At 68.6% G+C, this 57,088-nt stretch carries 52 protein-coding genes (2 of these 52 running past the window's edge); 28 read left to right on the top strand and 24 right to left on the bottom strand.

The window, feature by feature from the left end; translation table 11 throughout:
* From KUV67_10930 to KUV67_10905, 6 genes are all read left to right on the top strand, one after another.
* Positions 1-2,467 carry the 3' portion of a 2-oxoglutarate dehydrogenase E1 component gene (locus KUV67_10930; GenBank protein ID MBY6205397.1) on the top strand. The gene continues 344 nt to the left of window position 1, outside the view, so the window shows 2,467 of its 2,811 coding nt (coding positions 345-2,811); its start codon lies beyond the left edge, outside the window; it ends in the stop codon at positions 2,465-2,467.
* 35 nt (positions 2,468-2,502) lie between these two features.
* Complete coding sequence (gene sucB / locus KUV67_10925; protein MBY6205396.1) at positions 2,503-3,747, top strand: dihydrolipoyllysine-residue succinyltransferase; 1,245 nt, start codon at positions 2,503-2,505, stop codon at positions 3,745-3,747.
* Between the two features lie 176 nt (positions 3,748-3,923).
* The gene (gene lpdA, locus KUV67_10920) at positions 3,924-5,351 is read left to right on the top strand and encodes a dihydrolipoyl dehydrogenase (GenBank protein MBY6205395.1); all 1,428 of its coding nucleotides are present in this window, start codon (positions 3,924-3,926) and stop codon (positions 5,349-5,351) included.
* A gap of 377 nt (positions 5,352-5,728) precedes the next feature.
* Positions 5,729-6,742, top strand: a complete 1,014-nt coding sequence (locus tag KUV67_10915; protein ID MBY6205394.1) for a YhdH/YhfP family quinone oxidoreductase — start codon at positions 5,729-5,731, stop codon at positions 6,740-6,742.
* A 78-nt stretch (positions 6,743-6,820) separates the two neighbouring features.
* Positions 6,821-7,186, top strand: a complete 366-nt coding sequence (locus tag KUV67_10910) for a response regulator (protein ID MBY6205393.1) — start codon at positions 6,821-6,823, stop codon at positions 7,184-7,186.
* Between the two features lie 5 nt (positions 7,187-7,191).
* Positions 7,192-7,689 (top strand): peroxiredoxin, encoded by a 498-nt coding sequence (locus tag KUV67_10905; protein MBY6205392.1) that lies wholly within the window; start codon positions 7,192-7,194, stop codon positions 7,687-7,689.
* A 50-nt stretch (positions 7,690-7,739) separates the two neighbouring features.
* On the opposite strand, the gene KUV67_10900 is transcribed toward KUV67_10905, so the two are convergent.
* Entirely contained in the window at positions 7,740-7,976 is a 237-nt protein-coding gene (locus KUV67_10900; GenBank protein MBY6205391.1) for a twin transmembrane helix small protein, read from the bottom strand.
* A gap of 54 nt (positions 7,977-8,030) precedes the next feature.
* On the opposite strand from KUV67_10900, the gene KUV67_10895 reads away from it, so the two are divergent.
* Genes KUV67_10895 through gcvP form a run of 5 tightly spaced genes read left to right on the top strand, consistent with a single transcriptional unit; the run spans position 8,031 to position 14,195 of the window.
* On the top strand, positions 8,031-8,807 hold the full coding sequence (locus tag KUV67_10895) for an SURF1 family protein (GenBank protein ID MBY6205390.1): 777 nt from the start codon (positions 8,031-8,033) through the stop codon (positions 8,805-8,807).
* Entirely contained in the window at positions 8,804-9,376 is a 573-nt protein-coding gene (locus KUV67_10890; GenBank protein ID MBY6205389.1) for a hypothetical protein, read from the top strand. Before KUV67_10895 ends, KUV67_10890 begins: the two co-directional genes overlap by 4 nt.
* A gap of 1 nt (position 9,377) precedes the next feature.
* Positions 9,378-10,379: a COX15/CtaA family protein gene (locus KUV67_10885; GenBank protein ID MBY6205388.1), complete on the top strand. Its 1,002-nt coding sequence runs from the start codon at positions 9,378-9,380 to the stop codon at positions 10,377-10,379.
* A 3-nt stretch (positions 10,380-10,382) separates the two neighbouring features.
* Positions 10,383-11,273 carry a heme o synthase gene (gene cyoE / locus KUV67_10880; protein MBY6205387.1) on the top strand — a complete coding sequence of 297 codons (891 nt, stop codon included), beginning with the start codon at positions 10,383-10,385 and terminating at the stop codon, positions 11,271-11,273.
* Positions 11,274-11,282: 9 nt separating this feature from the next.
* Positions 11,283-14,195: an aminomethyl-transferring glycine dehydrogenase gene (gene gcvP, locus KUV67_10875; GenBank protein ID MBY6205386.1), complete on the top strand. Its 2,913-nt coding sequence runs from the start codon at positions 11,283-11,285 to the stop codon at positions 14,193-14,195.
* Between the two features lie 108 nt (positions 14,196-14,303).
* Here gcvP and KUV67_10870 read toward each other — a convergent pair whose 3' ends face one another.
* From KUV67_10870 to miaB, 5 genes are all read right to left on the bottom strand, one after another.
* Entirely contained in the window at positions 14,304-15,080 is a 777-nt protein-coding gene (locus tag KUV67_10870) for a hypothetical protein (GenBank protein ID MBY6205385.1), read from the bottom strand.
* Positions 15,081-15,211: 131 nt separating this feature from the next.
* Positions 15,212-16,096 carry a CBS domain-containing protein gene (locus tag KUV67_10865; protein MBY6205384.1) on the bottom strand — a complete coding sequence of 295 codons (885 nt, stop codon included), beginning with the start codon at positions 16,094-16,096 and terminating at the stop codon, positions 15,212-15,214.
* A 52-nt stretch (positions 16,097-16,148) separates the two neighbouring features.
* A complete protein-coding gene (ybeY, locus tag KUV67_10860) occupies positions 16,149-16,628 on the bottom strand; it encodes an rRNA maturation RNase YbeY (GenBank protein MBY6205383.1) in 480 nt (159 codons plus the stop codon).
* Positions 16,618-17,592, bottom strand: coding sequence for a PhoH family protein (locus tag KUV67_10855; GenBank protein MBY6205382.1), 975 nt, complete (start codon positions 17,590-17,592; stop codon positions 16,618-16,620). The genes ybeY and KUV67_10855 overlap by 11 nt, the downstream gene beginning before the upstream one ends.
* Positions 17,593-18,930 (bottom strand): tRNA (N6-isopentenyl adenosine(37)-C2)-methylthiotransferase MiaB, encoded by a 1,338-nt coding sequence (gene miaB, locus KUV67_10850; GenBank protein MBY6205381.1) that lies wholly within the window; start codon positions 18,928-18,930, stop codon positions 17,593-17,595.
* A gap of 216 nt (positions 18,931-19,146) precedes the next feature.
* Between miaB and gdhA the strand changes: the two genes are divergently transcribed.
* Entirely contained in the window at positions 19,147-20,517 is a 1,371-nt protein-coding gene (gene gdhA / locus KUV67_10845) for an NADP-specific glutamate dehydrogenase (GenBank protein ID MBY6205380.1), read from the top strand.
* 476 nt (positions 20,518-20,993) lie between these two features.
* On the opposite strand, the gene KUV67_10840 is transcribed toward gdhA, so the two are convergent.
* A complete protein-coding gene (locus KUV67_10840) occupies positions 20,994-21,338 on the bottom strand; it encodes a histidine triad nucleotide-binding protein (protein MBY6205379.1) in 345 nt (114 codons plus the stop codon).
* Between the two features lie 25 nt (positions 21,339-21,363).
* A complete protein-coding gene (locus tag KUV67_10835; protein ID MBY6205378.1) occupies positions 21,364-22,059 on the bottom strand; it encodes an SDR family NAD(P)-dependent oxidoreductase in 696 nt (231 codons plus the stop codon).
* A gap of 105 nt (positions 22,060-22,164) precedes the next feature.
* Between KUV67_10835 and KUV67_10830 the strand changes: the two genes are divergently transcribed.
* The gene (locus KUV67_10830; GenBank protein MBY6205377.1) at positions 22,165-22,464 is read left to right on the top strand and encodes a zinc ribbon domain-containing protein; all 300 of its coding nucleotides are present in this window, start codon (positions 22,165-22,167) and stop codon (positions 22,462-22,464) included.
* A 33-nt stretch (positions 22,465-22,497) separates the two neighbouring features.
* Here the strand turns inward: KUV67_10830 and KUV67_10825 are convergent, their stop codons facing one another.
* Positions 22,498-23,727: an MFS transporter gene (locus tag KUV67_10825; GenBank protein ID MBY6205376.1), complete on the bottom strand. Its 1,230-nt coding sequence runs from the start codon at positions 23,725-23,727 to the stop codon at positions 22,498-22,500.
* 115 nt (positions 23,728-23,842) lie between these two features.
* On the opposite strand from KUV67_10825, the gene KUV67_10820 reads away from it, so the two are divergent.
* A complete protein-coding gene (locus tag KUV67_10820; protein MBY6205375.1) occupies positions 23,843-25,027 on the top strand; it encodes a PQQ-dependent sugar dehydrogenase in 1,185 nt (394 codons plus the stop codon).
* Positions 25,028-25,091: 64 nt separating this feature from the next.
* Here KUV67_10820 and KUV67_10815 read toward each other — a convergent pair whose 3' ends face one another.
* Together KUV67_10815 and KUV67_10810 are read right to left on the bottom strand one after the other, a co-directional pair.
* Entirely contained in the window at positions 25,092-25,832 is a 741-nt protein-coding gene (locus tag KUV67_10815; GenBank protein ID MBY6205374.1) for a hypothetical protein, read from the bottom strand.
* Entirely contained in the window at positions 25,829-26,281 is a 453-nt protein-coding gene (locus tag KUV67_10810) for a peroxiredoxin (protein MBY6205373.1), read from the bottom strand. The genes KUV67_10815 and KUV67_10810 overlap by 4 nt, the downstream gene beginning before the upstream one ends.
* Before the next feature lie 110 nt (positions 26,282-26,391).
* On the opposite strand from KUV67_10810, the gene KUV67_10805 reads away from it, so the two are divergent.
* Complete coding sequence (locus tag KUV67_10805) at positions 26,392-27,621, top strand: patatin-like phospholipase family protein (protein ID MBY6205372.1); 1,230 nt, start codon at positions 26,392-26,394, stop codon at positions 27,619-27,621.
* Between the two features lie 94 nt (positions 27,622-27,715).
* Here the strand turns inward: KUV67_10805 and KUV67_10800 are convergent, their stop codons facing one another.
* From KUV67_10800 to efp, 7 genes are all read right to left on the bottom strand, one after another.
* Entirely contained in the window at positions 27,716-31,321 is a 3,606-nt protein-coding gene (locus KUV67_10800) for a S8 family serine peptidase (protein MBY6205371.1), read from the bottom strand.
* Positions 31,322-31,582: 261 nt separating this feature from the next.
* On the bottom strand, positions 31,583-32,479 hold the full coding sequence (locus KUV67_10795) for a squalene/phytoene synthase family protein (protein MBY6205370.1): 897 nt from the start codon (positions 32,477-32,479) through the stop codon (positions 31,583-31,585).
* The gene (locus tag KUV67_10790; protein ID MBY6205369.1) at positions 32,460-33,398 is read right to left on the bottom strand and encodes an Hsp33 family molecular chaperone HslO; all 939 of its coding nucleotides are present in this window, start codon (positions 33,396-33,398) and stop codon (positions 32,460-32,462) included. The genes KUV67_10795 and KUV67_10790 overlap by 20 nt, the downstream gene beginning before the upstream one ends.
* Positions 33,395-34,078, bottom strand: coding sequence for an HAD-IA family hydrolase (locus tag KUV67_10785; GenBank protein ID MBY6205368.1), 684 nt, complete (start codon positions 34,076-34,078; stop codon positions 33,395-33,397). Before KUV67_10785 ends, KUV67_10790 begins: the two co-directional genes overlap by 4 nt.
* Positions 34,079-34,091: 13 nt before the next feature.
* The gene (gene ubiG / locus KUV67_10780) at positions 34,092-34,874 is read right to left on the bottom strand and encodes a bifunctional 2-polyprenyl-6-hydroxyphenol methylase/3-demethylubiquinol 3-O-methyltransferase UbiG (GenBank protein ID MBY6205367.1); all 783 of its coding nucleotides are present in this window, start codon (positions 34,872-34,874) and stop codon (positions 34,092-34,094) included.
* An 82-nt stretch (positions 34,875-34,956) separates the two neighbouring features.
* Positions 34,957-36,282 (bottom strand): TRZ/ATZ family hydrolase, encoded by a 1,326-nt coding sequence (locus tag KUV67_10775; GenBank protein MBY6205366.1) that lies wholly within the window; start codon positions 36,280-36,282, stop codon positions 34,957-34,959.
* Positions 36,282-36,851 carry an elongation factor P gene (gene efp / locus KUV67_10770; GenBank protein MBY6205365.1) on the bottom strand — a complete coding sequence of 190 codons (570 nt, stop codon included), beginning with the start codon at positions 36,849-36,851 and terminating at the stop codon, positions 36,282-36,284. The genes KUV67_10775 and efp overlap by 1 nt, the downstream gene beginning before the upstream one ends.
* A 124-nt stretch (positions 36,852-36,975) precedes the next feature.
* Between efp and epmB the strand changes: the two genes are divergently transcribed.
* Together epmB and KUV67_10760 are read left to right on the top strand one after the other, a co-directional pair.
* Positions 36,976-37,977 (top strand): EF-P beta-lysylation protein EpmB, encoded by a 1,002-nt coding sequence (gene epmB, locus KUV67_10765; GenBank protein ID MBY6205364.1) that lies wholly within the window; start codon positions 36,976-36,978, stop codon positions 37,975-37,977.
* 188 nt (positions 37,978-38,165) lie between these two features.
* Positions 38,166-40,199, top strand: a complete 2,034-nt coding sequence (locus KUV67_10760) for an EAL domain-containing protein (GenBank protein MBY6205363.1) — start codon at positions 38,166-38,168, stop codon at positions 40,197-40,199.
* Between the two features lie 53 nt (positions 40,200-40,252).
* Here the strand turns inward: KUV67_10760 and htpX are convergent, their stop codons facing one another.
* On the bottom strand, positions 40,253-41,134 hold the full coding sequence (gene htpX, locus KUV67_10755) for a protease HtpX (protein MBY6205362.1): 882 nt from the start codon (positions 41,132-41,134) through the stop codon (positions 40,253-40,255).
* Between the two features lie 29 nt (positions 41,135-41,163).
* On the opposite strand from htpX, the gene gluQRS reads away from it, so the two are divergent.
* The 4 genes from gluQRS to xseB all read left to right on the top strand — a co-directional run bounded on the left by gluQRS (position 41,164) and on the right by xseB (position 45,020).
* Positions 41,164-42,090: a tRNA glutamyl-Q(34) synthetase GluQRS gene (gene gluQRS, locus KUV67_10750; GenBank protein MBY6205361.1), complete on the top strand. Its 927-nt coding sequence runs from the start codon at positions 41,164-41,166 to the stop codon at positions 42,088-42,090.
* A gap of 161 nt (positions 42,091-42,251) precedes the next feature.
* The gene (locus KUV67_10745) at positions 42,252-43,211 is read left to right on the top strand and encodes an acetyl-CoA carboxylase carboxyltransferase subunit alpha (protein ID MBY6205360.1); all 960 of its coding nucleotides are present in this window, start codon (positions 42,252-42,254) and stop codon (positions 43,209-43,211) included.
* The gene (tilS, locus tag KUV67_10740) at positions 43,208-44,596 is read left to right on the top strand and encodes a tRNA lysidine(34) synthetase TilS (GenBank protein ID MBY6205359.1); all 1,389 of its coding nucleotides are present in this window, start codon (positions 43,208-43,210) and stop codon (positions 44,594-44,596) included. The genes KUV67_10745 and tilS overlap by 4 nt, the downstream gene beginning before the upstream one ends.
* 118 nt (positions 44,597-44,714) lie before the next feature.
* Positions 44,715-45,020 (top strand): exodeoxyribonuclease VII small subunit, encoded by a 306-nt coding sequence (xseB, locus tag KUV67_10735; GenBank protein MBY6205358.1) that lies wholly within the window; start codon positions 44,715-44,717, stop codon positions 45,018-45,020.
* On the opposite strand, the gene KUV67_10730 is transcribed toward xseB, so the two are convergent.
* The gene (locus tag KUV67_10730) at positions 44,968-45,600 is read right to left on the bottom strand and encodes an alpha-ketoglutarate-dependent dioxygenase AlkB (protein ID MBY6205357.1); all 633 of its coding nucleotides are present in this window, start codon (positions 45,598-45,600) and stop codon (positions 44,968-44,970) included. The genes xseB and KUV67_10730 overlap by 53 nt on opposite strands.
* A gap of 102 nt (positions 45,601-45,702) precedes the next feature.
* Between KUV67_10730 and KUV67_10725 the strand changes: the two genes are divergently transcribed.
* Complete coding sequence (locus KUV67_10725; protein ID MBY6205356.1) at positions 45,703-46,188, top strand: fasciclin domain-containing protein; 486 nt, start codon at positions 45,703-45,705, stop codon at positions 46,186-46,188.
* Positions 46,189-46,509: 321 nt separating this feature from the next.
* The gene (locus KUV67_10720) at positions 46,510-46,836 is read left to right on the top strand and encodes a high-potential iron-sulfur protein (GenBank protein MBY6205355.1); all 327 of its coding nucleotides are present in this window, start codon (positions 46,510-46,512) and stop codon (positions 46,834-46,836) included.
* Between the two features lie 161 nt (positions 46,837-46,997).
* Here KUV67_10720 and KUV67_10715 read toward each other — a convergent pair whose 3' ends face one another.
* The 4 genes from KUV67_10715 to KUV67_10700 are packed head-to-tail and all read right to left on the bottom strand — an operon-like array spanning position 46,998 to position 51,146.
* The gene (locus KUV67_10715; GenBank protein ID MBY6205354.1) at positions 46,998-48,071 is read right to left on the bottom strand and encodes an LptF/LptG family permease; all 1,074 of its coding nucleotides are present in this window, start codon (positions 48,069-48,071) and stop codon (positions 46,998-47,000) included.
* Complete coding sequence (locus KUV67_10710) at positions 48,068-49,135, bottom strand: LptF/LptG family permease (protein ID MBY6205353.1); 1,068 nt, start codon at positions 49,133-49,135, stop codon at positions 48,068-48,070. Before KUV67_10710 ends, KUV67_10715 begins: the two co-directional genes overlap by 4 nt.
* Entirely contained in the window at positions 49,132-49,932 is an 801-nt protein-coding gene (locus KUV67_10705; protein ID MBY6205352.1) for an NTP transferase domain-containing protein, read from the bottom strand. The genes KUV67_10710 and KUV67_10705 overlap by 4 nt, the downstream gene beginning before the upstream one ends.
* Positions 49,929-51,146 (bottom strand): hypothetical protein, encoded by a 1,218-nt coding sequence (locus KUV67_10700; GenBank protein MBY6205351.1) that lies wholly within the window; start codon positions 51,144-51,146, stop codon positions 49,929-49,931. The genes KUV67_10705 and KUV67_10700 overlap by 4 nt, the downstream gene beginning before the upstream one ends.
* 221 nt (positions 51,147-51,367) lie before the next feature.
* On the opposite strand from KUV67_10700, the gene KUV67_10695 reads away from it, so the two are divergent.
* From KUV67_10695 to KUV67_10675, 5 genes are all read left to right on the top strand, one after another.
* Positions 51,368-53,158, top strand: coding sequence for a fatty acyl-AMP ligase (locus KUV67_10695; protein MBY6205350.1), 1,791 nt, complete (start codon positions 51,368-51,370; stop codon positions 53,156-53,158).
* Positions 53,159-53,161: 3 nt separating this feature from the next.
* Positions 53,162-54,178, top strand: coding sequence for an NAD-dependent epimerase/dehydratase family protein (locus KUV67_10690; GenBank protein ID MBY6205349.1), 1,017 nt, complete (start codon positions 53,162-53,164; stop codon positions 54,176-54,178).
* Positions 54,175-54,432 (top strand): acyl carrier protein, encoded by a 258-nt coding sequence (locus tag KUV67_10685; protein MBY6205348.1) that lies wholly within the window; start codon positions 54,175-54,177, stop codon positions 54,430-54,432. The genes KUV67_10690 and KUV67_10685 overlap by 4 nt, the downstream gene beginning before the upstream one ends.
* On the top strand, positions 54,429-55,628 hold the full coding sequence (locus KUV67_10680) for an aminotransferase class I/II-fold pyridoxal phosphate-dependent enzyme (GenBank protein ID MBY6205347.1): 1,200 nt from the start codon (positions 54,429-54,431) through the stop codon (positions 55,626-55,628). The genes KUV67_10685 and KUV67_10680 overlap by 4 nt, the downstream gene beginning before the upstream one ends.
* A gap of 91 nt (positions 55,629-55,719) precedes the next feature.
* Positions 55,720-57,088 carry the 5' portion of a prolyl oligopeptidase family serine peptidase gene (locus KUV67_10675; GenBank protein ID MBY6205346.1) on the top strand. The gene runs 1,034 nt beyond the window's last position, so only the first 1,369 of its 2,403 coding nucleotides appear in the window; its start codon is at positions 55,720-55,722; the stop codon falls past the right edge of the window.

Genomic DNA, 57,088 nt, shown 5'->3' with positions numbered 1-57,088 from the left:
GGTGCCGGACCTCGACCTTGAATTCCACAGCCTGTCGGAAGCCGACAACGGCACCACGTTCCACACCGGCAGCCTGGCCGCCCCCGACCGCCTGCCGCTGTCGGAGATCGTCGCGATCTGCCAGGAGACCTACTGCGGCACGGTCGGCGTCGAGTACATGCACATCACCGACACCAACCAGCGCCGCTGGCTGCAGCAGCGCCTGGAGCGGACCCGCGGCCGCTACGAATTGCCGGCCGAGGACCGCAAGCGCCTGCTCGAGAAGCTGGGCGCGGCGGAAGGGCTGGAGAAGTACCTGCACTCGCGCTACGTGGGCCAGAAGCGCTTTTCCCTGGAAGGCGGCGAAAGCCTCATTCCGCTGCTCGACACCCTGATCCGCCACACGGGCAGCCAGGGGATTCGGGAAATGGTCATCGGCATGGCCCATCGCGGCCGTCTGAACGTGCTGGTCAACATCCTCGGAAAGTCGCCCGGCGACCTGTTCGCGGAATTCGAGGGCAAGATCCAGCACGACGACCCGGCCCGCTCCGGCGACGTCAAGTACCACATGGGGTTCTCTTCCGACGTGCGGACGCCCGGCGGCGTGATGCACCTCGCGCTTGCGTTCAACCCGTCGCACCTCGAGATCGTCAATCCGGTGGTCGCCGGCAGCGCCCGGGCCCGGCAGAACCGTCTCGACGACCAGAACTTCGAACAGGTCCTCCCGGTGCTGATCCACGGCGACGCCGCTCTGGCCGGCCAGGGCGTGAACATGGAGCTGTTCAACATGTCGCAGGCCCGCGGCTTCAAGGTCGGCGGCACGCTGCACGTGGTGGTCAACAACCAGATCGGATTCACCACCAGCAACCCGCTGGACGCGCGCTCGACCTTGTACTGCACCGAAGTCGCCAAGATGGTCCAGGCGCCGATCTTCCACGTCAATGCCGACGACCCGGAAGCGGTGCTGTTCGTCACCCGCGTGGCGGCCGACTTCCGCCGCGAATTCAAGAAGGACGTGATCATCGATCTCGTCTGCTACCGTCGCCTGGGGCACAACGAAGCCGACGAACCGGCCGCGACCCAGCCGCGGATGTACGACGCGATCCGCAGCCTGGATTCGGTGTTCAACCAGTACTCGGCCGCCCTGATCGGCGACGGCCTGGTCGGCCGCAAGGAGCTGGACTCCTGGCAGAAGGACTACCGCGACCGGCTCGATGCCGGGCAGCCGGTGGTCGAACTGGTCGATGACGGCGATGCGCTGACCACGGTCGACTGGTCGCCCTACATCGGCAACGACTGGCGCACCGAGGCCGATACCTCGATGCCGGTCGAACGGATCCGGACCCTGTCGGAACGACTGACCACCCTGCCCGAAGGGTTCACCCTGCACAAGCAGGTCGACCGCATCATCGAGCAGCGCCGCAAGATGGCGGCCGGTGAAGTGCCGCTGGACTGGGGCTTCGCCGAGACCGCGGCCTACGCCGGCCTGATCGACGACGGGACCGGCCTCCGCCTGGTCGGCCAGGACTCGGGCCGCGGCACGTTCTTCCACCGCCACGCGGTGCTGTTCAACCAGGAAGACGGCCGCTCGATCACGCCGCTGGCCGAGCTCACCGACGATCCGGATCGGGTCGCGGTAATCGACTCGCTGCTCAGCGAAGAGGCCGTGCTGGCCTTCGAGTACGGCTTCGCGACCGCCGACCCCGGCACGCTGGTGATCTGGGAAGCGCAGTTCGGCGATTTCGTCAACGGCGCTCAGGTCGTGATCGACCAGTTCATCACCTCCGGCGAGGCCAAGTGGGGCCGGCTCTGCGGCCTGGTCATGTTTCTCCCGCACGGCTACGAGGGACAGGGACCGGAGCACTCCTCCGCTCGCCTCGAGCGATTCATGCAGCTGTGCTCGGACAACAACATCCAGGTCTGTGTGCCGACCCTTCCGGCCCAGTGGTTCCATCTGATCCGTCGCCAGATCGTCCGGCCCTACCGCAAGCCGCTGGTCGTCATGACGCCGAAGAGCCTGCTGCGCCACAAGCAGTCCGTGTCGTCACTCGACGACCTGGCCAGCGGCGGTTTCCAGCTGGTCATCGACGACCCCGCCGGGCCGGACCCGGACAAGGTCGAGCGGGTCGTGTTCTGCGCCGGCAAGGTGTACTTCGACCTGGCCAAGGCCAGGGACGAGGCCGAACGTGACCTGGACAACGTCGCGCTGGTCCGGGTCGAACAGCTCTATCCGTTCCCGCGCGAGGAACTGACGGGGATCATCGAACGCTACAGGAAGGCCGGCCAGGTCATCTGGTGCCAGGAAGAGCCGATGAACCAGGGCGCCTGGTTCCAGATCCGTCACCATCTGCAGGCCTGCGTGCGCGACGACCAGCAGCTCGACTACGCCGGCCGGGCCGCGTCCGCGTCGCCGGCGGTCGGCTACTACCAGGTCCACGTCGAGCAGCAGGAACGCCTGGTCCGGGATGCCCTGGGCCTCGATTCGTAAGCAACGTCCATCCAGACTTTTTCCAAGGATTCACCATGAGCACTGAAGTCAAGGTCCCCACCCTTCCCGAGTCGGTTTCGGACGCCACGGTCGCCAAGTGGCACAAGAAGGCCGGCGACACGGTCCGACGCGACGAAAACCTGGTCGACCTCGAAACCGACAAGGTGGTGCTGGAAGTCCCGGCGCCGGCCGATGGCGTCCTCGAGGCGATCGATGCCGAAGAAGGCGAGACCGTGACCGCCGACCAGGTGCTGGGAAGGATCGAGGAAGGCGAAGTCGCCGACGACGCGCCCGAAGAGACCGAGGACGAGCAGGCCGCGTCCGGCGACGACAAGGACGCCGGTGAGCACGCCGATCGGTCGTCGGCCGACGGCACGAAGGGCGACGGCGGGTCCGGTTCGGAGGCCGGAACGGATTCCCGGTCGGATTCCGGGGGCGGTGCCGACACGAGCAAGCTGGCGCCCTCGGTCCGCAAGCTGGTCGACGAGAACCGGGTCGACCCGTCCGAGATTTCCGGCAGCGGCCGCGGCGGGCGGATCACCAAGGGCGACGTGCTCAGCCACCTGTCCGGCGGCGGACCCCGCCCGGTCGAGCGGGTCAAGATGTCGCGCCTGCGCGCGCGCATCGCCGAGCGCATGAAGGAAGCGCAGAACACCGCGGCCATCCTGACCTCCTTCAACGAGGTGGACCTGCACGAGGTCATGCAGATCCGCTCGAAGTACAAGGACGCGTTCCAGAAGAAGCACGGCGTCAAGCTCGGCTTCATGTCGTTCTTCGTCAAGGCCGCCTGCGAGGCGCTGGACAAGCACCCGGTGGTCAATGCCGCGGTCGAAGGCGACGAGATCGTCTACCACGGCTACCAGGACGTCGGCATCGCGGTCTCGACCGACCGCGGCCTGATGGTGCCGGTGCTGCGCAATGCCGGTCAGCTCAGCCTGGCCGAGATCGAACGCCAGATCGCCCATTACGCCGAAAAGGCGCGGGCCGGCAAGATCGAGCTCGAGGACCTGCAGGGCGGCACCTTCTCGATCACCAACGGCGGCGTGTTCGGCTCCCTGCTGTCCACCCCGCTGCTGAACGCCCCGCAGAGCGCGATTCTCGGCATGCACACGATCAAGGAACGGCCGGTGGCGATCGACGGCGAGATCGTGGTTCGCCCGATGATGTACATCGCGCTTTCCTACGACCACCGGATCATCGACGGCAAGGATGCGGTTCAGTTCCTGGTCGCGATCAAGGAAGCGCTGGAAGACCCGGCCCGCTTGCTGCTCGGACTCTGAACTGCAGGGGCCAGGGACTAAGGACCAGGGGCTAGGGGAAAGGGGCTGGTAGAGACGATGAAAAATCCGCGGGTCCTACTAGCCCCTCGTCCCTGTCCCCTCATCCCTCGAACATGAAGCTCGCTTCGCCTGCGGCGCTCGGCGCCGCCCGACAATAGAACAGAGACGAAATCGCCATGTCCGACAACCAATTCGACGTGATCTTCATCGGTGGCGGCCCCGGCGGCTATGCCGGAGCCATCCGGACCGCACAGCTGGGCCTGAAGACCCTGCTGATCGACGACCGCAAGGGCGACGACGGCAAGCCGGCGCCGGGCGGCACCTGCCTCAACGTGGGCTGCATTCCGTCCAAGGCGCTGCTCGATTCGTCGAAGCACTTCCACCACATCCAGCACGACTACACCGAGCACGGCATCTCCACCGGAGACGTCTCGATCGACGTGGACAAGATGCTCGACCGCAAGCGCAAGGTGGTCAAGCAGCTGAACAGCGGCCTGATCCAGCTGTTCAAGGCCAACAAGATCGACTTCGTCAACGGCCGCGGCAAGCTGTTCGCCGACCGCCAGGTCGAGGTCACGCCGAACGACGGTGACAAGTACACCGCGACGGCCAAGCACATCGTGCTGGCGGCCGGCTCGGTGCCCTTCTCGATCCCCAATGTCGAGGTCGACAACGAATACATCCTCGACAACGTCGGCGCGCTCGAGATTCCCGAGGTGCCCGAGCGTTTTGGCGTGATCGGCGCCGGCGTGATCGGGCTGGAAATGGGCAGCGTCTGGCGCCGCCTGGGCAGCGACGTGGTGCTGCTCGAAGCCGTGGACGACTTCCTGCCGGTGATCGACCGCGACATGGCCAGGATCGCCCAGCGCGAGTTCAAGAAGCAGGGTCTGGACATCCGCATGGGCTGCAAGGTCAGCGGTGCGAAGGTCGAGGACGGGAAGGTGTCGGTCACCTATTCGGACGGCAAGGACGAGCACACGGAAGTGTTCGACAAGCTTCTGGTCGCCGTGGGACGCCGCGCCGCCTCCGATGGCCTGGTGTCCGACGACAGCGGCGTGAAGCTCACGGACCGGGGCCAGGTCGAAGTCGACGGTCACTGCCGCACCTCGGCAGACGGTGTCTGGGCCATCGGCGACCTGGTCCGCGGCCCGATGCTGGCACACAAGGCGTCCGAGGAAGGCATCGCCGTGGCCGAGACGCTGGCCGGTCAGTCCGGTCACATCAACCTCGAAACCATTCCCTGGGTGATCTACACCGATCCGGAAATCGCCTGGGTCGGCAAGACCGAAGCGGAACTGAAGGACGCCGGCATCGAGTATCGCTCCGGCAGCTTCCCCTTCGCCGCGACCGGCCGCGGCCTGGCGATGGGCAATGCCTCGGGCCAGGTCAAGATCCTCGCCGACGCCGAAACCGACGAGTTGCTGGGCTGCCAGATCGTCGGCGCCAACGCGTCGGAGCTGATCGGCGAAGTCGTCGTGACGATGGAGTTCCATGGCGCGGCCGAAGACCTCGCCCGCATCGTCCACGCCCACCCGACCCTGTCGGAGGCGGTCCACGAAGCCGCCCTGGCGGTCGACAAGCGGGCGATCCACAAGGCGAACTGATCACGCCGCAGCGGCGAAATCCAGGGGCCCGGCCACTGTGCCGGGCCTTTTCTTGTCCGCATCATCCGATGAAAAAAGTCATGGCCGCAGATGAACGCGGATCGAATCAGTGAGACCCCGTAGCGGACCCGGCCGATCCTCCAACTCCTGAAGGCGATGCCGAAGGTGTGCCTGCGTTCGTTCACGCAGCTCCAACGCCGAGCGGAAAGCGGGGCCGGGGCACACGCCTCAGGAACTGGATTTCTTCATCCGCGGTTATCTGCGTTCATCTGCGTTCATCTGCGGTCAGTCTTTTTTCAACCTCGTCATGGCACTGCAACCACGGGTCGATACCCGTTACGCTTGCACGACCCCGATCGAATGACCGAGCCCCTGCAATGAGCAACGAGATTCCCGACACCTTCCGCGCCTTCCGCATCTTCGACGACGAGGACGGCTACCGCTCGGAGATCGTCGAGCAGTCGATCGACGACCAGAGCGAAGGCGACGTGGTCATCCGCGTCGCGTATTCGAGCATCAACTACAAGGACGCGCTGGCCGCGACCGGCAAGGGCCGGATCCTGCGCAGGTTCCCGCTCAACGGCGGCATCGACGCCGCTGGCACCGTGGTCCGGAGCGATTCCGATCGCTTCGACCCCGGCGAGGAGGTGCTGATCACCGGCTGCGACCTGTCGGAGACCCGCGACGGCGGCTATTCCGAGTATCTGCGGGTGCCTTCCGAATGGCTGGTCCCGAAGCCCGAGGGCCTGACCCTCCGTGAAGCCATGGTCCTCGGCACCGCCGGGTTCACCGCCGCCCTCTGCCTGTGGCGGATGGAAGCCAGCGGCCAGACGCCGGACATGGGCCCGGTCGTGGTCACCGGCGCCACCGGCGGCGTCGGATCGATCGCGCTGGACCTGCTCACGCGCGCAGGCTACGAAGCCCACGCCATCTCGGGCAAGGTCGAGCAGTTCGACCGCCTGCGCGAGCTCGGCGCGACACAGTGCATCTCCCGCAAGGACCTGCACTGGAGCGAAAAACCGATGGACTCGTCGAGATGGGCCGGCGCGATCGACAACGTCGGCGGCGACATGCTTTCGGGCCTGACCCGGGTGATCCACCCCTGGGGCAACATCGCGTCCTGCGGCATGGCCGGCGGCATCGGCGTGAAGACCACGGTCATGCCCTTCATCATCCGCGGCGTCAGCCTGCTGGGCATCAACTCCTCGGGCTGTGCGTACCGGATCCGCGAGCGGATCTGGGACCGGCTCGCCGGCGACTGGAAACCGGCCCGTCTCGACCTCATCGAGGCGCGCGAAGTCGGCCTCGACGAGATGACGCCGTGGTTCGACAACGCCTTGTCCGGCGGCTCGCTGGGGCGGGTCTTGGTGCGCATCGGGCACGAGGCCTGAGCACCCGGGGCGTGGTGGCCGGCGCGGATTTTGTAGTATAGTTTCGGCTCTCCAGGCACTCATTCAAAGGGAAAAACGATGGCCAAGATTCTGATTGTCGACGACTCCGACACGCACCTGTACACGCTGTCGAAGATCGTCGAGGAACAGGGGCATGAGGTGATCACGGCCAGCAGCGGAGAAGAGGGCGTCGAAGCGGCCACGGCCAACAAGCCGGACCTGATCCTGATGGACGTGGTGATGCCGGGCCTGAACGGCTTCCAGGCCACCCGGAAGATCTCGAAGAACAAGGACACCGCCGACATCCCCATCATCTTCGTGACCACGAAGAACCAGGAAACCGACCGCATCTGGGGCCTCCGCCAGGGCGCCAGCGCCTACCTGACCAAGCCGGTCGACAAGAAGCAGCTGCTGAACGCCGTCAACGAAGCCCTCGGGGGCTGATCCCGATGACGATTGCACAAGGCGAGCGCCTCCCGCAGGCGCAGCTCACGATCATGGGCGAATCCGGCCCCACGCCGATCGACGCGGCCGAACTGATGGGCGAAGGCACCACGGTGCTGTTTTCCGTACCCGGAGCGTTCACGCCGACCTGCTCGGCCAAGCACCTCCCCGGCTTCATCGAGCACGCCGACGCGCTGCGCGCGGCCGGCGCCGACCGCATCGTCTGCATGGCGGTCAACGATATCTTCGTGATGGATGCCTGGGGCAAGGCCGCGGGCGTCGAGGAAGGCGACGAGAACCGGATCGTCATGGCCGCCGACGGCAACGGCGATTTTGCCCAGGCGCTCGGCCTGGAAATGGACGGACGCGCGTTCGGCATGGGCCTGCGGTCCCAGCGCTTCGCGCTGATCGTCCGCGACGGCGTGGTCGATCAGGTGCTGGTCGAGGCTCCGGGCGAATTCCGGGTCTCCAGCGCCGAGCACGTCCTTTCCGTCCTCGGTTGAATCGCCCCGCCGCGGGACCGCCCCGGTCCCGCGGTGATCACGGCCCGCCCTCAGCCGCCAGGCGGCGTCGTGTAGCGCACCGGATCGACCCCGGTCGGTTCGATCCAGCCCAGCTTGAAGCCTACCCAAAGCCCGATCACGAGCAGCAGCGACAGGCCGATTCGCCAGGTGAGCCTGCGCACGGTGCGGTCGCCTTCACCCTTGTCGTTGACGAGGAAGTAGAAGCTCGAGGCCAGGCTGTAGAGTATGGCCCCCATGAAGGCGAGGATGATGATCTTGATCAGCACGACGGAAGGTCCGGATTCGAGACCCCCGTATCGTACCCGCTGGACGTCGGGCGAATGACAACTCCACGGCGCGGACGGGACAATGCCGGGCCATCGAACGGCGCCTTCGTTCGATCGACCGTCCGGGCGCTGGTCCCGCACATCGCCGCCGCGTTCGTGGTCGGCGCCTGCCTGTGGCTGATGACCTGGCAGCTCGATCGAGCCGACGACAAGCGCGCACGGCTGGCGGAGGTCGCCGACGCGCCGACCCGCCCTCTGGCGGAGCTCGACCCTGCGACGGCCACGCCGACCCGGGTCGCGGGGCGCGGACGCTTCGACGGCGACCGCCAGGTGCTGCTGGACAATCGCGTCTTCAACCGCCAACCGGGCGTGCACGTGCTGACGCCGTGGGTCCTGGACGATGGCCGGATCGTGCTGGTCGATCGCGGATGGGCCGCCTGGCCCGACCGCAGCGCGCCGCGCCCCGACCCGGTCGCGCCGCCGACCGAGCGCATCGCGGGCCTGCTGGTCGATCCGCCCGAGGTCGGCCTGCGGCTCGGCGAAACCGCTCCACTGGATCCCGACGACTGGCCGAACCTGCTCACCTACCACGCCGACGGCCCGTTGCGCGCGGTGTTCGGCGACGCGCTGCTGCCGCAGATCGTGCAGCTGGATCCCGCCCACCCGGGGCACCTGACCGGCGCGGACTGGCCGGTGGTCACCTTCGGGCCCGAACGCCACATCGGCTACGCCGTCCAGTGGGGGTTGATGGCCGCCGTGGTTGCCGCCATCTGGATTGTTCTCACCCTGCGCGCCCGCCGACGCGCGACCACGAGGAAACCGACGACATGAAGGCTCGACTCACGCTGATCCTGCTCTTCGCGCTCTTCCTGGCGCCGATCGTGGTCGCAGTGCTGCTGAATTCGCGCTGGATCGACTGGGAGCCGGCGCCCGAACGCTCGCACGGCGAGCTGCTCGATCCAGTGGTTGCCCTGCCCGCCTTCGAACTCCGCACCGAGGGCGGGGACCGGCTGGAGGCAGCCGACCTGCGCGACCGCTGGATCCTGGTCCAGGTCGAGCCTCGCGGTTGCGACGCGGCCTGCGAGGAACGGGCCTACCTGATGCGCCAGATCCGCGCCGGCCAGAACCGGCACGTGCCCGACATCGCGTTGCTGCTGGTCGTCGCCGTTGCACCGGAAGCCGACGTCGTGGAGCGGATCCGTGCGCTGGATCCGACGTTCCGGATTGTCGCGGGACCCGGCGCCGACGAGCTCCGGCAGACCTTTCCGGGCGCCGCGGACGGCGGTTTCTACATCGTTGATCCCGAGGGAAATATAATGGAGCGCTTCGGCCTCGGGGCCGATCCGACCGGAATCCGCAAGGATCTCCGCCGCCTGTTGACCTGGACCGTTCGAGACTGAAATGACGATGTTCCGCCGCCTCGCCTGGTTCGCGACCGGGCTCGCCCTGATCGTGATCGTCGCCGGCGCCTGGGTGCGCCTGACCGACGCCGGACTCGGCTGCCCGGACTGGCCGGGCTGCTACGGCATGGTCACCTGGCCGAAGACGCCGGAACACATCGAGTCGGCGACGAGCGCGTTCGACGAGTTCTCGGCGTCGCGCGCCGTGGACTCGGGCAAGGCCTTCCGCGAGATGGCACATCGCTACATCGCGGCATTGCTCGGTTTCCTGATCCTGGTCATGGCCGTGATGGCCTGGCGGAATCGCCGCGACCCGTCCCAGCCGGTCGCCCTGCCCAGCGCGCTGCTGGCGCTGGTGATCTTCCAGGGCCTGCTCGGCATGTGGACGGTGACCCTGTTGCTCAAGCCGGCCATCGTCACCGCACACCTCGCCGGCGGCATGGCGACCTTCTCGCTGCTGGTCTGGCTGGCCCTGAAGGTGTCGTCGAACGCTTCACCGCCGCCCAGCCTGCCGGCGCGGGCCGAACACCGCTGGATCTGGTTCGGGTTCGCGGTGGTGGTGATCCAGATCCTGCTCGGCGGCTGGGTCAGCACGAACTACGCGGCCCTGGCCTGCCCCGATTTTCCGACCTGCACCGGGTCGTGGTGGCCCCGAACCGACTTCAGCGAAGGGTTCCGCCTGTGGCGCGGCGTCGGCGTGGACTACGAGGGCGGCGTGCTCGACCAGCACGCGCGGGTGGCGATCCATCTCGCCCACCGCCTGTGGGCCCTGGTCGTGATCGGGGTACTGGGCTGGCTGTTCGCCCGTCTGGTGCGGGTCGAGGACCTGCGCCGTCCGGCCGCCGTGATGCTGGCCGTGCTCGCCGTGCAGGTCGCGCTGGGTGTCTACAACGTGATCGGCGCGCTTCCGCTGCCGAACGCGGTCGCCCACAACGGCGTGGCCGCCCTGCTTCTGGCCAGCCTGATCTTCCTGCTTCATCGCAGCCGCCGACCGACCGTCTGATCGATGTCGGCCGCGACCCGCAAGCTGTCCGCGTTTCTCGGGCTCTGCAAGCTCAAGGTCGTCGCCCTGATCGTGTTCACCGCGGTCGTCGGCATGGCGCTGGCCACCCCCGGCATGATCCCCCTGCAACCGCTGGTCCTTGGCAGCCTCGGCATCGGGCTCGCGGCCGCGTCGGCGGCCGCCCTGAACCACCTGCTCGACCGACGGATCGACGCGCGGATGACGCGGACACGGCACCGGCCGCTACCGAATCGCGCGCTGACCGAGGGCGAGGTCGTCGCCTTCGCGCTGGCCCTGGCCGTGATCTCCATGGTCATGCTGGTCGTCGGCGTCAACTGGCTGACCGCGGTGCTGACCTTCTTCAGCCTGATCGGCTACGCCCTGATCTACACCGTCTGGCTCAAGCGCGCCACGTCGCAGAACATCGTCATCGGCGGGGCCGCGGGTGCGGCACCCCCTGTCCTGGGCTGGGTCGCGGTCACCGGCGAGGTGCACGCCTACGCGCTGATCCTGTTCCTGATCATCTTCGTCTGGACACCGCCGCATTTCTGGGCGCTGGCGATCTACCGGCGCGAAGACTACGCCGGCGTCGGCCTGCCGATGCTGCCGGTGACCCACGGGGTTCCGTTCACCCGCTGGCAGATCCTGTTCTACTCGATCTTCCTGGTCCTGGTCACCCTGCTGCCGTTCCTGACCGGGATGAGCGGATGGGTCTACCTGGCCGGCAGCCTGGTGCTCAATGCCGGCTTCCTCGGCTATGCGATCGCGCTGATGATCAGCCGCAGCGAGCAGCTGCCGATGGCGTTCTTCCACTATTCCGTGATCTACCTGATGGCGCTGTTCGCGATCCTTCTGGTCGATCACTATTTCCATTCCTTCTTCGGGGTTGCCTGAATGTCCAGCATGTCCAGCAAGAGTTCCGCACTCGGCGCTTCGCTGAAAGCGCTCGAGGACCGCGCCGAGTTCGTCGGCCGTCACATCGGTCCGCGCGACGACGATGTCCAGGCGATGCTCGGCACGCTGGGCCTGGAATCGCTCGATGCGTTGATCACCGAGGCCACGCCCGGCAGCATCCGCGCCGAGCGTCCGCTGGACCTGGCCGCTGCGCGGAACGAAGCGCAGGTGCTGGCCCGACTCCGCGACATGGCGGACCGCAACACCGTGCTGCACAGCATGATCGGGCTCGGCTACCACCCGACCCACGTGCCGCCGGTGATCCTGCGCAACGTGCTCGAGAACCCCGGCTGGTACACCGCCTATACGCCTTACCAGGCCGAAATCTCGCAAGGCCGGCTCGAGGGACTGCTGAACTTCCAGCAGGCGGTCATGGACCTGACCGGCATGGGTCTGGCCAACGCCTCGTTGCTCGACGAAGCGACGGCGGCGGCCGAGGCGATGACCATGATGCGCCGCATCGCTCGCAAGAACCCGTCCCAGCGCTTCCTGGTCGACGCCGATGCGCTGCCCCAGACCATCGACGTGATGCGCACCCGCGCCGAACCGCTCGGCATCGACGTCATCGTCTCCGACGACCTCGAACGGGACGCGGCGGCGGGCGACTTCTTCGGCCTGCTCGTCCAGTATCCGGGAGCCGGAGGCCGTCTCGGAAACCCGGAGACCGTGATCGGCCTGGCTCACGAGAACGACGCACTGGCCGCCGTGGCCGCCGACCTGCTTTCGCTGGCGTTGCTCAAGCCGCCGGGCGAGATGGGAGCCGACGTGGTCGTCGGTTCGGCCCAGCGCTTCGGCGTACCGATGGGCTACGGCGGGCCCCACGCGGCGTTCCTCGCGACCCACGAAGATCATCGCCGAAACGTGCCGGGACGCATCATCGGCGTGTCGCGCGACCGTCACGGCGCCCCGGCGCTGCGAATGGCGCTGCAGACCCGCGAGCAGCACATCCGGCGCGAGAAGGCGATGAGCAATATCTGCACCGCGCAGGCGCTGCTCGCGGTGATGGCCGGCTTCTTCGCCGTCTGGCACGGCGCGGATGGCCTGCGCACGATCGCCACGCGGGTCCATCGCCTGACCCGGGTCGCGGCCGCCGCGCTGAAGGCGGCGGGCCTGCCGCCGGTCCATGACGAGTTCTTCGACACGCTCACGCTCGAGGTCGACGACCGGACCCGGGCCGAACGGGTCCAGCGCGCGCTGCGCGCCGGATTCAACCTGCGCACCGACGTCGACGGTCGGCTCGGCATCAGCGTCAACGAGGTGACCACGCGCGAACAGATCGCCGACCTGCTCGAGGCCCTCACCGGCGAACGGCCCGACCTGGACGAACTGGACCGCGGCCTCGACGACCACGCGCCGGCGATTCCCGACCGGCTCGCACGCAGCAGCGATTTCCTGACCCACGAAGTGTTCTCGCGCTACCACTCCGAAACCGAGATGCTGCGCTACCTCAAGCGTCTGGAGAACCGCGACCTGAGCCTGGCCCACGCGATGATTCCGCTGGGTTCCTGCACCATGAAGCTCAATGCCACGGCCGAGATGATCCCGGTGACCTGGCCCGAGTTCGCGGAGCTGCACCCGCTGTGTCCGCGCGACCAGGCCCGTGGTTATCATGCGCTGGTCGATGACCTCGAACGCATGCTGCGCGAGATCACCGGCTTCGACGCGGTCTCGCTGCAACCCAATGCCGGTTCGCAGGGCGAGTACGCCGGCCTGCTGACGATCCGCCGCTACCAGGCCGCCCGAGGCCAGGGCCACCGCGATGTCTGCCTGATCCCGTCGTCCGCGCACGGCACGAACCCGGCCAGCGCGCAGATGGTCGGCTACCGGATCGTGGTCGTCGGCTGCGACGACAGCGGCAACATCGACCGCGACGACTTGAACGCCAAGATCGAGAAGCACCGCGACGAACTGGCCGCGCTGATGATCACCTATCCGTCGACCCACGGCGTGTTCGAGGAAGACGTCATCGCGATCTGCCAGAGCGTTCGTGACGCCGGCGGTCAGGTCTACCTCGACGGCGCCAACATGAACGCCCTGGTCGGCATCTCGCGCGTGGCCGACTATGCCGACGTCTGCCACCTGAACCTGCACAAGACCTTCTGCATCCCGCACGGTGGCGGCGGCCCGGGCGTCGGTCCCATCGGCGTGCGCGAGCACCTGGCCGAGTTCCTGCCCGGTCACGTCAGCGGCGTGCTCGGAGCCGGCGCCGGCACCAACCCGGCGGTGGCGGCCGCGCCCTGGGGCTCGGCCGCGATCCTGCCGATCTCCTGGGCCTACATCGCGCTGATGGGCCGCGACGGGCTGCGGCGCGCCTCCGAGGTCGCCATTCTCAACGCCAACTACATCGCCGAGGGCCTGAAGGATCACTACGACATCCTCTACACGGGCCGCAACGGGCGCATCGCGCACGAGTGCATCGTCGACCTGCGGCCGTTCAAGGAGTCGGCCGGCATCTCCGAGGAAGACGTCGCCAAGCGCCTGATCGACTACGGTTTCCACGCACCGACCATGTCGTGGCCCGTGCCCGGGACGCTGATGATCGAGCCGACCGAGAGCGAATCTCGCGAAGAACTCGATCGCTTCATCGAGGCGATGATCGCCATCCGCGGGGAGATCGATCGGGTCGCCAGCGGCGACTTCGATGCCGACGACAACCCGCTGAAGATGGCGCCGCACACGATCGCCGAACTCAGCGCCGACGACTGGTCGCACGGCTATTCCCGCGAACAGGCCGGCTGGCCGGTCGCGTCCCTGAGGTTGGGCAAGTTCTTCGCCTCGGTCGGCCGCGTCGACAACGTCTACGGCGATCGAAACCTGGTCTGCTCCTGCCCGCCGATGGAGGTCTGGGCCGAGGCCAGCTGAGCGCGCGAAGCGCAGCAAACCGGAATGGAAACGGCCCGGGACATCCCGGGCCGTTTTTCCTGCAGCTCTTCGGCATCGATCCGGCGGCCGGATCGATGTCTCCAGGCGCTAGTCGTCCGAAGGCGAGAAGCTCAGCTCGTCGTCGCGACGCAGCGTGGTGGTCCAGTACGGTTCCATGTCGGCCAGCGACTCGTCGAAACGATCCCACGTCGCTGCGGCCTCTTCCTCGCCGACCGCGTCGACCAGGATGCCGTTGGCGCCCTTCCGGTCCTCGTCCATCGCGGCGAAGTCGTCGAAGTGCTCGACCACGAAGTAGTCGGCCTCCCAGCGGTGGTTGCCGTCCATGTCGTACCAGGTGCCCATGTGCTCGTAGTCCGCGTCCTTCATGTGGCCGACCACTTCGCCGACCACCTCCCGGAAGGCCGCGCCGTCGCCGACGCGGAACTGGTGCAGCTTGACGACCGTGTAGCCCTCCGCGTCACCGCTCCAGTCCGACATCTTCCTGGCGAAGCGGCGCTCGACGCTGTCCATGTGCGGCCAGACCTGCTCGCGGACCACGGACCAGCATTCCTCGCTGGCCGCATCCTGCTCACCCATCTCCGACCACATGTCCATGCGCGACACGATGGTCACGGTGTTGAGTTTGCCGTCGATGGGCCACCACGCGGACCAGGCATTGTCACCCCCCTTCTCCTCGTAGCATTCCATGTAGGCCTTCATGCCGTCGCGAAACTCCATGCCGTGACCCATCGTGACGCCGATCTCGGTCATGGCGATCATGTAGTCGTCGCCGGATTCGTGATTGTCGGCCGCAACCGGCAGGCACCATGTTGCAGCAACCGTCGCGGAAATCGCCGCGGCAAGCACGTTCTTCTGGATGTTCATCTGCTCTCTCCCTGAATTGGATGGGGCGGCAATGCCTGGCGGCTGCGAAGGCACGACGCCACGCCGGCCATCCTGCACTGCCCTCACGGAAAAAGCAAATTTATGTGATGGAGTTCTCGTTTTCCAGGAGGTCAGGACTCCGGCCCATCGAGCGCGTCTTCGGGCGTGGGCTCCGCGATGCCCTCGGCGACCTCCATCGCGTGCAGTCGACGATCGTCGGCCGCGGTCACCCGGAACGTCCAGCCCTCGATGCCGACCGACTCGCCGACTTCCGGCAAGCGCCCGAACTCGGCCACCACCAGCCCGCCGATCGTGTCGAATTCGTCGTCGCTGAACGCGGTACCCAACGCCTCGTTGAAGTCCTCGATCGGGGTCAGCGCCTGGACCTGGAATCGGCCCTCGCCGAGGCGCTGGATGTCCTCCACGGCCTCCGTGTCGTGCTCGTCGTCGATGTCGCCGACGATCTCTTCGAGCACGTCTTCGATGGTGATCAGGCCCGAGACGCCGCCGTATTCGTCGACGACGATGGCCATGTGGTTCTTGTTGACCCGGAACTCGCGCAGCAGCACGTTCAGCCGCTTGGACTCGGGGATGATCACCGGCGCCCGGATCAGGTCGGCCAGGGCCACGTCGCTGTCGCGGCCGACCAGCCGCAGCAGGTCCTTGGCCAGCAGGATGCCCTGGATCTCGTCCTTGTCCTCGCCGACCACAGGGAACCGGGAGTGGCCGGACTCGAGGATGATCGGGAGAATGTCGTCCAGTGAGCTGCCCTGGGACAGCACGACCATCTGGGACCTGGGAATCATGACGTCGCGGACCTGGAGCTCGTCGACCTCCAGCGCGCCTTCGATCATGGCCAGCGTGTCGGATTCGATCAAGCCGCTCTCGGTGGCCTCGCGAATCAGCTCGATCAGGTCGTCCCGGCTCCGCGGTTCGCTGCCGAAGGCGCGCCCGAGGCGCTCCAGCCACGAACGGCCCGCAGAGCCGTTGCTACTGTTGGATGAGTCGTCGTTCATCGAAGGGAAGGTCCACTCTCCTTGTGGGTCAATGGGTCGCTCGCAGGATCGGTCATCGGCCGGGCGCGTCCGCGTCCCGGTACGGGTCGGCGATGCCGAGTTCGGCCAGCAGCTCGCGCTCGACCGTCTCCATACGCTCCGCCTCTTCTTCCTGCATATGGTCGAAGCCGCGCAAGTGCAAGATGCCGTGGATCACCAGATGAGCCCAGTGGTCGGCCGGAGGCTTGCCCTGGTCCCGCGCTTCGCGCGCGATCACGGGAGCGCACAGCACCACGTCGCCGGCCGGCGACGGCAGCTCGACCGCCTCGGGCAGGCCGGGCGGGCGCGAAGCGGGAAAGCTCAGCACGTTGGTCGGCGCATCCTTGCCTCGCCATTCGCGATTCAGCGCGCGGCTTTCGGCCTCGTCGACCACCCGCAGGCAGATCTCGACCTCGGCGCCGCTGTCGGGCAGCGCGGCCGCGGCGAAGCGGACCAGGTCGGCATCGGACGGCACGCCGTCCAGGGCCACGGCGTGCTGGACGTCAATTCCCATCGTCGTCCCTGGCCGCATCGGCCCGTTCGTAGGCCTCGACGATCCGTCGCACGATCGGATGCCGCACCACGTCGCGCGCATCGAAGAAGGTCTGACCGACCCCCTCGACGCCGCGCAGCAGTTCGATCGCCTGCTTCAGGCCGGACAGGGTCTTCGGCGGCAGGTCGATCTGGGTCTGGTCGCCGGTGATCACGGCCCGCGAACCGAAGCCGATCCGGGTCAGGAACATCTTCATCTGTTCCGGCGTGGTGTTCTGCGCCTCGTCGAGGATCACGTAGGCGTCATTGAGCGTGCGGCCGCGCATGTAGGCCAGCGGGGCGACCTCGATGACGTTGCGCTCGATCAATCGGCCGACCTTCTCGAAGCCCATCATCTCGTACAGCGCGTCGTAGAGCGGGCGCAGGTAGGGGTCGACCTTCTGGGCCAGGTCGCCGGGCAGGAACCCGAGCCGCTCCCCGGCCTCGACCGCAGGGCGCACCAGGACGATGCGCTGGACGCGGTCCGACTCCAGTGCATCCACTGCGCAGGCCACCGCGAGGAAGGTCTTGCCGGTTCCGGCCGGGCCGACGCCGAAGTTGATGTCGTGGTTGGCGATCCGCTCCAGGTAGCGCCGCTGGTTCGGGCCGCGCGCCCGGATCAGGCCGCGCTTGGTCCGGATCACGGTCTCCCGCTCGCCGTCCTCGGCCTCGTCCAGGCCCGAGGCCTGCAGGCTGAGATTGACCAGCGCCGGCGTGAGCACCTCGCGCTCGGTCTGCCGGAACAGCTTTCGCAACACGCGACGGGCCGCGCCCGTGGCGTCGGCCTCGCCCTCGATCGCGAACAGGTTGCCGCGCGCGTTGACCGAGACGCCGAGCCGTTTCTCGATCAGGCGCAGGTGCTCGTCGAAGGGCCCGCACAGGTTGGCCAGCCGCTCGTTGTCGGCCGGCTCCAGTTCGAGCGTGACCGGTTGCGTGGACGCGGCCATTCAGGCCACTTCGCGGGCAGGAATGCGCCCGCGCAGGGAGTTCGAAAGCGCCGCGGTGATCTCGACTTCGACGAAGCGACCGATCAGCGAGGCCGGTCCCTGGAAATTGACCACGCGGTTGTTCTCCGTGCGTCCGGCCAGTTCCTTGGGGTCCTTGCGGCTGGGCCCCTCGACCAGCACCCGCTCGGTGCACCCGACCATGGCCTCGGAGATCGCGTGCGCCTGCTCGTTGAGCTGCGCCTGCAGGCGCTGAAGCCGGGCCTTCTTGACCTCCATCGGCACGTTGTCGGGCAGGCTCGCGGCCGGCGTACCCGGGCGGGCCGAGTAGATGAAGCTGAACGACTGGTCGAAGTTCAGGTCGCGGATGAGTTTCATGGTCTGCTCGAAGTCGGTCTCGGTTTCACCCGGGAAGCCGACGATGAAATCCGACGACAGGGAAATGTCCGGCCGCGCCTCGCGCAGCTTGCGGATGCGGTCCTTGTACTCGAGCACCGTGTGACCCCGCTTCATCAGCGCCAGCACCCGGTCCGAGCCGGACTGGACCGGCAAGTGGAGGTAGTTGGCCAGCTTCGGCGTATCGGCATAGGCCTCGACCAGGCGATCGGAGAACTCCACCGGGTGCGAGGTCGTGAAGCGGATCCTCTCGATGCCGTCGAAGGCGGCAACGTAGCGGATCAGCATCGCGAGATCCGCCGTTCCGCCGTCATGGGTCGGACCCAGGTAGGCGTTGACGTTCTGGCCGAGCAGGTTGATCTCGCGCACGCCCTGGGCCTCGAGCTGGGCGATCTCCGCGATCACGTCGTCGAGCGGCCGGCTGACCTCTTCTCCGCGGGTGTAGGGCACCACGCAGAAGGTGCAGTACTTCGAGCAGCCTTCCATGATCGACACGAACGCCGTGGGGCCCTTCGCACCGGGCGGCGGCAGGTGATCGAACTTCTCGATCTCCGGAAAGCTCACGTCGACCGCAGCCCGACCGTCCTCTCGTACACGGTCCAGCATCTGCGGCAGGCGATGGATGGTCTGCGGACCGAACACCAGGTCGACGAACGGCGCGCGCTTGAGGATGCGGTCGCCTTCCTGACTGGCAACGCAGCCGGCGACGCCGATCACGACCCCGGGCCGGGCCTCCTTGAGCGGGCGCCACCGACCCAGCTGGGAAAACACCTTTTCCTGCGCCTTCTCGCGGATCGAGCAGGTATTGACCAGGATGACGTCGGCGGCCGATTCGTCGTCGGTCAGCTCCAGGCCGTGCGACGCCGCCAGCACTTCGGCCATGCGGTCGGAGTCGTACTCGTTCATCTGGCAGCCGTGGGTCTGGATGTAGAGCTTTCCGGCCATTCTCGGTCACTGGGTGAAAGAACCGGGAATTCTAGCAAATTCAGGCCCCTTGCCCCGCAATTGCCCGCGGCTCCCGTGACCGGGCCACCCGGGGCTTCCGGGGTTCCCGGCCGCCCGGCCGCCCGGCCCGCGCTTGCCGGGCCGTGTCGATACGTTGGCACCGGGACTGCTACCGTGCCTCGATCTCATCGCGACCACGATCGACAGGAAACGGCAATGAACGACGACAAGCGGTTCGACGGCGACCGGAAGGATCTGGAGCGCTTCATGGACGGGGTCGTCCAGCGCAACCCGGACGAGAAGGAGTTCCACCAGGCCGTGCACGAGGTCGCCGCCGACGTGCTCCCGTTCATCGCCGAGCACGACCGCTACCAGCGCGGCAAGCTGCTCGAACGGATGACCGAGCCCGACCGGGTCGTCTCGTTCCGGGTCAGCTGGATCGACGACCAGGGCCAACCCCAGGTCCATCGCGGCTGGCGGGTCCAGTTCAACAACGCGATCGGACCCTACAAGGGCGGCCTGCGGTTCGATCCCGGCCTGACCGAGTCGGTGCTGAAGTTCCTCGGCTTCGAGCAATGCTTCAAGAATGCGTTGACCGGCCTGCCGATCGGCGGCGCGAAGGGCGGCGCGAACTTCGACCCCAAGGGCAGGAGCGACGACGAGATCATGCGTTTCTGCCAGGCATTGATGAACCAGCTGGTCCACTACATCGGCCCGAATCGCGACATCCCGGCCGGCGACATCGGTGTCGGCCAGCGCGAGATCGGCTACCTGTTCGGCCAGTACCGCACCCTGACGCGGGAATTCGTCGGTGCGCTGACGGGGAAAGGGGTGTCCTTCGGCGGCTCGGAGTTGCGCACCGAGGCGACCGGCTACGGCGTGCTCTACTTCGTCCAGGACATGCTCGACCGGGCCGACGGCGACCTCGACGGCCAGCGGATCGCGATCTCCGGCGCCGGCAACGTCGCGCTGCACGCTGCCGAGAAGGCGATCGCGCTCGGTGCCCGTGTGGTCACGCTGTCGGACTCCGGCGGCACGATGCACGACGCCGATGGTCTCGAGCGGGAGCAGCTCGAGACCGTCAAGCGAATGAAGCAGGACCGCGGCTGCCGGATCGAACAGGTCGCCGAGAAACTGGGCTGGGACTTCCAGGAAGGCAAGGCGCCGTGGGCCGCCGAATGCGACATCGCCCTGCCCTGCGCGACCCAGAACGAACTCGACGGCGACGATGCGCAAACGTTGATCGACAACGGCTGCCGGCTGGTTGCCGAAGGAGCCAACATGCCCTGCACCGCCGATGCGGTGGAACGCTTCCAGGACGCCGATGTACTCTATGCCCCCGGCAAGGCCGCCAATGCCGGCGGCGTGGCCGTCTCCGGCCTGGAGCGCGCCCAGAACGCCCAGCACCTGGTCTGGACCCGCGACCGCGTCGACGACGAACTGCAGAAGATCATGCGCGACATCCACGACCGCTGCGAGCGTCACGGCGGCGACGGCAACGGCGGCCCGGTCAACTACCGCAAGGGCGCCAACATCGCCGGCTTCGAAAAACTCGCCGATGCGATGATTGCGCAGGGTGTGCTGTAGCGAAGACTCGGAGTTACGTCACGAACGGCTAGAGGATGGGCGCAAAGGCGCGAAGGAGCGAAGGGCGCAAAGCAAGCAATTGATCGCAGCGCTGGGCGAGCCTCGGAGGATATATCCGGGCAAGAGTCCTATGGACATCGAGCGTCCTATTCTCCCAGAAGCGCGGGGATGTGCTGAGAAAAGCTCTGAGCGATATCGACACTCGACAGGCCTCGGCTCAATGAAACAGGCTTTGGGCCGAGATCGAAGTCGGTCGAAAATCGCTTCAAGGTCGCCCAAACTCAGCGCCTCCTCACTTTGAGTGTCCGATCAACTCGCCATCAAACGCCTATCGGCCAGAACCTCGCCGTAGCCCGTCACAGGCGAGCATGAGCGACCGCATTCCAGCGCTTCAGGATCTTCTTTGCGTTCCTTCGTCCCCCTTCGCGCCTTTGCGTCCATCCTCTAAAGGACTCGCGCTCGACCGGCATCGAAGCCTATCCCGGAGGCCAGGTCATTTGTCGGCCGCCGAGCAGATGCAGGTGGATGTGGTAGACCGACTGTCCGCCCTGCTCGTTGCAGTTGAGGTTCAGGCGGTAGCCGTCGTCGGCGATGCCCTCGTCCTTCGCGATCTTCGCCGCGGCGAGGACCATCCGGCCGACCAGTTCGGCATGGTCGGTCTCCAGGTCGTTCAGCGTTGCGATGCGCTTCTTCGGGATGATCAGCACGTGCACCGGCGCCTGGGGCTGGATGTCCCGGAACGCCAGCAGCTCGTCGTCCTCGTAGACGATGTCGGCGGGAATCTCGCGGGCGACGATCTTCTCGAACAGGGTGTCGGACATGGTCGGCTCCTGTGGCGTGGTGGGGTCAATCGGCACCGGGTCGTTCGACCCTGGAAAACGCCTCGAGCACGGCCTCGGCCGCGACGTCCGCGGTCGGCAGGGACGAGGGGTCTTCGGCCGGCCACACGCGGGACCGCAGCGGACTGTAGAACGCGCCGGGGTCGTAGGTGCCTACGGCCGGGCCGGTCTTGCGGCACTCGGCGGCCAGCGTGGCGGCCAGCGCCCGAACGCCCGACTGCGCGACGCCGTAGGCGGCCCAGTACGCGCCGGCGCGGGCCTCCGGGTCGTCGACGACGAAGAGCACGCGGCTGTCCTCGGTGCCGCGCAACAGCGGCAGCAGCGCGCGGGTCAGAAGCATCGGGCCGGTCAGGCCGGCCTGCAGTTCCTGCATCCACTCGTCGGGCGGCAGGTGTTCGATCGGTCGCAGGCCCTTGAACTCGGCGGCGGCGTGGATCACGCCATCGAGCCGTCCGAACTCGCCGGTCAGCGACTCGGCCAGTTCGGCGTAGTGATCGGGACCGGCGCCGGCCAGGTCCAGCGGCACGCAGAGCGGCGCGCGGCCGTCGGCGGCGAGCTCGTCGTGGAGCTTCTCCAGCTTGCGACGGTTCTTGTCCAGCGCGATGCAGTCGGTGCCGGCGGCGAGCAGGCGGCGGACCAGCGCCGAACCCAGTGCCCCGGCCGCGCCGGTGACCAGGACGGCGCCTGCGGTCGTGTCGTTCATCGAGACGGCTTCCTTGTACTGCTGAAAGATTCGCCCCATAGTATCGCTGTGCTGCCGTCGACTCGAAACATTCGGCGGCCATCTCCCGACCTGCAGACGCCCGCCATGCCGTTCTACGAGTACTGCCACGACGCCGCGAACGACCACGCCGGGCCCGGCTGCAAGCACTGCCGGGACGGGTTCACGGTGCTGGAGAAACTTTCGGCGGAGCCGCTGGACGCCTGCCCGGGCTGCGGCGGGCCGGTCCGGCGCGTGATCTCCGCGCCGCAGGTGGTGTCCGGCAAGGCGCACATGCACCGGCCCGACAACATCGAGAAACACGGCTTCACCCAGTACAGGAAGATCGGCAAGGGCGTCTACGAGAAGACCGCGGGCAAGGGGCCCGGCATCATCACCGACGATTGAGCCGCGGACCTGCCGGGCGGACGGTCTGCCGGCTCAGCCGTGGCGCAGCGCCTGGCGGCCGGGCGTGGCCAGCGGCGGCACCAGCACCACCCAGGCCATCACCGCGACACCGATCGACCACAGGGTGACGCCCGCGTCCAGCAGCAGGCCCAGGGCGATCGGACCCAGCGCGGTCGAGACCACCATCAGGGCCATGAACACACCGCGGACCAGGCCGAGCTGGCGGGTGCCGTACAGTTCGACCCAGACCGCGGCGGCCAGCACGCTGTTGATCCCGGCGGTGAGGCCCAGCCCGATGAACATCGCCCACAGCGAAGGAACCTGCGTCAGGCCGCCGAGCCCCAGCAGCGCGAGGCCGAGCGGCAGCAGCTGGACCCGCAGCAGCGGGCGCGCGCCGAACCGGTCGATCAGGCGGCCGGCCGCAAACGAGGCGAGGAACTGGCACGCGGCGAACGCCATGAACCCGCGACCGACCAGCAGCATCGACCAGTCCTGCCGGTCCGCGATCGCGGCCTGGTGCAGGAACAGCGCCGTGACCACCACCGGCGGCACCAGAACGATCAGGAGAACGCGCAGGAAATTGGTGTCGATCAGCAAGCCCGCTCGGCCGACGCGAGGCGGCGCGGTGGTGTCCTCCGGCGCACGTGCGTCCGGACCCTCTGCCGATGGATCGCCGACCAGCGGCCGGCCCAGCGCGTACAGGCCCGGCCCGATCAGCAGCGCCGCGGCGACCGCCAGGCTCCACCAGACGTCGCGCCAGCCCAGCGAATCGAGCGCCAGCGCGACCAGCGACGGGAACAGCGCTTCGCCGAGAATGAAGCCGTAGCTGGCCATCGCCAGGGCGCGACCCCGGCGGGCGGTCGCGAAACGCCCGGCCGCGACCACCGCCAGGTGACCGAGCAGCCCCTGGCCGGCGAGCCGCAACAGGAACAGGCCGACCGCGAAGCCCAGCGGTTCGGCCGAACCGGCGACGGTCGCCGCCCCGGCGGCCAGCAGCAGGGCCACGCCCAACGCGGCCCGCTTCAGCGCGACGTGGTCGGCCAGACCGCCGACCCAGAACATCAGCAGGCCGCTGGCCAGCGTTGCGGTCGAGTACAGCGTGCCGAACGCCGCGTCGCTCAGGCCGAAGGCCGAACGGAATTCGCCGCCGAACAGGCCGATGAAGAAGGTCTGGCCGACGCTGGAGCACAGCGCCGCGGCCAGCGCGAAGCGACCGGCGGGCGGGATGCCGCGCGGCGCGGCCGGTTCGGAATCGAGAGACATGGACAGCGATATCGTCGGATTGGGCCGCCAGCCTAGCCGATCGCGGCCGCGCCGACGCGTGCTCGCCCGACCCTGGGCTATGATCCGCGCCAGGTACGTCCCTGCGAGAACCGACATGACCCGGAGCACGAATCGATCCACCAACGAAGTCCGACCGACGGCGCTGGCCGCGCTTGCCGCCCTGCTCGCCGTGCTGCTCGTGGTCGGCCCGACCCGGGCCGAGACGCTGCGCACCGAGTACCAGCCGATCGAGCTCGAGGCCGTCGCCGAGGGCCTGAACCACCCCTGGGGCATGGCCTTCCTGCCGGACGGCGAGCTGCTCGTCACCGAACGCGGCGGTCGGCTGCTGCGCGTTGCCCCGGACGGGAGCATGTCCGAGATTGCCGGCGTCCCCGAGGTGGCCGCGAGAGGCCAGGGCGGGCTGCTCGACGTCGCCCTGCACCCGGACTTCGAACAGGACGGGAACGGCTGGGTCTACTTCACCTGGTCGCAGGCCGGCCCGGACGGGGTGAATTCAGCGACGACGCTGTCCAGGGGCCGCCTGGATGGTGACGTACTCGTCGACGTCGAACAGGTATTCATCCAGGATCGCTTCTCGACCCCCGGTCGCCACTACGCCGGCCGCCTGGCCTGGCTGCCCGACGGTACGCTGTTGCTGAGCATCGGCGACCGCGGCGCCGAACCGCGCCGGGCCCAGGACCTGGCCGACCACGCCGGCAAGCTGCTCCGCCTGAATGCCGACGGCACGGTGCCCGCCGACAACCCCTTCGTCGATCGCGACGACGACGCCGCCGAGGTCTGGACCTACGGCAATCGCAACATCCAGGGCCTGGTCGTCCATCCAACGACCGGCGAGGTCTGGTCCGTCGAGCACGGTCCGCGCGGCGGCGACGAACTGAACCGCATGGAGCCCGGCAGCAACTACGGCTGGCCAGTGGTGTCGCTCGGCCGCGACTACCGCACCGGAGAACGATTCCTCGAGGACACGCAACGATCGATGGACGGCGTCGTCGACCCGTACATCGACTGGACTCCGGGCCTGCATCCGTCGGGCCTGGTGGTGCTGACCGACGACACCTTCCCGGCCTGGCAGGGCAACTTCCTGGCCGGCGGTCTGGCCACCGAGCAGGTGCGCCGGATCGTGTTCGAGGACGGCGAGGTGGTCCACGAGGAGCGCCTGATCCAGGGCAAGGTCGGCCGCGTGCGCGACCTGGAGATCGGTCCCGAAGGCTTCGTCTACCTGGTGACCGATAACGGCGAGAACGCCGACGGCGTCTGGCGGATTCGCCCGGCAGATTGATCGGCTGATCGATCGGCGCGGCCACCGGCGCTGCGATCCGCAGCCGGGCCGCGCCCGCTCCGGATCAGGCCGCGTCGGGGCCGCGACCGATCCAGGGTTCGAAGGGCCAGTCCGAGCCGCTGCGCATAGCCTCCAGCGCCTGCCGCTCGCGCGTTTCGATCGTCTCGACGAACGTGTCCGCCCGGTCGCCCATCACCGCGAACGCGTCGAGACCTTCCATCAGGAACGCCTGGAGTCGTCCCACACCGGCCGCCTCGGCCGGTGCACGCATCCAGCGCACCAGGCGCCGGATCATCTTCTTCTGCACCGTCTCGGCCAGCAGCCGGCCGAGACTGCCGATCAATGCGATCTGCTCCTCGCGGTCCTGCCAGGCCCCCAGTTCGCGGTAGGCGCGTGCGTACTCCGGCTGGTCGAGGTCGGCGGCCAGGTGGCCGGCCAGGCGCGCATCGAGGTCCAGGCTCATCCACTGCAGGCGCATCGCCTCGCCTACGGCGAACAGCAGGTGGTCGGGCAGGAAGCGGCGCATGATCGGGACCACGCGCTCGAGCTGGCGATCGCGCTCGCGCATGTCCTTGCCGCCGTAGAGCTCGTCGAGAAAGAACACGCACGCGTCGCGGAAACGCTCCTGGCCAGCCAGGTCGGCGTAGGTCGCATCGAGCCGTGCCCGCTGCCAGCGCTGCAGGCGCTCGAGCACGGGATCGTCGGCCGGCAGCCGGTCGAGCAGGTCCAGGCTCCGACGGACCTGTTCGGCGAGGTGCTCGGCGCCGCTGACGCCGGCTCCGGAATCCCCTTGCGCGTCGCTCATGCGTCCAGTGCGCGGATCGCGTCGACCAGCTCCGCGCGGCTGCGCCGGAACACCGCGACCGCCTCGACGTGGGCGTATCGGACCACGTGCCCCGCGTCGAGCAGGAACACCCCCCGCTTCATGCCGAGCAGGCCCTTGCAGCCGTATGCCTCCGCAACCTCCAGCCCGGTGTCGCTCAGCAGGGTGAAGGGCAGATCGTGGGTCGCCCGGAAGGCGCGGTGCGAATCCGCGTCGTCGGCGCTGATGCCGACGACCTCGACGTCCAGCCCCGCGAACTCCTCGAGCCCGTCGCGGTACTCGCAGAGCTGGCGCGTGCAGACGGGCGTGCCGTCTCCGGGATAGAACACCAGCAACAGACGCTTCCCGGCATGGTCGGCGAGCCGCCACCGGCCTCCGTCCTGGTCGGGCAGTGCGAAGTCGGGGGCCGGTTGGCCGGGTCGAAGGGACATGCACGCATCCTCGGAAGACTCGGGGCTGAAGCATAGCAACGCCGACGCATTGCGCGCGTACGCGCCGGGTCCGGCGTTACAATGCCTGCGATGACAAGGAACGAATCCGTATGCTGACGCTGAACCCCGCCGGACGGAAACGCAAGGGCCGCAAGGTACCGAAGATCGGCCTCGCGCTGGCCGGCGGCGGTCCGCTGGGCGCGATCTACGAGCTCGGCGCGCTGCAGGCGGTCAACGAGGGCATTTCCGGCCTGCGGCTGCACCAGCTCGACAACTACGTCGGCGTCAGCGCGGGCGCTTTCCTGGCGGCCAGCCTCGCCAACCAGGTGACCACCAGCCAGATGTGCCGGGTGTTCCTGGGCGCGCCCGGCGCCGAGTTCACCTTCGAACCCGAATCATTCCTGCGACCGGCCTTCGGCGAACTCGGCGGCCGTGCCCGAAACACTCCGGGAGCGATCTGGGGCCTGATCACCGAGGCGATCCGCCACCCGACCCGGATCGGCCGCCTGGAATCCATGGGCGACCTGGCCCGGGTCCTGCCGACCGGCCTGTTCGACAACGAGACCATCCACAACTTCGTCGCGCGCGTGCTCGACCGGCCCGGACGGACCAACAACTTCCGCGAGCTCGACACGACCCTGCGCGTCGTCGCGATGGACCTCAACACCGGCGCCGCCGTGCGCTTCGGCGAGCCGGGCCTCGACGACGTGCCGATCTCGCGCGCGGTCCAGGCCTCGGCGGCCCTGCCCGGCCTGTACCCCCCGGTCCGGATCAAGGATCGCTACTACGTCGACGGCGCGCTGCGCCGCACGCTGCACGCTTCGGTCGCGCTCAACGACGGCGTCGACCTGCTGATCGGGGTCAATCCGCTGGTGCCCTTCGATGCCGCGCAGGACCCGGAACGGATGCAGATCGACCAGGAGCGGATGATCGAAGGCGGCCTGCCGCTGGTGCTCGCGCAGACCTTCCGCGCACTGATCCAGTCGCGGATGCAGATCGGCATCTCCAAGTACGGGAGCCAGTTCCCGGAATCCTCGATCCTGCTGGTCGAGCCCGACCGGCACGACGAACGGCTGTTCTTCACCAACATGTTCAGCTACTCCAGCCGCAGCGACCTGGCCGAGCACGCCTACCAGCACACGCGCCGCGAACTTCTCGCGCGCGCGGACGACCTCGAGGCGTTCCTGGACCCCTACGGCCTCGGCCCGGACCGCGACGCGCTCGCCGAGGAGCGCTCGCTGAAGACCAGCCTGGCCCAGGAACCGCCCTACCTCGCCCCGCTGGGCAACAGCCTCGCGCGCAATCTCGACCGCCTGGATCGCCTGCTCGAAGATCTCTGACTCCGGCCCGGCCGCGCCGCGACCGCGGTCTCGCCTCCAGAAACGAAAAGGCCCGGGACGACCCGGGCCTTTTTTTGTCGCATGGAGCGTTACCTCAGCTCTCGAAGCCGTCGGAGAAGATGTGCTCGGTCGCGCAGCTCTGGACGCGGATGTCGTCGATCCACCAACCCGGGTGGGCCACCGACGAATCGGTCGCCAGCCGGAAGCGAAGCTGGACGGTCTGGCCGGCCCAGGCGCTGACGTCGACCACGGAGTTCATCCACTCCTGCGGGTCGCCGCACCAGGCATCCAGACCGGCGGCGGGGTTCGAGAACCCGCCGTCCATCGGCCCGTCGTACGGATCGGTCAGCATGTTCGCATCCGCCACCGGGTTCCAGTTCGCCCCGCCGTCGGTGCTGATTTCCAGCAGGCCGCCGTCGTAGCAGCCCGAACCGCTGTCCTCCATTTCCTGCCGGTTCCAGAACTGGAACGTGTGGGCCGAGGTCCCCGAGGGCAGCGCGATCGGCGGCGAAGTCAGCAACTGGTCGCTGACCTGGGGCACGTCATCGCCGTGCCAGGCCTGGACGCCGCTGTTGACCTGTGCGCCCTGCAGCACCCACGTGCTGCCCGTGCCGCCCGTGGTCCAGCCGTTGGCGCCGGACTCGAAGTCCTCGACCAGGTGGGTCTGGACCGTGCTGCCGATCGAGCAGTCGCCGGGCAGCGCCACGGTGGTGAAGGACCGCGTCGACGACACTGCGCCGCCGCACTGGTTGGCGGTGGACACGCGCCAGTACAGCACCGTGTTGCTGGGCAGCGGAGAGGTCACGACCGAGGTCGCGTCGGTGGTCGCGGAGAACACGATGGTGCCGAAGCCGGAATCATCCGAGACCTCGACCGTGTAGGTGGCCGCCTGGGCCGCGGCGCTCCATTCCAGCGTGACCTGCTGCGGCACGTTGGTCGCACCGTCGGCAGGCGAGGTCAAACCGGCGGTGCCGGCTGCCTGGGTGAACACCGCAAGCCCCAGGTCCACGCTGCGGCTGGTCGCCCCGCTCGTGCCCTCGACCGTGACCGTGTAATCGCCCGGCGCGGCCGAGCCGGTGTTGCCGATCGTCAGCGTGGACGAGCCCGGCGGGTTGACCGGGTTCGTCGTGAACGTCGCGGTGGTGCCGGCCGGCTGACCGGACGCGGTCAGCGCCACGGGGCTGCTGAAGCCGAGCACGGAGCCGACATCGAGGTCGAAGTCGGCCGTGTCCGGGGTGCAGATGGCCGCGTCGGTGGGTGTCGAGGCCAGCGTGAAGGTCGGCTCCTGCACGCAGTTGTAGCAGACCAGAGCGAAGTCCTGGTCGGTTCCATCGCCGACGTTCGGTACGCCGTCGCCGGCGATGTTGAACGCCGAGACGGTCACGGTCAGCGCCGACACGGCGCCGGCATCGAAGAACACGGCCTCGTAGTTGTTGGCGCTGTCGGCGCTGCCGCCGGTCACGCTCCACTGGCCGTTGAAGACGTTGCCGAGGTAGGTCTGACCACCGGCCTCCACCGACAGGTTCAAGTCGTTGACCTGCGGACTGGTGCCGATCGCGCCGGCCTGGTCGGTGTAGACCATCATCACCCGGACCGGGCGGGCCGGATCGGCGGCCGAGACGGTCATGTCCCAGGTCTCGCCCGTGTTGTCGAGCAGCACCTCCTGGTTGACCACCACCTTCAGCGCGTCGTCGAACATCAGGCCCATGTTGGGCATGCCGTAGCCCTGCACGTTGCTCGGCAGCGTGTCGTTGGCGGACACGCCGGTCAGGTAGGTCGGATGGGCCAGGATGTAGGCCTTGAGCAGGGCCGGGCTGGGGTCGGCCAGCGGCCCGGCGTTGGCCGGCAGGATGCCGGCCGCGTTCTCGAGCCACCACCAGACCAGCGACGTCACGCCGGCCACGGCCGGGGTCGAGTGGCTGGTGCCGCTCGAGGCGGCGAACACGGACTGGCTGCCGGGGCGGAACTGGTCGCAGACGGATCCGCCGTTGTAGTTGCCGCTGGTGCTGGCGGTGCCCTGGATATGGGTTCCCGGGGCGATCGTCTCCGGCTTGACGCGGCCGCCGGGCGACGGACCGCGGCTGGAAAAGCCGATCACGTCCATCGCGTTGTCCGCGCCGCTCGGCCCGACCGCGCAGCCGTCGGTCCAGTTGCCGTCCTCGTCGCTGGGCCGGTCATTTTCCGACGCGCCGACCGTGAGCATGTTCTTGCCGTTGCCGGGCGTGCCGACCGTGCCGGTGCCGGGGCCGGAATTGCCGGCCGCGAACAGCACCATCAGTTCCTGATTCAGCGGTGCCGTGGGGTCGGCGTCCCGGACGCCCGCGTCGTACGCCTGCGAGCCGTCATCGTAGGATCCGGCGCAGCCCGAGCAGCCCCAGGAGTTGGTGCTGATCCGGGCGCCCTGCTGCCAGGTGTGCTGGATCGTGCCCGTGTCCGTGCCGCCACAGGCCGAGAGATCGAAGCCCGGGGCGAAGATCCGCGTGCTCGCCAGCGAGGCCCAGGGGTTGACGCCCTGGCCGCGCTGGAAGCCGTTCGGGTCCTCGAACGGAAAGCCCGTGCGCTCGTCGTAGCCGCCGACGATGCTGGTGTTGATGTGGCCGTGGCCGCCGGTACTCTCCCCGCTGGGTACGCTGTGGCAGCTGGTGACGAACTGCAGCCGCGACGGGTTCGCCGCGTCGCCGCCGACGTGCAGCGTCGGGTCGCCGCTGGCGGCCGTGCCGTTGCCGACCCCGTCATCGACGATCACGACCACAGGATAGTCGGCCGCGGACGTCGAAAACCCGAGTCCGCCGAGCCAGGCGAGGTAGCCGGTGCCCGAGGGGCCGGTCATTCCGCCGTCGAAGTTGCCGGCGACGATCTGGTTCTGGACTTCGTCCATCAGCTGTCGCGGCAGGACTTCCTCGACCCAGTACACGTCGGGACGGCCGGCGATCGACTGCAGGTCGTCGACCCGGACGTCGTAGCGCGCGTTCTGGAACCCCATGATCGGGGACCAGTCGACGTGCTTGCGGACCGCGAGATCGTCGAGGAACCGCTCCGTATCGGCCGAGCCGGCATGCCGGACCATCTGGATCGTGACGGGAATGACTGTCCCGCCTTCGCTCGTGCGCTTGTCGAAGCGACCGCGGGCGGCCGGCCCCAGCTTGAAGAAATCGGGATAGGGCTGGCTGAACTGAAGCACCGAGCGCCGGGCGGCCATCGCGTCCAGCGCCGCGCGCGCATCCGCGCCGGCCCAGACCAGGTAGCCGTAGTTGGCCACGTAGTGCACGGGTACGGCGCCGGTGGCGCGCACCTCGTCGAGCCAGGCCTGCTGGACCGGTCCGACGAACTGGACCATCTGCAGCGCCTCGCCCTGCGGCGCCCGGGTCGGCCAGCCGGCCGGAACGCGAATCGCGTCGGCCTGGGTGTCGAAGGGCTGTGCATCGAACAGCAACCGATTCGCCTCGGGCAGAGGCTGGACGCCGCGCGGAAGGCCCTCGATGCGCCATGCCCGGAATTCGTCCTCCGGCATCGCGAACAGCGCGTAATCGCCGTAGTCGGCCACGCTTCGAAGCGCGCTGCCGGCCGGCGCCCGCGTGGACGCCGGTGCGGTGAACTTGATTTCAGCGGCGGCTGCGCCGGCGGAAACGAAGGCGTCGCACGCGAATTGCGCGGAAAGGGCCGCGGCGATCAATGCGCCGCGAAGCAGTGAACGATGCATGGAGACTCCCCTGGGGTTCTGATCCCTTGGTTGGCTGGTTCCCTGACAGGTCGCCGGCACGCACCGGCGTTGCGACCAGTATAGGCAGCCCCGGGGGCGGTTCGCAATCGGGCCGCCCCTCCGCCCCTGCCCGTGCGACGCCGGCGGACGGGCGGGAAGTACAACGGCGGGAAAAGACGCCGGCACGTGGAGCGACCGTCGGCCTCCTGTGCCGGCGATTCGGTAACGGTCGCCGGACCGGCGACCGGAATCGGCAGGGGATCAGCCGGCCCGGTCGACCCGCCGGCGCAGATTGCGAGCATGGCGCCACAGAACCAGTGCCGCGAGCGGTCCGACCGACGGAAGCCGCTGCTTCATGGCGCGACCGGGGCGCCGGACGATCCGGCGACCGAGGCGCGCGTCCAGCCCCGCGTGAAGCACCGCGTGCCGATGTCGCCACGCTGCGGTCGGGGCCATCGATGCCTCGGCACGCGTCATCTCGGTCACGGCCTGCCCGGCCATCCAGGCCAGCAGGGCGCGGGTCCGGTGCGACTGCTCGCCGGCCGCCACCTGCTGGCGCGTGACCTGGAACTCGGCCTGCAACTCCAGCGGCACCAGCCATCGCTGCTGGCGGGCGTCCAGCACCAGGTCACGGACCATCCGGACGCGGTAGGCGCCGGCGGTCAGCGCGACCAGCGGTTCGGCGACGGTCTGCTCGGGCGCGTCCGGCTCGACCAGCCGCGCCTCGGCCCGCGCCGCGGGGCCGGCCAGGGCCCGGGCATGGGCGTCGAAGGCGGCCACGGTTTCGAAGCGGGGTGCGTCCAGGGTGGTCTCGACCGCCTCGACCAGGCGAAGCAGTTCGGCGACGACCTGCGGGGCCGCCGCGCCGGTCGCGCTCAGTGCTTGAAGCGCGGGATGCGGCAGGTGCTCGGTCAAGGCCTGGCGCCACCACCCGAGCTTGCGCCGCCCGACGTCGCTGTCGGACACCTCGCCGGGCACACGGGCGATCTCGCCGATCACCGAGCGCAGCGCGAGCAGCGGATCGCGCAGCGCCTCGGCCGCATAGGGCCGGCTCAGGGTCAGCGGATTGCCGGGGACCAGCAGCCGCTCGGCGCACCAGGCCAGCGGCCGGGAGTCTCTCGAATCCGTCTCCGGCCCGTCAGTGGACGCTGCCGCCATCGGGGGCCTCCGGGTCTTCGCTGAGCAGCAGCCGCTCGAGGTCGAGCCGGTCGAAGTGGTAGGCCTGGTTGCAGAACTGGCAGTCGACGTCGACCTCGCCCTGGGTGGCGACGATTTCTCGCAGTTCGTCTTCGCCGAGGCCGCGCAGAACCGAAGCGACGCGTTCGCGGGTGCACGGGCACTCGAAGCGCAACGGGCGGGCCGGGAACAAGCGCCGCTGCTCTTCATGGAACAGGCGGTGCAGCAGGGTCTCGGCGTCCAGTTCGAGCAGTTCCCCTGGCGCCAGGGTTTCCAGCAGTGTGCCGGCCCGTGTCCAGCCATCGGGATCTCGCGCGTCGCCGGGCAGCTTCTGCAACATCACCCCGGCCGCGCGGACGCCGTCGACGGCCAGCAGGATTCGCGTCTCCAGCTGTTCGGACTGCTCGAAATAGCCCTCGATGGCCGAGGCCATGCCGCCCCCCGCCATGGGCACGATGCCCTGGTAGGTCTGGCCGCGGTCCGACGGCTCCAGCGTCATGGTCAGCACGCCGTCCTCGGCCAGTTCCCTGAGGTCGGCGGTTGCCGGGACGGGGTCGGCATTCACGCGTGCCAGACCCCGCAGCCCACCGTCGTCGGTACAGTCGGCCATCAGCAGCGTCAGCGGACCGGCACTGCGAAGCTGCAGGCTGATCCGGCCGCGGAACTTGATGCCGCTGGAGCACAGGGCGGTCACGACCAGCGTTTCGGCCAGCAGTCGGGCGATGGACGGCGCGTAGGCACCGCGCTCGAGCACATCGGCCAGCGTCCGTTCGAGACGAACGACCACGCAGCGCGCGTTGGCGTCCTCGAGCAGCACGCGCTGGAGATGGTCGCCGCTGGCGTCGAGCAAGGCGTCGTCCGCCTCCGGATCGCGGTTCGAGTCCCGGTCCGACCCGCTCATGCCGCACCCCCGGGCTGCAGTTCGGCCAGGCCGGCCAGGAGTTCGATCGGCCGCTCGACCAGCAGGTCGGCGCGCCACTGCCGTGGATCTTCGTCCCGGCCCAGGTAGCCCCAGGCCGCGGCCACGGTCCGGCAGCCGGCCGCGCGGCCGGCCTGCACGTCGCGCTCGTCATCGCCGACCATCACCGTGTCGCCGGGCGCCACGTCGAGCCGCCGGCAGGCCTCGAGGATCGGGTCGGGTGCCGGCTTGGCGCGCGGCGACGTGTCTCCGGCGATCACGCAGCCGATCCGATCGGCCCAGCCGGCCTGCTCGATCACAGGTCGAGCCAGGCGCTCGATCTTGTTCGTGACCACCCCCAGCTGCAGGCCCATCGCGCCGAGGCGGTCGAGCAGATCCTCGACACCCTCGTAGGCCCTGCTGGCTTCCCAGCAGTGCGCCTGGTAGTCGTCGAGATAGGTGGCCCGCCACGCATCGCGCTCGTGCTCGTCGAGTTCCGGCATGCCGGCCTGCATCAAGGCCACCGCGCCCCGCCCGGCCAGCGGTGGGAGGTGCGTCAGGTCGATCTCCGCCAGGCCCAGGCGCCGGCGCAGGCGAGCCACCGCCGCGACCAGGTCCGGCGCGGTGTCGGCCAGCGTGCCGTCGAGATCGAACAGCACCGCCCGGATCGACGACGAGACCATCAATTCGAACTCCTCATGCGTCGGGCTTGCGGGCGTGCAGCAGGTAGTTGACCCTCGGCCGGTGGTCGATTCGCACGCTGTGCGAGAACGGGTTGTAGTGCATCCCGGCGATCTCGATCACGTCGCCGCCCGCCGCGCGCACGAAACCCGCCAGCTCGGAGGGCCGGATCAACCGGTCGTAGCGATGGGTGCCCTTCGGCAGCAGGCCCAGCACGTACTCCGCCCCGACGATGGCAGCCACCCAGGCCAGCGGCGTGCGGTTGATGGTGCTGAAGAACAGGTCGCCGCCGGGCCGGGCCAGCGTGAGACAGGCCTCGACGACGCTGGCCGGGTCGGGAACGTGCTCGAGCATTTCGAGGCAGGTCACGACGTCGTACGCGCCGGCCGACTCGACCGCCAGCTGCTCGGCCGTGGCTTCGCGGTAGTCGATCTCCAATCCCGACTCCATCCGGTGCAGCTCGGCCACCTGCAGCGCCTTGCCGGCGCGATCCACGCCGGTCACCTTCGCGCCGCGCCGGGCCATCGCCTCGGTCAGCAGCCCGCCGCCACAGCCGATATCGACCAAGGAGCGGCCGGAAACGCCGGCGCGCTCGTCGATCCAGTCGGCCCTTGGCCCGTTGATGTCGTGCAGGGGGCGAAACTCGCCTTGCGGGTCCCACCAGCGCGAGGCCAGGCCGTCGAAGGCCTGCGTCTCGCGCGGATCGACGTTTTCCGATGCAACGTTCTCGGATGCATCGTTTTCGGCTACGACGTCGCCGGACGGAGTCGCCGTCGGATCCGGGGTCTTGTCGGTCACGTTCGGTGCCTCCTGGATTTCAGTGTCGAGGGAGTCCTGCGAACAGGGCGCAGGCCGTGGCCGCGTGCCTGGCGCATGTCGATCAGTCCGCCGGCGTTTCGGCGATGCGCTGTCGCCAGCGCGCCGTTCGGGCCAGCAGCCCGTCTTCGTCCAGCGTGGTCAGCTGCCGGTCGTCGAGCAGCCTGCGCCCGGCGACCCAGACGTCGGTGACCTGGCTTCGGGGCGCGGCGAACACCAGCTGCGAAATCACGTTGTGCACCGGCTGCGTCTCGATCGCGTCGAGCCGGATCGCGGCCAGGTCGGCCTGCTTGCCCGGCTCGATGCTGCCGATCCGATCATCCATGCCCAGCGCCTTCGCCCCGTGAATCGTGGCCATCGACAGCGCCCGCGCCGCCGGCACGGCCTCCGGATCACCGCTGGTGCCCTTGGCCAGCAGCGAGGCCAGCCGCATTTCGGCCAGCAGGTCCAGGTCGTTGTTGCTGGCCGCGCTGTCGGTGCCCAGGCAGACGTTGGCTCCGGCACGGTCGAGTCGGGCCACGGGGCAGATGCCGCTGGCCAGCTTCAGATTGGAGTCCGGGCAATGAAGGATGTGCACGCCGGCCCGCGCGACCCGCTCGACGTCCGACGGCGTGAGCTGGGTCATGTGCACCGCCAGCAGGCGCGGCCCGAGCAGGCCCAGCTTGTCGAGCCTGTCCAGCGGGTGCAGCCCGTACTCGCGGCGGCTGGACTCGATCTCGTCGGCCGCCTCGAGCAGGTGCAGGTGGATCGTCAGGTCGAGCTCCTCGGCCAGGGTCCGGATTCGCTCGAAGGCGGCATCGTCGACCGAGTACGGCGCGTGCGGCACGAAGCTGAGCCCGATCAGCGCCTCGCCGACGAAGCGTTCATGCACCTCGAGGCCGCGCCGGAAGTACTCGTCGGTGGTCTGGGCCCACGCAGTCGGAAAGCGGATCATCGGCATGCCGACCACGGCCCGCATGCCGGTGCGGATCGCGACCTCGGCGGTCACGTCGGGAAAGAAGTAGTTGTCGTTGAAGGTCGTGGTGCCGCCCCGGACCATTTCGGCGATCGCCAGTTCGGTCCCGGCACGCACGTAGTCCGGTCCCATCAGGCGACCCTCGACGGGCCAGATGTGGTCCTCGAGCCAGCGCATCAGCGGAAGGTCGTCGGCCAGCCCCCGCAGCAGCGCCATCGCGCTGTGCGTGTGCATGTTGACCAGGCCCGGAATCAGCGCACGGCCGGCCAGCTCGACGCGGTCGATGCCCGCGTGGCTGGACTCGAGGTCGTCGACCGGGACCAGGGCGGCGATCCGGCCGTCTTCGACGACCACCGCCGTCCGGGTCATCACCCGGCCTTCGGGGACGACCGGGACGACCCAGTCGGGCAGCAGCGCGACCGGGCTGGCGTCCATCACTCCTTGACTCGCGACACGTACTCACCGGTGCGGGTGTCGATGCGCAGCACCTCGCCCTCGTTGATGAACAGCGGCACGCGCACGGTGGCGCCGGTCTCCATCTCGGCCGGCTTGCCGCCGCCGCCGGAGGTGTCGCCGCGCACGCCGGGATCGGTCTGGACGACCTTCAGCTCGACGAAGTTCGGCGGCATCACGGTGATCGGCTCACCGTTGAACAGCGTGATCTGGCAGCGGTCCTCTTCCTTCAGCCACTTGGCGCTGTCGCCGACCGTGACTGCATCGGCGGCCAACTGCTCGAAGCTGTCCGGGTCCATGAAGTGCCAGAACTCGCCGTCGCTGTAGAGGTACTGCACTTCCTTCTCGAACACGTCGGCGCTCTCGACCGACTCGTTCGACTTGATGGTCTTCTCGACCACCCGGCCGGTCTTCAGGTTGCGCACGCGAATCCGGGTGAAGGCCTGGCCCTTGCCGGGCTTCACGAATTCCGTGTCCATGATGTTGTGCGGGTCGCCGTCGAACAGCACCTTGAGGCCGTTCTTGAGGTCGTTCGCTCCGTAGTTCGCCATGTCGTCTCCAGTTCGGTAGCGGTCGGTCTCGTACAATCCGGCACTCCGGATCGGGGTGTGCCCGTCCGGCCCGTTTCCTGCCGTTTCGATCCGGTCCGACCGAGGTTTCGATATCCAGCCCGTAATGATAACGCTCCCGCATCGTTCCAAGGCCGCCTCCGACTGGTCGCAGCAACTTCGCGACGCCTGGCGTGACGGTCATGCCCTTCTCGACCACCTCGGGCTGGACCCGGCCGCACTGGGCCTGGACCCCGACAGCCCGTTTCCCCTGCGCGTGCCGCGCGCCTTCGTCGATCGCATGCGCAAGGGCGACCCGCACGACCCGCTGCTGCGCCAGGTCCTGCCGCGGACCCGCGAGCGGACGGCGGTCGATGGCTTCGACACCGACCCCGTCGGCGATGCGGCCAGCCGGGCCGGCGCGGGGCTGCTGCACAAGTACCACGGACGAGTGCTGGTCATCACCACCGGCGCCTGTGCGATCCACTGTCGCTACTGCTTCCGCCGGGAGTTTCCGTACGCCGAGCACCAGGCGCGGGCATCCGAGTTCGACGCCCTCGCCGAGTACCTGGCCGACCGGCCCGACGTCACCGAGATCATCCTGTCCGGCGGCGACCCGCTGATGCTGTCCACCGAACGGTTGCGCCGGCTCGGCGAGGTCCTGGCCGGGGCCCCCGGCCTGAAACGGCTGAGAATCCACACCCGCATGCCGGTCACGCTCCCGGCCCGGGTCGACGAGAACCTGTGCGACTGGCTGGCCGCCTTGCCGTGGACGCCGGTGGTGGTCGTGCACGCGAACCACGCGCGGGAATTCGACGCGGAAGTGGCCGGATCGCTGGCCCGGCTCCGCGAGGCCGGCGGCTGGGTGCTGAACCAGGCCGTGCTTCTGGCCGGCGTGAACGACGATGCCGATGCGCTGGCCGGGCTGATGGAGACCGGCTTCGAAGCCGGCGCCCTGCCCTACTACCTGCACCTGCTCGACCGCGTTCACGGCAGCGCACACTTCGAGGTCGACGAGGCCACCGCATCGCGACTCGTCGAAACCCTGCGTCGGCGGCTTCCCGGCTACCTGGTGCCGCGCCTGGTCCGCGAGCGTGCGGGGGCCCCCTACAAGCTTCCCGTGCTCTGAAGCGATCGCCTGCGAGGCGCCGAAGCGCGACTCGCGAGCGGGCGGACGAAGAGCGGTCGCGCGGCGTCGTCGGGCATCGTAGAATGCGCGAGGTCGGGGGTTCGTTCCGAACGGCAACGGGGCGACGATGGGGGGTCACGATTCAATGGCAACGACGCACGTCAACCGAAGCTAGGAAAGGAGCCCGCATGGCGGACCGCCAGGACCGACTCACTGTGCTGACCGTGGACGACGACCCCGGCATCGTCGGCGAACTCGAATCCGCGGTCGATGACGCCGGACTGCTGTTCCAGTTCGCCGACACGCCGAACGCGATCACCCGGACCAGCGAGGAAGCGTCGATCGACATCGGCATCGTCCACGTCCATGGCGGCAGCCAGGCGCTGATCGAACCGCTGGCGCGGGCGCTCCGCGCGCAGAAGCCGCCGGCTCCGCTGATCGCACTGGTCGACATGGAACCCGAATCCGCCGCCGCGGCCGCCCAGTGCGCAGCCGAGGGCATCGCGCGCTCCGACGATCCGCGCAATGCCGCACGATTGATCCGCGAGCGCGCCGACCAGATCCGAACCGCCCGTTCCCAGGCTCGCGAACTGCACCAGGTCAGCGACATCCAGGAGCGCTACAACCTCCTGCTGGAATCCTCGCGCGAAGCGATCGCCTATCTGCACGAGGGCCTGCACGTCTACGCCAATCCCAGCTACCTCGAGCAGTTCGGCTATCCCGAGTTCGAAGAGCTGGAGGGCTTCTCGATCCTCGACCTGCTGACCAACGCGCACGACGGCACGGACCTCAAGTCGCTGCTGAAGTCCCTGGCCCGGGGCGACGTGCCCGATGCGCCGATCGATGTCCAGGCGATTCGAGCCGACGGCAGCGAATTCCGTGCCCGTGCCGAGTTCTCACCGTCGCGCTACGAGGGCGAGGACTGCATCCAGATCATGGTCCGCGAAAAGGTCGCCGCCGGCGACAGCGAAGAGCTCCAGCAGGAACTGGAAAAGCTTCGCTCGCGCGACATGCTGACCGGCCTGCTCAACCGCCAGGAGTTCATCCGCCTGCTGCAAGACGACATGGCCGACGTCGACGAAGGCCACAATACGGCGGTGCTGCTGGTTTCCCTCGACGAATACGCCGCGCTGCAGCGCAAGGTCGGCGCCGCGGCCTCCGATCAGATCATCCTGCAGATGGCCGAGCTGTTCGGCGAGGTCGTCGACGACGAATTGCTGCCGACCCGGCTCACGGACAACGTGATGGCCGTTCGGCAGCAGGTCGAAGACCGCGGCGAAGTGGTTGCGCTGGCAACCCGCCTGGTCGAACATTTTTCCGGGAAGATTCTCGAGATCGGCGGCAAGTCGCCGACGATCACCGTCTCCGTCGGCATCGCGCTGGGCGCCGGGCAGATGTTCAGTGCCGACGAACTGCTCGCCCAGGCCCAGACCGCGCTCCAGGAAGCCGAGCGCACCGGCGGCAACTGCTATGTCCGCTACCGGCCCAGCGCCGACACGGGCGACGGCGACGAACTCGAGCAGTGGTCCGAGCGACTGCGCCACGCGCTCAACAACAAGGAATTCCGACTCGTCCAGCTCCCGATCACCAGCATGGAAGACGATGCGTTCCAGATTCGCGAGTGCGAGTGCCGGCTCCGCACCGAGGGCAGCGACGAGGTCATCCTGCCGTCGACCTATCGACCCGCGGCGGTCAAGGCCGGGCTGGCCACCGACGTGGATCGTCACCTGATCGAGCGGCTGATCGCCGACGGTATCGACGAGGAATCGCACCTGCTGATTCCGCTCTCACTGCCGAGTCTCACGGAAGACGACTTCGTGGACTGGCTGCAGGAACGCATCGAAGACGAGTCGCTGCCGGGCCAGCGCCTGATCGTCGGGGTCCACGAGGCCGAAATCCAGGAATCGCTGCGTGAAGTCCAGCGGTTCGCCAATCGCTTCGCCGCGCGGGGCGTCCGCTTCGCGCTGCTCGGCGTCACGCTGGACGCCAAGGTCGACCTGCTGCTGAAGAACCTGAGCTTCGATTTCCTGAAGATCGAGGGCAACCTGTCGTCCGCGCTCGGTCGCGACGATGTCGCCAAGGCCGCACTGGAGTCGCTCGCGCGCGAGGCCAAGAGCCACGCGATCGAGGTCATCGCGCCCAAGGTCGAGAACACCGCCGATCTCGCCGCGCTCTGGCAGTACGGCATCACGTTGGTCCAGGACGACTTCGTCCGCGACTGAGGCCCTGGCTCGGCGGAGTCGAGCCGGAATCGTCCGCGGCCGGGCGGCCCCGCTCAGCGGACGCCGTCGTGCAGCGCCTGGATGCGCTCCTCGAGCGGCGGGTGGCTCATGAACAGACGCTTGAAGCCTTGCCCGGTCCGACCCCGGACACCGAAGGCCTCGACCGCTTCGGGCAACTGTCCCGGCTGCTGACTCTGGCGCAGCCGTTCCAGCGCGGCGATCATGTTCTGGCGTCCCGACAGGCGCGCGCCGCCGGCATCGGCGCGGAACTCGCGCCAGCGGGAGAAAGCCATTACGATCATGCTGGCCAGGATGCCGAGCACGATCTGCAGAACGATCACGCTGATGAAGTACCCCGGCCCGTAGCCTCTTTCGCTGCGGAACACGACGCGGTCGATCAGCTGGCCGAGCACGCGCGACAGCAGCAACACGAAGGTATTGAGCACGCCCTGCAGCAGGGTCATCGTGATCATGTCGCCGTTGGCCACGTGCGAGACCTCGTGGGCGAGGACGGCCTCGACCTCGTTGCGGCGCATGGTACGAAGCAGGCCCGTCGAGACCGCGACCAGGGCCTTGTTGCGTGACGCGCCGGTTGCGAAGGCGTTGGGCTCGGCGGCCTCGAAGATGGCGACGTCGGGCATGCCGATGCCGGCTTCGCGCGCCTGCCGCTCGACCGTCGAGACCAGCCAGCGTTCGATGTCCCCCGACGGCGACCCGATCACCTTGGCGCCGGTGGTCATCAGCGCGATCTTCTTGCTCAGGAGCAGCGAAACGAACGCGCCGCCCATGCCGAACAGGAACGCGAACACCAGCGTGTAGGCGAAGTTGTAATCGATGCCCTGCGCGCGCAGCCAGGGTTCGAGCAGGTTCATCACGACCCCGAGCACGACGAGGATCGCCAGGTTGGTGCCCAGGAACAAGCCGATTCGACGCATCATGTGGGGGTTTCCGTAGAAAGGGACCGATGGCGAATATGGTTGCCGCGCCGGAAAAAGACAAGCAGCAGCGCCCGGACGGGCGTGCCGCCGATCGAGCGCCCTATCGAGGTCGCTTCGCGCCATCGCCGACCGGGCCGCTGCACTTCGGTTCGCTGGTCGCGGCGGTCGGGAGCTACCTCCAGGCGCGGCACCACGGCGGCCGATGGACCATCCGCATCGAGGACATCGACCCGCCACGGGTCGTCGCGGGGGCGGCGCGTGATCAACTCGAAACGCTGGCACGCTTCGGCCTGCGCTCCGATGGACCGGTGGTCCGGCAGATCGATTCCACTCCGCTGCACCGGGATGCCGTACAGCGACTGCTGGCCGCCGGCCGAGCGTTCCCCTGCTGCTGCAGCCGATCCGATCTGCCCGCGTCCGGCGTCTACCCGGGCACCTGCCGCGACGGCCTGCCGCCGGGTTCCGAGGCGCGCAGCATCCGCTTCCGGGTGCCGGAGGCTCCCGTCCGGGTCCGCGACCGGCTGCGCGGCGAGTTCGACGAATCGCTAGCGGAACTGTGCGGCGACGTCGTGATCCGCCGCGCCGACGGCTTCTACGCGTACCAGCTCGCCGTCGTGGTCGACGACCTCGCGGCCGGCATCACCGAGGTGGTCCGCGGCGCCGATCTGCTCGACTCCTCGGGCCGGCAGCAGGCGCTGTTCGAAGCGCTCGGCGCGCCGCCGCCGGCCTGGATGCACCTGCCCCTGGTCGTGGATTCGACCGGCCGAAAGCTGTCGAAATCGACCGGCGCCGACCCGGTGGCCTCGCGTCCGCCGCGGGAGGCGCTGGCGCTGGCCCTGACCGCGCTGGGTCATCGACCGCCGAGCGGCGTCCGGACGCTGGACTCCCTGTGGTCCTGGGCACTCGAGGCCTGGACCCCGGAAGCCATCCCGACCGAAGCGTTCGAACTGTGACCGTACGCCGCGATCCGCGACCAGCGCATGGCAAGCAGCAAACGGAGAATCTCGGCGTCTGCCGCGGCTCGGGCCCCGGTCCCGGACGCCGCCGCGACATGGGTTCCGGCCTCGGGCATCGGTCGCTATACTGAGCGATTGTTTTCCGGACCCCGACATCGATGACGTCGAACTACCTGGATTTCGAACAGCCGATCGCGGAGCTTGAAGCCAAGCTGGCCGAGCTGCGCAACGTCGGCACCAGTCAGGAACTCAACCTCGAAGAAGAGATCGAGCGGCTGGAGGCGAAGTGCGCCGAGCGCATCGAAACGATCTTTTCCGGTCTCAGCGACTGGCAGATCTCGCAGCTCGCGCGCCATCCGAAGCGGCCGTACACGCTCGACTACGTTCCGCTGGTCTTCGACCGTTTCCAGGAACTTCACGGCGACCGGATGTTCGCCGACGATCACGCCATCGTCGGCGGCCTGGCCTCGCTGGACGGACGCGCCTGCATGGTGATCGGACACCAGAAGGGCCGCGACACGAAGGAGAAGATCCACCGCAACTTCGGAATGCCGCGGCCGGAGGGCTACCGCAAGGCCAAGCGGCTGATGGAAATGGCCGAGCGCTTCGGCCTTCCCATCCTCACCTTCATCGACACGCCCGGCGCCTACCCGGGCGTGGGCGCCGAAGAGCGCGGCCAGTCCGAGGCGATCGCACGGAACCTGATGGTCATGGCGCGTCTTTCGGTCCCGATCGTCTGCACCGTGATCGGCGAGGGCGGCTCGGGCGGAGCCCTGGCGATCGGCGTCGGCGACCGGACCAACATGCTGCAGTATTCGATCTACTCGGTGATCTCGCCGGAAGGCTGTGCGTCGATCCTCTACAAGAGCGCGGAGAAGGCAGAGGTGGCGGCCGGCGCGCTCGGCCTGACGGCATCGAAGCTCAAGCGCCAGGGGCTGGTCGACAGCGTGATTCGTGAACCGCTGGGCGGCGCCCATCGCGACCCGGCCCAGACCGCGCAGCGCATGAAGGAGTTGTTGATCAACCAGCTCGAGGCCCTGGACCGGCAGTCCGACCAGGAGCGACTGGACACGCGCTACCAGCGCCTGATGCAGATGGGCGCACTGGACCGCGAGTGAAGTGCGACGCATCCGGTCGGCCCGCGCTGGACCATCGGGCCTGGGATGCACACGGCACGCTCTGGATCGCGTTCAGCGGCGGCCCCGACTCGACCTGTCTGCTGCACCGGCTGATCGCCGCCGGGCTGGCCGCCCGCCTGCACGCGGTGCACGTCGATCACCGGCTCGACGAGGCCAGCGCGGACCGCGCCGACCGGGCCTGCCGCGTCGCCGCGTCGCTCGCCGTTCCCTGCGATCGCATCACGCTCGATCCCCGGCGCCTGCGCGAAGGCGTCGGAACCGAAGCGGCGGCACGCGAGGCCCGCTACGCAGCCATCGCCGAGCGTCTCGCCCCCGGCGAGACTGTCCTCACCGCGCACCATCTCGACGATCGGATCGAAACGCTTTTCCTGATGCTGATGCGCGGCGCCGGACCGCGCGGGCTGGCCGGCATGCCGGTGCGCAGGCCGCTCGGCCGTGGCTGGCTGGGGCGTCCGCTGCTGGCCTGGACCCGGGCCGAACTGCGCGCCGAGCTGGAAGACGCGGGGATCGACTGGATCGCCGATCCGACCAACGACGACGACGGCCCCGATCGGAATCACCTGCGCAATGACGTGCTGCCGATCATCGAGGCGCGCTGGCCGGGCTATCGGTCGGCGGTCCTCCGTTCCCTGGGCTGGCTGGACCATGCAGCCGACGCCGTCGAGCAACGGGCCGTGGACGACCGCAGCGCCTTGATCGGACGCCGCGGTGCAAGCGTGCGGTCGGCCGAACCGGGGGCGAACGACGAGGCGTCGAGCGAAACAGTCCTCGACCGGAGGGCCTGGCTGGCACTTCCCGAGGCGCGTGCGCTGGAGGTGCTGCGCGATTGGCTGCGACCCGATCCGCCTCCGGGCCACGAACGGCTGACCGAGTTCCGCGCCCAGTGCCACCGGGCCGGCGCGGACCGCACGCCGGTTCTCGTCGACGCCGCATATCGCCTGCATGCATGGCGTGACGCCCTGTGGCTGGATCGCGGACCGGCCACGCCGAGCGACTGGGCGGTCGAGGCACGCGACGCTCCCATCGAGGGTGACCGTACCCATCTGGACCTGCCGGCCGACCTGGGGCGGATCGGGTGGCGCTCGATCCGCGGCCGCGTCGCGATCGGAGCACTCGACCCCGGCGAGCGCTTGCGCCTGCACCAAGGCGGTCCGCGCCGGAAAGCCGCCGAGCTCCTGCGCGAGGCCGGCCTGCCGCCCTGGCGCCGGCACCGCGTCCCTGCGCTCCGGGTCGACGGTCGATTGCGTGCCCTCGGCACCCGCTGGCAGGATCCGATGTTGGTCGATGCCGGGCTCTCCTGGACCGGCGTTCCCGACGACTTGCTACCCTATGTCCATCGCGGATCGATGCCCGTCCGCCGCTGATGCGCAAGCGCGGGCCGCAGCCTGCCCGGCCGCCGCCGGAATGCGACTCGCATCCGCGTCAGTCGGATCGACGGACCGGTCCGCCCCAACCGACCCACCGCATGCGAGAGCCACGACGATGACCGGATCGACCCGATCGAAGAACGCCAGCCCCCGCACCGATCCGCCGCCGTCCTTCGAGGCACAGCTCGCCGAACTGGAATCGCTGGTCGAGGCGCTGGAATCCGGCGACCTGGAACTGGCCGAGTCGCTGGAACGATTCAAGCACGGCGTCGAGCTCAGCCGCTCGTGCCGCGCGATGCTGGACGCGGCGCAGCAGCAGGTCGATGCGCTGCTGGACGACGAAGCGGTCGGGACCGACGCCTCGAACGCTAGCGCTTCGAACGCCGACCTCGAGGCAGGATCCGACGAAACGTCAGATTGATTCTCGGCCCGACCGGGCGCGCCGTCTTCGGCACCCGGTGCTGCCAGTGATGCTGCAGGTCCCCTTCCATGACCAGCAGGCTGCCCGCGCCGAGACGGTATTCGAACCGTCGCGAACGATCGTCCCGATTGCGCAGAAGGAATCGCCGCGCTGCACCGAGGCTGATCGAAGCGATCGTCGGTTCGCGGCCCAGCTCGGGCTCGTCGTCGGCGTGCCAGCCCATTCCATCGGCGCCGTCGCGGTACAGGTTGAGCAGCGCACTGGTGAAGCCGACGCCCAGTTCTTCGGCCAGGCGATCGCGAAGCAGGCCGACCTCCGGGTGCCAGGGCGCTGCCAGGTAGTCCCCGCCCGAGTACCGGTAGCTCACGCCCTCGTCGCCCTGGAACGCGATCAATCGCGGCTGCGGCACCTCCCGACCGAACATCTTCACGCTCCGTCGCTGCCAGTCGACCTCCCTGAGCAGCCTTTCGAACACACCGAGCGCCGCCCCGGGATCCAGCCAGCGCGGGTCGTGGACCAGGCGTCCACCGGGGGGAAGGACATTGACGCTTCGCTCACCGGACCTTGATCGGTTCTTCATCGAAACTCCACAGGAAAACGATGTGGCACCCGCAGACTGGCGCGGTCCGATGGGTCATGTCGACCCACGGGGTCCTCAACCACTCACTCAAAGGAGTGCTCAATGAACGCTGCATACCGTATCGCAATCGCATCCCTGCTGGCCTTCGCGCTCGCCCTGCCGGCCCTGGCCGGGCACCACGGCGAAAAGAAGGACATCGTCGACACGGCCGTCGAAGCCGGATCGTTCAATACGCTGGCCACCGCCCTTGAAGCCGCCGGCCTGGTCGAAACGCTGAAGGGCGAAGGGCCTTTCACGGTCTTTGCACCGACCGACGAAGCCTTCGCCAAGATTCCCTCGGAACAGCTGAATGCCCTGCTGGCCGACCAGGAACAACTCACCGCGGTTCTCACCTATCACGTGGTCGCCGGCAAGGTCACCGCGGCCGACGTGGTCGAACTCGACAGCGCGACCACCGTGCAGGGCTCGGACATCGATATTTCGGTCACCGATTCGGGTGTGATGGTCGATGATGCGAACGTCGTGACCACCGACATCATGGCCAGCAACGGCGTGATCCACGTGATCGACACCGTCCTCATCCCGTGATCCATCACGGATGATCGACGAACGGCTGCGCCGCGATCGAACGCGGTGGAGCCTACGATCGAGCGGGCGCTTCGGCGCCCGCTTTTTTCTTGCCCGAACGCCGATCCCCGGCGAACCGGAACAGTCCCCGGAACCCCGCCTTCCGATCCCACGGCCGCGAGCGGGACGCCGGAAAAAAACCTTCGAAATGAGAATGACTTACGAATGCGAATGATCATCGCAGCGTGACGATTGCATCGCGGTTCAGGTCCCGTACATGCAGTAGACTCCATCCTCGCTGAGATAGACCCAAACCACGGCCTTCCGTTGCAAGGAGTTCCCATGTCGAAGTGTTCCCGCAGAAACCTGTTCAAGCTCGCCGGCGCGGGCTCGCTGGCCCTGATCCTTCCGACCATGACCCGCTTCGGCGAGGCGCTCGCGCAGGAGCAGCTCGACCCGGGCGACGCGCAGGCCGCAGCCCTGGGCTACGTCCACAACACCGAGGAGGTCGACAGCGGCCAGTACGCGTCGCACGAGGTTGCGCAGAAATGCGCCAACTGCCAGCTCGCGCAGGGCGGCGACGGCGAGTGGATCGGCTGCGCCATCTTCCCCGGTAAGCTGGTCAACAAGAACGGCTGGTGCAGCGCCTGGGTCCAGGCCCAGGGCTGATTGCCGGAATCGGTTCGTCGGTGACCGCAAGCCGGGGCGCGATCGTTCGCCCCGGTTCGCCCGCCGCTTGTCCCTCCTCGAGGCGACCACGAACCCGAGCGCCATACGACGACGCCCCGGCCGATCCGGGGCGTTTTCGTTCGAGCTCTCGATGAACCGCCTCAGCGGCTTCGCGCGAGAAGTACGGTCGCAACAGCCACCAGCAGCAACGGCGGGACCAGGACCACCGGCGCCGGCGGCAGGTCGGTGACCAGGGCAAAGAATCCGGCCATGCCGGCCAGCAGGTGGTATCCCAGCCCGATCCCGATCGCCGCAACCAGCTTGAGGCTGAAGCCGCGGCCCTTGCCGGGCGACGCCGCCAGCGCCGCGGCGATCAGCACCATGCCGATGCCGGCCAGCGGCAGCGTGATCCGCCGCCACAGCACCAGCTCGAACTCCGATGCATCCTGGGCGCGGTCCTTCAGGCTGGCCACATAGGTCCACAGGTCGGACAAGGGCAGGCTGGACGGTGGTTGCCGGAACAGCTCGAGCTGACGTGCGGTCAGGAACGACGACCAGCGGTAGGTGTCGTGCCGTTCGATGCGCGGTCGACCGACATCGTCGATGCGCTTGACCGTGACCTCCTCCAGGGTCCAGGTCTGCGGCGCCGGCACCGCGCGCTCGGCGCGGATCTGGCGCTCGAACGCGCCGTCCTCGTCGAACTCGTAGATCGCGATTTCGCCGGGAAGCTGCCCGGGATCGAACCGTCCCACGTTCATGAAGTCGACGTCCGAACGCACCCAGAGACCGTGCCACGGATGCCACAGGCTGCTTTCGCCGGGCGCGGCCGCCTGGCCCTGTTCGATGCGCTCGCCGGGCGGATAGAGCACCGGGGCCAGGAACTGCAGGGCGGCCAGCGCGGCCAGCGCGACCGCCAGCGCGGGAACCAGGGCCAACCGGGTCACGTGGAGCAGCGACGTTCCGGCGGCCCGCATCACCGTCAGTTCGCGCTGGGCCTGCAGGCCGGCGAGCACGCTCGCGGTCGCCAGCACCGTGACCACCGGCAGGAGGTCGATCAGCTGTACGGGCACGGCGGTCGTGGCCGACCACAGCGTGCCGAGCATGTTCGAGCGGCCGCCGGCCTCGCCCAGGGCGTCGAGCAGCGCGGTCAGCCAGACCAGGGCGCCGACGGCCAACGCCATGCCGCCGTAGCCGCGGACCAGTCGCGTCATCAGGTAGCGGTCGAGCACCTTCACAACGGCGCTCCGGGTCCACGCCAGTTGCGCCAGAGCCGCAGGCCGACGAAGACCAGGGTGCCCAGCGGCGCCCAGAACAGACCGGGCCAGATCGGCATGGTCGCGGCATCGACCCGATTGGCCAGCGTGCCGACCGCGGCAAAGTAGAGCGTGACCAGCACCGTGGCGAGAATCACCCGCGAGGTCTGTCCGTGCCGCGGATTGATCCGCGCAACCGCGAGCGCCAGTCCGGCGAGCACGACCACCGACAGCGGCATCAGCGTGCGCCACTGCAACTCGCCCCATTCCAGCGCCCCGCCGCCGGCCATGAGTTCCGTCAGGCCGAGCTCGCGCCGCTTGCGCGAGGGCTCGACCGGTTCGGGCGGATCGAACTGCACGACCAGGCGCTCGCTGCGGCCGACCAGGTCGGCGTCGCCGCCCTGCTGCAGCCGGTAGGAGCGGACGTCCCCGCTGAACTCCAGCGCGATCGAGCCGTCCGCCCCGTCGCGCTGCGCCAGCTGCTCGGCGCGCAGCAGGTTGCGATAGGTCGGCGTGCGTTGGTGGACCAGGACGTCGTAGAGCACCGACCCGTCCCGGGCCTCGGCGAAGATCATCCACTCCTCGTCGCCGATCTCGAACCGCCCCGGCTCGACCCGCGACAGGTCGACGCGGGCGACCAGCTCGCCTTCCATCCGGTACAGGGTCTCGTAGGCCCAGGGCCGGAACACGTGGGTGATCGCGGCAACGAGCAGCACGCCGAGCAGCGCGATGGCCAGCACCGCGCGAACGATCCTGGCGCGACCGACGCCCGAGGCGGCGATGGCGGTCATCTCGTAACCGCTCTGCAGGCGTCCCAACCCGGTGATGGTGCCGAGAAAGATCGCGGCCGGAATCAACACGTCGAAGAACAGACCGAGCTTCAGGGTCGCGAGCGTGACCACCGCGCCGATGGAAAGCCGATCGATGACCGCGTCGGCAAGGTAGCTGGAGAAGTAGTAGGCCAGCATTACCAGCAGCACGACCGAGAAGACGCCGAAGATCGGCCGCAGCAGCTGGGCGGCGACGTAGCGCTCGATGCGCTTCATCGCGACGCTCCGTCCGCCGCGGCCTGCTCGGCGAAGACCCGCTCGACCAGCGCAAGGTCATCGGGCGTGTCGACGTCCACGGCGGCTTCCGGCCAATCGACGAGCACCGGCGCGGCGGTCACGCCCAAGCGTTTCGACAGCGCCGCGAACGCGTCGTCCACGGTCAGGCGACGGCGCAGGTAGCGAATCAGATTGATCACGCCGAGACGCCGGATGATCCGCCAGGGTCGCTTGCGGTCGCGCTCGAAGGCCTGCCATTGGGCGATCAGCCGCCGCCCTGCCGCGGTGCGCACGAGAAACAGGTTGGTGCCGCAGACCCGCCGATCGGCGAAGCGGTAGCGCGTCCGGCGACCCTCTGGAAAACGCGCCTGGACGGCGTCGGCATCGGCCAGGCCGACCACGGCGTCGGCACCCGTGGCGGCCGCCTGGTCGATGAAGCGGCGGAGTCGATCGGCGGTCAGCAAAGGGTGGTCGCCGGTCAGGACCAGCACCGGACGACCGACATCGATATCGGCCATCGCGGCGGACACGCTGGCGGCCGGGCCGGCGGCGGGTTCGATTCGCCGGGTTTCGGGGCTGCCGGTCAGCGCGGCCCCGTAGGCAGCATGATCCGGCCGCACCAGGCGGATCGGCGGATCGGCGTCGAGGCCGCCTGCAGCATCGAGCACCCGAAGCAGCATGGCCCGGCCGGCTACCGGCACCAGCACCTTGCCCGGAACCCCCGCCGCCGCGGCGAGCGGGTCGCCGGGGCCCCGGTCGCCGGCCAGGACCACGATCGCAAGCGCGCCGGAACTCATCGCCCGGATCGGTCCGGCGCCGGGTCGCCGAGCGGATCGTTGGGCGAGTTGCCGGGCAGATCGGAGGTCGGCGATGCAATCTCGCGTTCGACGATCTCGTACCGCTTGGCGACGCGCATGCCCAGCGACTCGATCAGCGATCGCATGCCGCGGTTCTGCTCGAGAATCCACGACTGCTCCGCCCAGGCCACGCCGTCGGCCAGGAGGTGGTCCCGGGTGGCCGCCATCATGGCGTAGCTCAGCGCGGCACCGGTCACGCTCCGATGGTGCTGTGCGGCCACGCCCATCAGCGGTACCCGCACGCGCCGGTTCGACTTGCGCCAGACCCGCCACAGCAGCTTGATCGCGCCGACCGGAAACAGCCGGCCGCCGAGATCGCGGGTCAGCTCGTTGAGATCCGGCAGGGCCACCATGAAGGCCGCCGGGCGGTCGTCGAGCAGCGCGAGCTGGACATAGCCGGGGCGGATCAGCAGTTTCATGTCGTGGATCGCGTGCCGGAACTCGTTCTCGGTCATCGGCACGAAGCCCCAGTTGTCCGACCAGGCGTCGTTGAACAGGCCGCGCATGGTCTCGGCGTGCCGATCGAGTTCACCGCGGTCGATCGAGCGCAGGCGAACGCGGTCGCCGAGGCGCGCGAGAACGCGGCGCATGCCGCGCGGATCGTCGAAGGCCGGCGACCCCTGGTAGGCCAGCAGCGTCGCGGCGGTTTCGAAGCCGAGCTCGGCCAGGCGCGACCGGTAATACGGCGGCGCGTGGCCCATCAGCATCATCGGCGGGGAATCGAAACCGTCGACCAGGAGGCCGCACTGCTGGTTGATCGACAGGTCGAAGGGACCCTGCATGCGGCGACGGCCCGCTCGCCCCAGCCAATCGGCGGCGGCCCCGGTCAGCGCGGCGAACACGTCGAGGTCGTCTTCGGCTTCCAGCTGCCCGAACCAGCCGAGGTCCGCGCGGCCCTCGCTTTCGTTCAGGCGGTCGACCTGGGCGCTGATGCGTCCGACGGTCCTGCCGTCGCGCAGGGCGATCCAGGCGCAGCCGGACGCGTGCTCGAAGAACGGGTTGCGCGGCGCCCAGAGTTGACGCTGCTGGAGCTTCAGCGGTGGAATCCAGTTCGGATCGGCGGCGTAGAGGCGCTCGGGCAGCGCGTGGAAACGCAGCCAGTCCCGGCGCGTGCGCACCGGGCGCAGGTCGACCCCGCGGCATGCCGGCCTCATGGCCGACAACGCCCGACTGGCATAATCGGGCCGGAATATTGCAGAATTGCGATCATTAACACAATATGAAGCGCGCTCGGAATAGCGTGTTGCGAAGTTGCGCCCGGCCAGACGTGTTTCCATTGACACGCCAGCGTCTTATAATGGTCGATTAGATTTTGTTAAAAAACATCTCGCTGGCGATTCTACGCGAGAACGCAGAACAACAAGGGAACATCGGTTTGAGCCTGAAGCCAACCCCCACGCAGAATTCGCTGCCGTTGAAAACCTCCGGCTATCGGAGCCTCGCCGAAGCGCTGGACTACGCCGCCCAGGGGACCACGGGCTGCAATTTCCACAACGGCCGGGGCGAGCTGACGTCGGTCATGACCTACAGCGATCTTCGCGAGAGAGCGCGCTCCACCGCGCTGAAGCTCGCCGGTCTCGGTCTGCCGCGAGGCAGCCGCATCGCACTGGTCGCCGATACGCAGCCCGAGTTCCACGTCATGTTCTTCGCCTGCCAGTACGCCGGCCTCGTCCCGGTGCCGCTGCCGGCGGCGGTGCATCTCGGCGGAAAGACTGCATTCGTCAAGCACCTGCGCGCACTGCTGCAGGATTGCCGGGCGCGTGCTGCCTACGCCTCGTCCGATTTCGAACCGTTCCTGCGCGACGCGGTCGACGGGCTGGACCTGGCGGTCAGCGGCACGCTGGACGCCTTCGACGCGCTGGAGCCGGCGACGGAACTGCCCGAAGCGCCCGGTGCCGACGATCTGGCGTACCTCCAGTACACGTCCGGCAGCACGCGTTTCCCGCGCGGCACGATGATCACCCAGCGCGCGGTGCTGACCAACCTGGCCGGCATCCTGCAATACGGCGTCCAGATCCGGCGCGGCGACCGCTACATGTCGTGGCTGCCGTTCTACCACGACATGGGCCTCGTGGGCCTGATCCTGGGACCGGTGGTCTCGCAGCTCTCGGTCGACTATCTCGGCACCCGCGATTTCGCGATGCGCCCGCGCCTGTGGCTGGAACTGATGTCGCGGAACGCCGCGACGATTTCCTACGCACCGCCGTTCGGTTTCGCGCTGGTCGCTCGCCGCCTGCGCCCGGGCGACGTATCGCGCTACGACCTGTCGGCCTGGCGCGTGGCCGGCGTCGGCGCGGAGATGATCCGCTCGAACTGGCTGCATCGTTTCGCCGAAGCGCTGGCGGAGGCCCGCTTCTCCGAGTCGGCGTTCCTGCCCTGCTACGGCATGGCCGAATGTTCCCTGGCAGTCAGCTTCGCGCCGCTCGGCCAGGGGCTGGAAGTCGACCGGCTGGACGCGGACCTGCTGGCCCGCGAGCGTCGCGCCGAGCCGATCACGACCGACGACGAACTGCGGGTCACCGAATTCGTCAATTGCGGCCGGCCGCTGCCCGACTACGAGGTCGAGATCCGCGATGCCGACGGCAACCTGCTCCCCGAGCGTCACTGCGGGACGATTCACCTGCGAGGCCCGAGCGTGATGTCGGGCTACGCGAACAACGAGCAGGCGACCGCCGAAGCGCTGACCGGCGACGGTTGGCTCAACACCGGCGACGTCGGCTATCGCGCCGGCGATTCGCTCTACATCACCGGCCGCGCCAAGGATCTGTTGATCATCAACGGCCGGAACATCTGGCCGCAGGACCTGGAGTATCTCGCCGAACAGCAGCCGGAGGTCCGACCCGAAGACGCCTCGGCCTTCGCCATCGCCTCCGAAGACGGCAGCGAGGTCGCGGTCCTGGTCGTCCAGTGCCGTGAACAGGACCCGTTTCGCCAGGCCCGCCTGGTCGAGCGTCTCAAGCAGCAGATCCAGTCCGAGTTCGGCATCGCCTGCCTGATCGAGCTGGTTCCATTGCACACGCTGCCGCGCACGTCCTCCGGCAAGCTCTCGCGCAGCGGAACGCGGCTCGATTTCCTCAAGCGCAACGGCCTCGAAGACACGGAAGTCCTGCCGCGCGAACTGGTCGATCGAACGCCCCACACGCAGGCCCTGAACCAGGTCGATTGACCCGTGCCGGTCCTCGCGCTGACCGGCGTGACCGGCTTCATCGGACGGGCGCTGCTGGAGCGCCTTGTCGCCGATTCCCGGCCCCGCGATTCCGGGCCGGAATCGTCCGGACACGACCGCGACTCGTCCGACGCTACGCCGCATTCCTGCCCCGACCGGGCCGAACTCGAGGTTCGCGTGCTGGTTCGCGGGCGAGGACGGCTCTCCGGCGCGATGGCCGACCGTGTCACCCGGATCGACGGCGATCTCGACGATTCCGACGCCCTCACCGAGCTGGTCGAAGGTGCCGATGCGGTGGTCCACCTCGCCGGCGCGATCGCCGGCAGCCGCGCCGAGGACTTCGATCGCGTCAACGTCGAGGGCAGCCGTCGGCTGGTCGAAGCGATCCACGACCGCGCGCCCGGAGCGCACGCGATCCTGATCTCGTCGCTGGCCGCGGAGCATCCCGAACTGTCCTGGTACGCGGCATCCAAGGCCGGGGCGGAGCGGGTCTGGCAGGCCTTGCCGAGCGAGCGCCGGTCCATCCTGCGTCCGCCGGCAGTCTACGGTCCCGGTGATCCGGCCCTGGCCGACTTCTGGAAAGCGCTTGCGCGCGGATGGCTGATTCGCCTCGGTCCCCGCGATGCGCGCTTTTCTCTGGTTCATGTCGACGATGTGGTCGAGGCGATCGACCGTTTGGCCGGACACGGCCCGACCGGGACCGCGCTGACCCTGGCCGGGCCGGCACCCGACGGCGGCTGGCGCTGGGCGGACATCGCGGCCCTGGCCGCCGGGCTCCGCGGCGGGCCCGTGCGGACCGTGCCGGTCCCCGCGGCGGTCCTCGGCGCGGCCGGCGCCGCTGGGCTGGCCGTCCAGCGCCTGCGCGGGCGGCGTGCCCTGCTTTCGCCGGGCAAGGTCCGCGAATTGCGGCACATTGACTGGGTCTGCGATAATCTCGCGCTTTCCGCGCACCTCGACTGGACGCCCCAACGGGCCCTGGCCGACGCACTGCCCACGCTACCCGGATGGAATCACCCATGACCGACGCCGCCCCCAGGATCCGCAGCGCGATCGAAGACGCCGTATCCGCTTCCCTGCCCGAGCTCGAGGGCATCGATTTCGATGCCACCCTGACCGGAGACGTCGGACTCGACTCGGTCCAGGTCATGGACCTGGTCATGGAGATCGAGGACCGGCTGGATATTTCGATTCCGCTGGAGGCGCTGGCCGAAGCCCGCACGCTGAACGAGCTTGCGACGCGGATCCAGCCGCTGGTCGAGGAGCGGGACGAATGAGCCTGTTCGACAAGTTCAAGCCGCTGGCCGAAGCGCGCGCCGGTCTCGTCCGCGCCGGCGCCGGACCGAACGCGGTCCCGCCGGTCGCCACGCCGATCGAGGCGGTCCACTCGGCGACGGAGGGCACGATCGGCGGACGGCGGGTGATCCTCGCCGGCACCAACAACTACCTGGGCCTGACCATGGACCCGGACGTGGTCGAATCCGCCCGCGATGCGCTGAGCAGGCACGGAACGGGCACCACGGGGTCGCGCATGGCCAACGGCAGCTATTCCGATCACCAGGCGCTGGAACAGGAGCTTGCGGCGGCGTGGGGCTGGCCCTCGGCGATGGTGTTCTCCACCGGCTACCAGGCCAATCTCGGTGCGATCTCGGCCCTGGCCGGGAAAGACGACTTCCTGCTCCTCGACAGCGACTCGCACGCGAGCATCTACGACGGCGCAAAGCTCGGCAATGCACAGACCGTCATCTTCCGCCACAACGACCCGGCCAACCTCGATCGCCGGCTGGCGCGCCTCGGTGACGATGCGTCCCGCGCCCTGATCGTGGTCGAAGGTCTGTACTCGATGATGGGAGACCAGCCTCCGCTGGAGGAATTCATCGAGGTCAAGAAGCGACACGGCGCCTGGCTGCTGCTCGACGAAGCGCACTCCTTCGGGGTGTTCGGCGAACACGGCCTGGGTGTGGCCGAGGACCGCGGCCTGGTCGACGAAATCGATTTCGTCGTCGGTACGTTCTCCAAGAGCCTGGCCGGCATCGGCGGATTCTGCGTCAGCCGACACCGGGAGCTCGAACTGCTCCGGCTCGCAGCGCGCCCCTACATCTTCACGGCGTCGCCGTCGCCCGCGGTCATCGCGGCAACGCGCCAGGCTCTGCAGAAGGTCATCGACGGTCAGGCGCTGCGCGAGCGGCTGTGGGCAAACATCCACCAGCTCTACGCCGCGCTCGACAACCTCGGCTACCGGCTAGGCAGCGACCGGCCCGGGCCGGTCGCGGCGATCGTGCTGCCCGATCGGCAGGCCGCGCTGGCTCACTGGTACGGCCTGCTCGAAGCCGGCGTCTATGCCAACCTGATGATTCCGCCCGCGACGCCGAAGGGCACCAACCTGCTGCGCATCAGCCTGAGCGCGGCGCACAGCCCGGAGCAGATCGAGCACATCGTCGAGGCCTTCGGCGAACTGCGCCGCGCGGCCTGATCCGGGACTTCTGCGGGACGCAGCACGGCTTCACGCCGGTCCGGGTCTCGGTGCCGTTATCCTTGGGCGATCGACTCCGAGGAGATGTTGCGTGACCCATCCGATCACGAACCGCGTCGCGACCGCCGCGGCCGCACTGCTGCTCGCCGCCACGGCGAGCGCGGAAACCCCCGACCTGAAACAGATCATGGCCGACCCCGACTGGATCGGGCCGCCGGTCGAGGCCGCCTGGTGGCAGCTCGACGGGGAGCGCTACTTCGCACGCGTGAAGCGGCCCGATTCCCAGGTCCGCGACCTGCTCGCGGTTACCGTGCCCGAGGGCAGCGTCGAGCGGCTCGAAACCGCCGATCTCGCCGCCGTCGATGGGCCTCAGGTCGCCTACGATCGTGACCGCGATCGCGCGCTCTCCATCCGCGACGGCAACGTGTTCCTGCACGACCTGGCCGAAGCCTCGCGAACCCAGCTGACCGCCACCGGGGACGCCGGCGACGTGCGGTTCGGAGCCGAGGAAGATGCGGCGCTGGTCCGACTCGGCCGCGACTGGTACGGCATCGAACTCGCCACCGGCTTGCTGCGTCCGTTGGCCGACCTTCGGTTCGAGAACGAACCGGACGCCGATCCCGACGAAGGCAGCCTTCAGGCGCATCAGCTGGAGCTGTTCGAAACGCTGGACCGCGAGCGTCGGCAGCGGATCGAACAGCGCATGCACGATCTCGCCGTAGCCGATGCCGACGCATCGCGCGCACCGCAACCGTTCTACCTCGGCAAGGGAAAGGAGCCGCTGTTCTCGCAGCCGTCGGCGGACGGACGATGGATGCTCGTTGCCGTCCGCGAGGAAGGCGCCGACGACGGCCGGGACGACAAGATGCCGCGCTTCGTGACCGAATCGGGCTACGTGGAAATCGAGGACGTGCGCACGCTGGTCGGGCGCGATGCACCGACGCCGCAGCAGCTCTGGCTGCTCGACCTGGACCTGCGGGTCAAGCATGAACTGGATTTCAGTGCACTGGAAGGGATCGACGTCGATCCGCTGGCCGACCTGAAGGCCGAACAGGACGTCGAACCGTACGACGCCGACGACCCCCGTCCGCTCGTCGTCACCGGGGTCGAGTGGCACCCCACTCGCTCCGTCGCCGCAGTGCAGGTCGAAGCGATCGACAACAAGGACCGGTGGACCGTCCGCATCGTACCCGGCGACGACGAGGACGACGAACCCGGGGTGACGGAACTCCACCGTCTCACGGACCCGGCCTGGATCAACTGGTCGTTCAACGAGTTCGGCTGGGTTCCCGGCGGCGACACCCTGTGGCTGCTGTCCGAAGAGTCCGGCTACAGCCATCTCTACACGATCGACCGGCGCGGACGCCAGCGCGCGGTGACCGAGGGCGAGTTCGAGGTCTACGCGATCGGCTTCGCCGGTGACCCCGACACCGCCTGGGCCCTGAGCAACCGCGCCCATC

The sequence above is a fragment of the Halomonas denitrificans genome, from assembly GCA_019800895.1.
Classification (GTDB): Bacteria; Pseudomonadota; Gammaproteobacteria; order Xanthomonadales; family Wenzhouxiangellaceae.
This window is presented reverse-complemented; position numbering and strand designations above follow the sequence as displayed.

Coding starts and splice junctions, on each gene's coding strand:
- gluQRS (MBY6205361.1), top strand. CDS start 41,164: ATGGCGAATATGGTTGCCGCGCCGGAAAAAGACAAGCAGCAGCGCCCG.
- KUV67_10815 (MBY6205374.1), bottom strand. CDS start 25,832: ATGAGCGACGCGCAAGGGGATTCCGGAGCCGGCGTCAGCGGCGCCGAG.
- lpdA (MBY6205395.1), top strand. CDS start 3,924: ATGTCCGACAACCAATTCGACGTGATCTTCATCGGTGGCGGCCCCGGC.
- KUV67_10745 (MBY6205360.1), top strand. CDS start 42,252: ATGACGTCGAACTACCTGGATTTCGAACAGCCGATCGCGGAGCTTGAA.
- cyoE (MBY6205387.1), top strand. CDS start 10,383: ATGTCGGCCGCGACCCGCAAGCTGTCCGCGTTTCTCGGGCTCTGCAAG.
- KUV67_10795 (MBY6205370.1), bottom strand. CDS start 32,479: ATGGCGGCAGCGTCCACTGACGGGCCGGAGACGGATTCGAGAGACTCC.
- KUV67_10835 (MBY6205378.1), bottom strand. CDS start 22,059: ATGAACGACACGACCGCAGGCGCCGTCCTGGTCACCGGCGCGGCCGGG.
- htpX (MBY6205362.1), bottom strand. CDS start 41,134: ATGCGTCGAATCGGCTTGTTCCTGGGCACCAACCTGGCGATCCTCGTC.
- KUV67_10785 (MBY6205368.1), bottom strand. CDS start 34,078: ATGGTCTCGTCGTCGATCCGGGCGGTGCTGTTCGATCTCGACGGCACG.
- KUV67_10720 (MBY6205355.1), top strand. CDS start 46,510: ATGTCGAAGTGTTCCCGCAGAAACCTGTTCAAGCTCGCCGGCGCGGGC.
- KUV67_10830 (MBY6205377.1), top strand. CDS start 22,165: ATGCCGTTCTACGAGTACTGCCACGACGCCGCGAACGACCACGCCGGG.
- KUV67_10890 (MBY6205389.1), top strand. CDS start 8,804: ATGAAGGCTCGACTCACGCTGATCCTGCTCTTCGCGCTCTTCCTGGCG.
- KUV67_10820 (MBY6205375.1), top strand. CDS start 23,843: ATGACCCGGAGCACGAATCGATCCACCAACGAAGTCCGACCGACGGCG.
- ybeY (MBY6205383.1), bottom strand. CDS start 16,628: ATGGGAATTGACGTCCAGCACGCCGTGGCCCTGGACGGCGTGCCGTCC.
- KUV67_10810 (MBY6205373.1), bottom strand. CDS start 26,281: ATGTCCCTTCGACCCGGCCAACCGGCCCCCGACTTCGCACTGCCCGAC.
- gcvP (MBY6205386.1), top strand. CDS start 11,283: ATGTCCAGCAAGAGTTCCGCACTCGGCGCTTCGCTGAAAGCGCTCGAG.
- KUV67_10725 (MBY6205356.1), top strand. CDS start 45,703: ATGAACGCTGCATACCGTATCGCAATCGCATCCCTGCTGGCCTTCGCG.
- KUV67_10855 (MBY6205382.1), bottom strand. CDS start 17,592: ATGGCCGCGTCCACGCAACCGGTCACGCTCGAACTGGAGCCGGCCGAC.
- gdhA (MBY6205380.1), top strand. CDS start 19,147: ATGAACGACGACAAGCGGTTCGACGGCGACCGGAAGGATCTGGAGCGC.
- KUV67_10805 (MBY6205372.1), top strand. CDS start 26,392: ATGCTGACGCTGAACCCCGCCGGACGGAAACGCAAGGGCCGCAAGGTA.
- KUV67_10905 (MBY6205392.1), top strand. CDS start 7,192: ATGACGATTGCACAAGGCGAGCGCCTCCCGCAGGCGCAGCTCACGATC.
- KUV67_10710 (MBY6205353.1), bottom strand. CDS start 49,135: ATGAAGCGCATCGAGCGCTACGTCGCCGCCCAGCTGCTGCGGCCGATC.
- KUV67_10730 (MBY6205357.1), bottom strand. CDS start 45,600: ATGAAGAACCGATCAAGGTCCGGTGAGCGAAGCGTCAATGTCCTTCCC.
- KUV67_10800 (MBY6205371.1), bottom strand. CDS start 31,321: ATGCATCGTTCACTGCTTCGCGGCGCATTGATCGCCGCGGCCCTTTCC.
- KUV67_10915 (MBY6205394.1), top strand. CDS start 5,729: ATGAGCAACGAGATTCCCGACACCTTCCGCGCCTTCCGCATCTTCGAC.
- KUV67_10790 (MBY6205369.1), bottom strand. CDS start 33,398: ATGAGCGGGTCGGACCGGGACTCGAACCGCGATCCGGAGGCGGACGAC.
- KUV67_10825 (MBY6205376.1), bottom strand. CDS start 23,727: ATGTCTCTCGATTCCGAACCGGCCGCGCCGCGCGGCATCCCGCCCGCC.
- epmB (MBY6205364.1), top strand. CDS start 36,976: ATGATAACGCTCCCGCATCGTTCCAAGGCCGCCTCCGACTGGTCGCAG.
- KUV67_10865 (MBY6205384.1), bottom strand. CDS start 16,096: ATGAACGACGACTCATCCAACAGTAGCAACGGCTCTGCGGGCCGTTCG.
- KUV67_10885 (MBY6205388.1), top strand. CDS start 9,378: ATGACGATGTTCCGCCGCCTCGCCTGGTTCGCGACCGGGCTCGCCCTG.
- miaB (MBY6205381.1), bottom strand. CDS start 18,930: ATGGCCGGAAAGCTCTACATCCAGACCCACGGCTGCCAGATGAACGAG.
- KUV67_10700 (MBY6205351.1), bottom strand. CDS start 51,146: ATGAGGCCGGCATGCCGCGGGGTCGACCTGCGCCCGGTGCGCACGCGC.
- KUV67_10685 (MBY6205348.1), top strand. CDS start 54,175: ATGACCGACGCCGCCCCCAGGATCCGCAGCGCGATCGAAGACGCCGTA.
- xseB (MBY6205358.1), top strand. CDS start 44,715: ATGACCGGATCGACCCGATCGAAGAACGCCAGCCCCCGCACCGATCCG.
- KUV67_10910 (MBY6205393.1), top strand. CDS start 6,821: ATGGCCAAGATTCTGATTGTCGACGACTCCGACACGCACCTGTACACG.
- KUV67_10680 (MBY6205347.1), top strand. CDS start 54,429: ATGAGCCTGTTCGACAAGTTCAAGCCGCTGGCCGAAGCGCGCGCCGGT.
- KUV67_10840 (MBY6205379.1), bottom strand. CDS start 21,338: ATGTCCGACACCCTGTTCGAGAAGATCGTCGCCCGCGAGATTCCCGCC.
- efp (MBY6205365.1), bottom strand. CDS start 36,851: ATGGCGAACTACGGAGCGAACGACCTCAAGAACGGCCTCAAGGTGCTG.
- KUV67_10705 (MBY6205352.1), bottom strand. CDS start 49,932: ATGAGTTCCGGCGCGCTTGCGATCGTGGTCCTGGCCGGCGACCGGGGC.
- KUV67_10760 (MBY6205363.1), top strand. CDS start 38,166: ATGGCGGACCGCCAGGACCGACTCACTGTGCTGACCGTGGACGACGAC.
- KUV67_10895 (MBY6205390.1), top strand. CDS start 8,031: ATGACAACTCCACGGCGCGGACGGGACAATGCCGGGCCATCGAACGGC.
- KUV67_10870 (MBY6205385.1), bottom strand. CDS start 15,080: ATGAACATCCAGAAGAACGTGCTTGCCGCGGCGATTTCCGCGACGGTT.
- KUV67_10775 (MBY6205366.1), bottom strand. CDS start 36,282: ATGGACGCCAGCCCGGTCGCGCTGCTGCCCGACTGGGTCGTCCCGGTC.
- sucB (MBY6205396.1), top strand. CDS start 2,503: ATGAGCACTGAAGTCAAGGTCCCCACCCTTCCCGAGTCGGTTTCGGAC.